General features: G+C 40.1%; 47 protein-coding genes and 4 pseudogenes. 48 read left to right on the top strand and 3 right to left on the bottom strand.

The features are described from left to right. The first annotated feature begins 42 nt into the window (after positions 1–42). On the top strand, positions 43–393 hold the full coding sequence (locus DXA18_RS12750; RefSeq protein ID WP_118384211.1) for an ATP-binding cassette domain-containing protein: 351 nt from the start codon (positions 43–45) through the stop codon (positions 391–393). 121 nt (positions 394–514) lie between these two features. Beyond that, positions 515–1,219: a hypothetical protein gene (locus DXA18_RS12745; protein WP_118384210.1), complete on the top strand. Its 705-nt coding sequence runs from the start codon at positions 515–517 to the stop codon at positions 1,217–1,219. A gap of 49 nt (positions 1,220–1,268) precedes the next feature. Here the strand turns inward: DXA18_RS12745 and DXA18_RS12740 are convergent, their stop codons facing one another. Next, positions 1,269–1,601 carry a helix-turn-helix domain-containing protein gene (locus DXA18_RS12740; RefSeq protein ID WP_118384209.1) on the bottom strand — a complete coding sequence of 111 codons (333 nt, stop codon included), beginning with the start codon at positions 1,599–1,601 and terminating at the stop codon, positions 1,269–1,271. Between the two features lie 463 nt (positions 1,602–2,064). On the opposite strand from DXA18_RS12740, the gene DXA18_RS12735 reads away from it, so the two are divergent. The 21 genes and pseudogenes from DXA18_RS12735 to DXA18_RS12635 all read left to right on the top strand — a co-directional run bounded on the left by DXA18_RS12735 (position 2,065) and on the right by DXA18_RS12635 (position 23,303). Further along, positions 2,065–2,505, top strand: coding sequence for an RNA polymerase sigma factor (locus tag DXA18_RS12735; protein WP_118384208.1), 441 nt, complete (start codon positions 2,065–2,067; stop codon positions 2,503–2,505). Next, a complete protein-coding gene (locus tag DXA18_RS12730; protein WP_118384207.1) occupies positions 2,489–2,746 on the top strand; it encodes a helix-turn-helix domain-containing protein in 258 nt (85 codons plus the stop codon). The genes DXA18_RS12735 and DXA18_RS12730 overlap by 17 nt, the downstream gene beginning before the upstream one ends. 317 nt (positions 2,747–3,063) lie before the next feature. Next, complete coding sequence (locus DXA18_RS12725) at positions 3,064–3,258, top strand: excisionase (protein ID WP_118384206.1); 195 nt, start codon at positions 3,064–3,066, stop codon at positions 3,256–3,258. 79 nt (positions 3,259–3,337) lie between these two features. Continuing rightward, the gene (locus DXA18_RS16220; RefSeq protein WP_242953103.1) at positions 3,338–3,562 is read left to right on the top strand and encodes a type II toxin-antitoxin system Phd/YefM family antitoxin; all 225 of its coding nucleotides are present in this window, start codon (positions 3,338–3,340) and stop codon (positions 3,560–3,562) included. Positions 3,563–3,703: 141 nt separating this feature from the next. Beyond that, on the top strand, positions 3,704–4,894 hold the full coding sequence (locus tag DXA18_RS12715; protein WP_118384205.1) for a tyrosine-type recombinase/integrase: 1,191 nt from the start codon (positions 3,704–3,706) through the stop codon (positions 4,892–4,894). Between the two features lie 577 nt (positions 4,895–5,471). After that, entirely contained in the window at positions 5,472–6,113 is a 642-nt protein-coding gene (locus tag DXA18_RS12710) for a hypothetical protein (RefSeq protein WP_118384204.1), read from the top strand. A gap of 20 nt (positions 6,114–6,133) precedes the next feature. After that, positions 6,134–6,766 carry a hypothetical protein gene (locus DXA18_RS12705; protein WP_118384203.1) on the top strand — a complete coding sequence of 211 codons (633 nt, stop codon included), beginning with the start codon at positions 6,134–6,136 and terminating at the stop codon, positions 6,764–6,766. Positions 6,767–6,894: 128 nt separating this feature from the next. Further along, on the top strand, positions 6,895–7,722 hold the full coding sequence (locus tag DXA18_RS12700; protein ID WP_118384202.1) for a ParA family protein: 828 nt from the start codon (positions 6,895–6,897) through the stop codon (positions 7,720–7,722). After that, positions 7,700–8,602, top strand: a complete 903-nt coding sequence (locus DXA18_RS12695) for a ParB/RepB/Spo0J family partition protein (protein WP_330424582.1) — start codon at positions 7,700–7,702, stop codon at positions 8,600–8,602. Before DXA18_RS12700 ends, DXA18_RS12695 begins: the two co-directional genes overlap by 23 nt. Positions 8,603–8,868: 266 nt before the next feature. Beyond that, positions 8,869–11,937: a VaFE repeat-containing surface-anchored protein gene (locus DXA18_RS12690; RefSeq protein ID WP_118384200.1), complete on the top strand. Its 3,069-nt coding sequence runs from the start codon at positions 8,869–8,871 to the stop codon at positions 11,935–11,937. Beyond that, on the top strand, positions 11,909–12,223 hold the full coding sequence (locus DXA18_RS12685) for a hypothetical protein (protein ID WP_118384199.1): 315 nt from the start codon (positions 11,909–11,911) through the stop codon (positions 12,221–12,223). Before DXA18_RS12690 ends, DXA18_RS12685 begins: the two co-directional genes overlap by 29 nt. Before the next feature lie 98 nt (positions 12,224–12,321). Further along, complete coding sequence (locus DXA18_RS12680; RefSeq protein ID WP_118384198.1) at positions 12,322–12,795, top strand: JAB domain-containing protein; 474 nt, start codon at positions 12,322–12,324, stop codon at positions 12,793–12,795. A gap of 231 nt (positions 12,796–13,026) precedes the next feature. Further along, positions 13,027–14,382: an AAA family ATPase gene (locus tag DXA18_RS12675; RefSeq protein ID WP_118384197.1), complete on the top strand. Its 1,356-nt coding sequence runs from the start codon at positions 13,027–13,029 to the stop codon at positions 14,380–14,382. A 2-nt stretch (positions 14,383–14,384) separates the two neighbouring features. Next, positions 14,385–15,086: an RloB family protein gene (locus DXA18_RS12670; protein WP_118384196.1), complete on the top strand. Its 702-nt coding sequence runs from the start codon at positions 14,385–14,387 to the stop codon at positions 15,084–15,086. Between the two features lie 36 nt (positions 15,087–15,122). Continuing rightward, positions 15,123–16,763, top strand: coding sequence for a P-loop NTPase fold protein (locus DXA18_RS12665; protein ID WP_118384195.1), 1,641 nt, complete (start codon positions 15,123–15,125; stop codon positions 16,761–16,763). Between the two features lie 265 nt (positions 16,764–17,028). Continuing rightward, positions 17,029–17,481, top strand: a complete 453-nt coding sequence (locus tag DXA18_RS12660; protein WP_330421756.1) for a toprim domain-containing protein — start codon at positions 17,029–17,031, stop codon at positions 17,479–17,481. A 15-nt stretch (positions 17,482–17,496) separates the two neighbouring features. After that, entirely contained in the window at positions 17,497–17,766 is a 270-nt protein-coding gene (locus DXA18_RS12655; RefSeq protein ID WP_118384194.1) for a hypothetical protein, read from the top strand. After that, positions 17,754–18,632: pseudogene (locus tag DXA18_RS12650) on the top strand (lysozyme family protein); the annotation flags it as partial. The gene DXA18_RS12655 and the pseudogene DXA18_RS12650, both read left to right, overlap by 13 nt. 129 nt (positions 18,633–18,761) lie before the next feature. Further along, entirely contained in the window at positions 18,762–20,873 is a 2,112-nt protein-coding gene (locus DXA18_RS12645; RefSeq protein ID WP_055170546.1) for a penicillin-binding transpeptidase domain-containing protein, read from the top strand. Further along, positions 20,854–22,062 (top strand): DUF6070 family protein, encoded by a 1,209-nt coding sequence (locus tag DXA18_RS12640; RefSeq protein WP_227188599.1) that lies wholly within the window; start codon positions 20,854–20,856, stop codon positions 22,060–22,062. Before DXA18_RS12645 ends, DXA18_RS12640 begins: the two co-directional genes overlap by 20 nt. Positions 22,063–22,070: 8 nt before the next feature. Continuing rightward, on the top strand, positions 22,071–23,303 hold the full coding sequence (locus DXA18_RS12635) for a DUF6070 family protein (protein WP_005610830.1): 1,233 nt from the start codon (positions 22,071–22,073) through the stop codon (positions 23,301–23,303). A gap of 64 nt (positions 23,304–23,367) precedes the next feature. Here DXA18_RS12635 and DXA18_RS12630 read toward each other — a convergent pair whose 3' ends face one another. After that, positions 23,368–25,167, bottom strand: coding sequence for a BlaR1 family beta-lactam sensor/signal transducer (locus DXA18_RS12630; protein ID WP_118384193.1), 1,800 nt, complete (start codon positions 25,165–25,167; stop codon positions 23,368–23,370). 18 nt (positions 25,168–25,185) lie between these two features. Continuing rightward, positions 25,186–25,554 (bottom strand): BlaI/MecI/CopY family transcriptional regulator, encoded by a 369-nt coding sequence (locus DXA18_RS12625; protein ID WP_118384192.1) that lies wholly within the window; start codon positions 25,552–25,554, stop codon positions 25,186–25,188. 147 nt (positions 25,555–25,701) lie between these two features. Here DXA18_RS12625 and DXA18_RS12620 point away from each other — a divergent pair, with 147 nt between their 5' ends. From DXA18_RS12620 to DXA18_RS17485, 25 genes and pseudogenes are all read left to right on the top strand, one after another. Further along, positions 25,702–27,534 (top strand): hybrid sensor histidine kinase/response regulator, encoded by a 1,833-nt coding sequence (locus tag DXA18_RS12620; RefSeq protein WP_243007127.1) that lies wholly within the window; start codon positions 25,702–25,704, stop codon positions 27,532–27,534. 55 nt (positions 27,535–27,589) lie between these two features. Continuing rightward, the gene (locus DXA18_RS12615) at positions 27,590–29,788 is read left to right on the top strand and encodes an ATP-binding protein (protein ID WP_158567138.1); all 2,199 of its coding nucleotides are present in this window, start codon (positions 27,590–27,592) and stop codon (positions 29,786–29,788) included. Between the two features lie 209 nt (positions 29,789–29,997). Further along, a complete protein-coding gene (locus DXA18_RS12610; RefSeq protein WP_118384190.1) occupies positions 29,998–30,912 on the top strand; it encodes an ABC transporter ATP-binding protein in 915 nt (304 codons plus the stop codon). Beyond that, positions 30,909–31,805: an ABC transporter permease gene (locus DXA18_RS12605; RefSeq protein WP_118384189.1), complete on the top strand. Its 897-nt coding sequence runs from the start codon at positions 30,909–30,911 to the stop codon at positions 31,803–31,805. The genes DXA18_RS12610 and DXA18_RS12605 overlap by 4 nt, the downstream gene beginning before the upstream one ends. 75 nt (positions 31,806–31,880) lie before the next feature. Then, positions 31,881–33,392, top strand: a complete 1,512-nt coding sequence (locus tag DXA18_RS12600) for a CoA-transferase (RefSeq protein WP_118384188.1) — start codon at positions 31,881–31,883, stop codon at positions 33,390–33,392. A 115-nt stretch (positions 33,393–33,507) separates the two neighbouring features. Then, the gene (locus DXA18_RS12595) at positions 33,508–33,705 is read left to right on the top strand and encodes a hypothetical protein (RefSeq protein WP_118384187.1); all 198 of its coding nucleotides are present in this window, start codon (positions 33,508–33,510) and stop codon (positions 33,703–33,705) included. A gap of 51 nt (positions 33,706–33,756) precedes the next feature. Beyond that, entirely contained in the window at positions 33,757–34,131 is a 375-nt protein-coding gene (locus DXA18_RS12590) for a TnpV protein (protein WP_001129922.1), read from the top strand. Between the two features lie 366 nt (positions 34,132–34,497). Continuing rightward, positions 34,498–36,417, top strand: coding sequence for a tetracycline resistance ribosomal protection protein Tet(O) (tet(O), locus tag DXA18_RS12585; protein WP_109215033.1), 1,920 nt, complete (start codon positions 34,498–34,500; stop codon positions 36,415–36,417). Positions 36,418–36,467: 50 nt separating this feature from the next. Next, positions 36,468–37,687, top strand: a pseudogene (gene tet(40), locus DXA18_RS12580) (tetracycline efflux MFS transporter Tet(40)). Between the two features lie 599 nt (positions 37,688–38,286). Beyond that, entirely contained in the window at positions 38,287–38,796 is a 510-nt protein-coding gene (locus tag DXA18_RS12570) for a sigma-70 family RNA polymerase sigma factor (RefSeq protein WP_002596252.1), read from the top strand. A gap of 94 nt (positions 38,797–38,890) precedes the next feature. Then, positions 38,891–39,322 (top strand): sigma-70 family RNA polymerase sigma factor, encoded by a 432-nt coding sequence (locus tag DXA18_RS12565; RefSeq protein WP_002596253.1) that lies wholly within the window; start codon positions 38,891–38,893, stop codon positions 39,320–39,322. Positions 39,323–39,398: 76 nt separating this feature from the next. Next, positions 39,399–39,873: pseudogene (locus tag DXA18_RS12560) on the top strand (RNA polymerase sigma factor). 154 nt (positions 39,874–40,027) lie between these two features. Beyond that, positions 40,028–41,060: pseudogene (locus tag DXA18_RS12555) on the top strand (AAA family ATPase). A 517-nt stretch (positions 41,061–41,577) separates the two neighbouring features. Continuing rightward, the gene (gene mobV / locus DXA18_RS12550) at positions 41,578–42,543 is read left to right on the top strand and encodes a MobV family relaxase (protein ID WP_001820668.1); all 966 of its coding nucleotides are present in this window, start codon (positions 41,578–41,580) and stop codon (positions 42,541–42,543) included. Positions 42,544–42,551: 8 nt separating this feature from the next. Beyond that, positions 42,552–43,406, top strand: coding sequence for a ParB/RepB/Spo0J family partition protein (locus tag DXA18_RS12545; RefSeq protein WP_118384186.1), 855 nt, complete (start codon positions 42,552–42,554; stop codon positions 43,404–43,406). Positions 43,407–43,451: 45 nt separating this feature from the next. Next, positions 43,452–43,682, top strand: a complete 231-nt coding sequence (locus DXA18_RS12540; RefSeq protein ID WP_001206986.1) for a YdbC family protein — start codon at positions 43,452–43,454, stop codon at positions 43,680–43,682. A 71-nt stretch (positions 43,683–43,753) separates the two neighbouring features. Continuing rightward, a complete protein-coding gene (locus tag DXA18_RS12535) occupies positions 43,754–43,975 on the top strand; it encodes a stage II sporulation protein R (RefSeq protein WP_442873209.1) in 222 nt (73 codons plus the stop codon). A 23-nt stretch (positions 43,976–43,998) separates the two neighbouring features. Continuing rightward, on the top strand, positions 43,999–45,855 hold the full coding sequence (locus DXA18_RS12530; RefSeq protein ID WP_001820670.1) for a recombinase family protein: 1,857 nt from the start codon (positions 43,999–44,001) through the stop codon (positions 45,853–45,855). Next, positions 45,822–46,601, top strand: a complete 780-nt coding sequence (locus tag DXA18_RS12525) for a tRNA-dihydrouridine synthase family protein (protein ID WP_118384185.1) — start codon at positions 45,822–45,824, stop codon at positions 46,599–46,601. The genes DXA18_RS12530 and DXA18_RS12525 overlap by 34 nt, the downstream gene beginning before the upstream one ends. A gap of 72 nt (positions 46,602–46,673) precedes the next feature. Continuing rightward, complete coding sequence (locus tag DXA18_RS12520) at positions 46,674–47,159, top strand: cytidylate kinase-like family protein (RefSeq protein WP_118384184.1); 486 nt, start codon at positions 46,674–46,676, stop codon at positions 47,157–47,159. A gap of 88 nt (positions 47,160–47,247) precedes the next feature. Then, positions 47,248–47,943 carry a UMP kinase gene (gene pyrH / locus DXA18_RS12515; protein ID WP_118384183.1) on the top strand — a complete coding sequence of 232 codons (696 nt, stop codon included), beginning with the start codon at positions 47,248–47,250 and terminating at the stop codon, positions 47,941–47,943. Between the two features lie 19 nt (positions 47,944–47,962). Further along, a complete protein-coding gene (gene frr, locus DXA18_RS12510) occupies positions 47,963–48,514 on the top strand; it encodes a ribosome recycling factor (protein WP_118384182.1) in 552 nt (183 codons plus the stop codon). 73 nt (positions 48,515–48,587) lie between these two features. Beyond that, positions 48,588–49,304, top strand: a complete 717-nt coding sequence (locus DXA18_RS12505) for an isoprenyl transferase (RefSeq protein ID WP_118384181.1) — start codon at positions 48,588–48,590, stop codon at positions 49,302–49,304. Further along, positions 49,297–50,097 carry a phosphatidate cytidylyltransferase gene (locus DXA18_RS12500; RefSeq protein WP_118384180.1) on the top strand — a complete coding sequence of 267 codons (801 nt, stop codon included), beginning with the start codon at positions 49,297–49,299 and terminating at the stop codon, positions 50,095–50,097. Before DXA18_RS12505 ends, DXA18_RS12500 begins: the two co-directional genes overlap by 8 nt. A 108-nt stretch (positions 50,098–50,205) precedes the next feature. After that, positions 50,206–50,310 (top strand): site-2 protease family protein (locus DXA18_RS17485; RefSeq protein WP_442873210.1); only part of this gene is annotated, 105 nt, incomplete at its 3' end.

Raw genomic sequence — 50,310 nt, 5'->3', positions numbered from 1 at the left:
TCTTCAAAGTTTTGATTTGGATTATTTTTAAAAAATAGTGATATAGAATTAGGGCAGTTAAATGAGGGTGGGATTGAGTTGTCAGGAGGTCAATGGCAAAAACTAGCAATATGTAGGGGATTGGTAAGAGAAGCAAAAGTGCTGATTATGGATGAACCAACAGCTAGCCTTGATGCAAAAAGTGAAAATAAACTATATGAAAATTTGATAAAGCTTTGTCATAATGATAAAACTTTAATTTTGATTTCTCATAGAATGAGTGCATGTAGACTATGTGATAGAATTTTAACTTTTTCAGAAGGAAAAGTAATAGAAGATGGAACATTTGATGAGCTTATAGAACGAAAAGGAAAATTTTATGAATTATACATGGCTCAAAAGGAATATTACTAAATTAGAATAAGATATATGAAAATATAGTTGCAATATTTTATTCTATGTGATATTCTGTAAATGGAAAGACTATCGCAGTAGTCTGTATGCGTGATGAATTTAGTGAAAGGAGATTTTAACTATGAAGAAAAAAAATATTATTATTGGATCAATATGTCTAGTTGCAGTAATAATGGGAGCTTGTGGCACACAGGACAAAAAGAATATGCAAGATAATATACAGGCTATGGAAAACAGTAGTCATAAAAGTGCAGATACAACAGATGCGTTTGATTCTAAGAAATATGAAAAATATGAAAAATATGGTTTAAAGTATAATAATGAGGAAAAGAGATTTTATTATGAAGGAAAGTTAGTGAGAAAATTTTCAGATAAAAAAGATGCATCTGGAAATACGGAAGGTTTTTCTTTTTCTGACGGAGAAATTGATATTGAAGCACAGCGAAGTAAAACTTATAAATTAGAGGGATTAAAAGTGCTAACCAAAGAAGAATTTGACAAAAATACAGAGAAATTAAAGGAAACTATTATTCTCAATGGAGTTCAGTCTTTTGAAGCAGGTGATGATAAAGTAAAAGATGATACACTAGAAGATTATTCTTTGTATGGAGTCATATATGATTCGGAAAGAGAACTTTGGCGATATGAGGATAAAGATATTTACATTTTTTATGATCAGGATGGATATAAACTGATCCAAGGAGATGTAAATATTAAAAATAGTGTTTCCTTGAAAGTTGAAAGGAATCAGGATGGAAAAATTGAAAAACTCGTAAAATTAAATGAAAATGAGGTGGCTTCTTATACAAAAGAAATTATCCAGTAACACTAAAAGGCACTAAAATAAATTATTTATATGCCTTTTATAAATGATACTATTTAATTGTTTGACTTTCCAAAGCGGCTTGAAGTGTAGCTTGTACTATTTGTAATGAACGCTTATCACAAGTATACAGTTGGCGTATTATTGAGTCGAATTCCGTTATAGAAGAATTTTTTTCAGGATAAAAAATATTATCAGGATTTATTCCAAGTTCTCTGATAAGCTTATATAGGATAGAGTAACTCGGTTTTTTGTGTTCATTTTCTATACGATATAAATAACGCTCGCTAATACCTAACTTTTCAGCCAAGCATTCAATAGTAATAGATTTATTTTCACGAGCAGCCTTTACAACATCGCCTAAAGTATCAGATATTTCATGCACTGATAGTTCACCGCCTCTTTTATAAATATAAACTATTTCTTTAAATAATATAATGGCATAAAGATACAGATATATACGAACTGTCAGTTCTTTTGCGAGGAGCAGTGGAAATATAGATACCCCCCTTTTGACGATGTTTGGTCAAGAGGGGGTATTATGTATACAGCGATTTTGGGGATGTATATAACAATTGAAAGAGAAAAGTACATTTGTTGTACAATTGTTCTAGGTTTATTTTGGAGAAAAACTGAACTATCAGTACATGAGTATTATGAATAAAAGTATATTTAAAAAAGCAAGATTATTTGTTTTTTTGAATATGCTTTTTATTTTTTATTGCATTGTTTTTATTTAAAAAATTTTTATATAGAACAGCCGAACATTCTATATGACTCATTCGGGATAAGAACGAAAAGAGAAAAGAACTTTGCTCTTATCTTTAAATAGGAAGGAGGTGAACTCTATGGGGCAATCTTCTTCCTATGACGAACAAACAATTCGGCATCAATTTGATCGTAAATGTAAATTGGCATTGAAGGGGGAGAAAATAGATTATGACAGACATCTTTCTTATCGACGGGAACACGAAGTCTTATTTTGTGAATTGCCGGAAGCCGATTTTGGGAAAATATCTATGACAGATGAGTATGATGTAGAAAACTATTCTCTGATAGACATACAGTTTGATGTAAAGATAAAAGATGAACTGTTGGCAAAAGCAATAGAAACATTGACAGATAGAAAAAAAGAGGTTATTTTCTTAGCTTATTTTCAGGGAATGTCAGATGCTGCAATTGCAAGAAAGCTAAATCTTGTAAGAAGTACAGTATGTGAGCATAGAATACGATCTTTAGAATTATTGAAAAATACGATGGAGGAATACAGATATGGAAATAACAGATAAAAACACAGAAAAAATAAAATTAGTACCATTCGCTGTGATTCAAAAAGCAGTAGAAGGAGATATTGTATCAATTAACAAGGTGTTAAAACATTATGAAGGATATATATCTTGTCTGGCTGTTCGGAGAATGTATGATAAATATGGAAATGAGTATTATTGTATAGATGAAAATCTTCGTAGTAGTCTAGAAGCAAAGTTGATCAAAACAATTTTGGGATTTAAATTGGTACGTAAAAAGTAATTTAAAACAACCATTATAGCACCTTGATAATAGAACAGAATTCTTGTAGGACATAGAAAGTGGTGGAGCCGGCAATCAGTACGCCATGACTATTAAAATATTCAACTTTGCGACATCATGCTATAAAGTTGAATAGTACGAGCGAGTAATATTGAGGTGCGAACAAAAATGGGATTTTGTGCGAAGATGCTACTTTTGATAATGATACTTCTGGAGAAGGCTGCTCCGGTCTGAAAAGATGGTGAAAATCCAATGAACTGTTTCCCGACAGTACCTACAGGATGTATATATAAAATAAGAAGAAAGGAAGTTTTAAAATGAAATATGAAAAGACTTTATTAACAGTAGATGAATTTTGTCATTATGTGGGAATTGGAAAGACCAAAGCGAGAGAATTGATTTCCAATCCATGCTGCAAATACGTTGTTAGGATAGGACGAAGGGTATTTATACATAAAGAGTTGTTTGATAATGAATTAAAAAGAAATGCTAAATTTCAACTAACAATGTGAAGCTACAGAAAAATATTTAAAATACATCTTGAACATGTGTCATAATTATGCTACAATAAAAGCGAAAGGAGATGAAAAGATGCCAAGAATAATTCCGATTAGGGAATTAAGAGATACAAATGCTATTTCAGAAATATGCCATAGTTCAGAAGAACCTGTGTTTATAACTAAGAATGGGTATGGAGATATGGTTATTATGAGCTTAGAAACCTTTGAAAAAAACTCTGGAATGAGTGATTTTTATGGAAATATAAAGTTTAATAAAGGTAAATATTCTGATTTAAAGAAAAAAGAGGGCATCTGATTTCTGGGTGTATTTTAAGTATTGCCGGTAATTCACGTTTTAAAATTGTGGGTGCAATTATGAAAGGACAGTAATTATGGGTAAAGACTTAAAAGGCAAGGAGTTAGGACGGGGATTGTCACAAAGACAGATGGGCGCTATATGGGTAGAGCGCAGGTGGAAGGAAAGCCAATTGTGTTATATGGCTGGAAAGTAAAAGAGCTAAAAAGGGAATTGGCAAGAGCTGTTGATGATCTAAAAAGAAGTAATTTGTTACCAGAAGAAGATGGAACAGGAATTACACTGAGTGAATGGTTTGAAGAATGGTATAGCAAATATAAAGCGCCAACATTGAAAGATGGAGGTTCTCCAGCGTATAAAAGAAAGTTTTTAAACTATTATGGAGTGCGCATAGGTTCAAAATATTTAGCAGATATACGACAGCTTCATGTACAAACGGCAATAGCTGACATGGTAGAATCTGGAAGAAGTTCAAAATCTATTAGAGAAGCAACAGGGATTTTACAGAACTGCATCGAGGCTGCAATAGCAAATGGGCTTATGAGGATAAATCCGGTAGTTGGAACTATTGTACCTAAATGTGAAAAAGTAGAAAGAAGAGTATTGACGGTTGAAGAACAAAGAATTTTTCTAGACTATCTTGCTCAAAATAAAAGTTGGTATGAGGAACTGTACAAATTTATGTTACTTACAGGACTTCGGATTGGTGAAGTTGGTGGCTTGCAATGGGAAGATATTGATTTTTCAAACAGATTTATTTATGTGAAAAGAACATTGTCTTATCAATATGAAGATGGTAAAAAAACAATGAGATTAACATCTCCTAAAACTGAAAATTCAGTAAGAAAAGTTCCTTTTTTTGGAGAAACACAAAAGATACTTGAGCAACAATTTGAAAAAGTGAAAAGAAGAAAAAAGGATTTGGGAGATCGTTGGAGAAAACCAGAGGAAATGGGAAACTTGGTATTTCTGACGTCAATGGGCTCTCCAATAGGAAGATATAACATTGAAAGTGATATGCGTTATATCACTCAACAGATCAATGATATATTTCGTACAGAAGCATTATACTCTGGTGGAATTCCAAAAAATTTTGAAAAGATTCACCCTCATGCACTTAGACATACATTTGCAACAAGATGTTTTGAAAAGGGTATGACACCTAGGACAGTGCAGGAGATTATGGGACATGCTAATTATAATACAACAGTATCGTACACACATGTCTTAGATGATATTAAATTAAAAGAAGCGGAGCGTCTTGGGGATTTCTTAGAAAATGGGGACAATAATCAGGCGCTTGAGTACAACGATGTGATTGGAATATTATAGTGATAACCGTCTACTCAAAAAGTTAGGGCGGAATATCTTTGGAAATAGTTTGAAGACAGATTGAAAAAATGAAGAAAGCTCGAGTTTTAGCAGGAAAGAGAGATTTAGAAAATAACTGTTAAAGTAAAACTTCGCAAAGCAGATGAACGCATAATCTTACAGTTCGCATAAGAATTTGAACCGTATTATTATCATGTAAATCAACGAAAAACCTTGAATTTCCTATGAAAATGGGATGATTCAAGGTTTTTTTGCGTGTTGGGGAATAAATTTTGACTTATCGTAAATTATCGCTATTTATGCATGGAATTGGGTAAAAGTTGGGGAGTGAGTTGGGGAATTTCAATTCCCCAACTGTCGTATGAAACTTCGCCTCATTCTTCTGAAATAAGTAGCGAAGATTGCCTGTTTTATTTTGTTGGGGAGTAGTGTAACTCCCCAACTTTTGGTGTGTGGTAGTGTGAGGTTTTTCAACTTTTCATAAGTTGTTATGGAAATATCTTCCGATTGATGAATTAATAAATGTGAGATATAATTAAGAAAATTATATATAAAATCAGATAGGAATTGGGACTGTATGAAGGTTTTTAAAGAAACAGGATATATGGAGCAATCTGCACATTTTGGTTGGCAGAACAAAGATTCAGCATTGTATGGACTGAGAGAAGGATATAAAAATAGTGCAGATACTTTGGTAGAATATGTATTAGAACATGGAGAAAATCCTAAGATATTGGATACATATGTATTTCCAATTTTGTTTTCATATAGACATTGTATTGAAATATCATTAAAACACATTTATCGAAGAGCTCTAGGAAAAATGCCACCTGGAGGCCATAATTTGTTGATTTTGTGGGAAAATGTTAAGAATGAAATTATAGACCAAATGATATGCTCGGAAGAGTTTTTAGAGCATGTCAAAGGATACAAAGAAAATTATATTCATTATTCTCTTGAAGGCATAAAATTAACAGAAATAAAAGCAATGTTAAAGGAGATGCAAGAGGCTAATCAACGAATTGAAGAAGTAAATCCAAGTAATAAACAAATTGATCAAAATGCAGAAGTATGGCGATATTTAATCAGTACAGATGAAAACTTATTCTTTTCATGTGGACATTCTATTGACTATCTTGTATTGAAAGAAAGTATGAATCATATTTATGAGATTTTAGATTATTTGTATTATATTGTAGATGAATATTTATCATCATAAAAAGGAGGCATATAAGACGGATGAAAGAAATATTTAGTTATAATGTAGATGTGAATAAGACTGCATATATGAATTGGCGAACGAAGTATCATGAGCAAATACATAATATGATTGTTATTGCAGATGGTTTTATGAAGTCTGCAATATTACTTGCAGAAACAGCACTTGACGATAATCAGGATAAGAAAGCAGATATTATCGTCTATCCGATGTTATTTAATGCAAATCATGCTATAGAATTATATTTGAAAGCAATTACTTGGACATTGAATATTGTATTGGACAAAACAGAAAGAATTGAAGGTAGCCATAATATTCAACAGATACTTCAAGTTGTAAAAAGTAGGGTGACAGAATTTGAAACATCTCGTGAAAAGCGAGAGCAGTTTCGAAAAATGATTAGTAATCTAGAGGAATACATAAATGAACTTTTTTCAAAGATATCTTCAGAAGATACAAAGTGTAAAAAGGATAATATGGATTTTTCAAGATATCCGTTTGATCAAAAGTATGTACCTCATTTTTATATTTCAGAATTTGATAATGTTGTTGTAGATTTAGAAAATTTTGTTGAGCGTTTTAAGGATATTGGTAAAAATTTAAATTTACTTTCGACATATTATTTATATGAAATTTTAGAAGCAGGAGAATAAATTATAAATATACATAGCCGATTGATTCAAATTAAGAGTCAGTCGGCTTTTTTCATGTCCATTTTTATACATAGCCAGTTCCGTAAAATGGATTGGCTATTAAATTTTTCGAGGAAGGAGGAAACTATATGACCAAGTGTAAAGTAATCGCCCTTGCAAATCAGAAGGGAGGAACAGCCAAGACCACAACTACATTAAATTTAGGAATTGGTCTTGCACATCAGGGGCGAAAAGTATTATTGGTCGATGCTGATCCGCAGGGGGATTTAACAACTGCATTGGGTTGGACAAATGCAGACAGTCTTCCTATTACATTGGAAACACAAATGAAGAAGATATTACAAGACGAACCGTTTGTGTATAATGAAGGCATTTTACACCATGAAGAAGGAGTAGATATTATTCCAACCAACATCGAGCTATCGGGCATGGAAATCTCACTGGTAAATGCCATGAGCAGAGAGCAAACTTTAAAGTTGTATCTGGCAGATTTGAAAAAGGATTATGATTATATCTTGATTGATTGTATGCCTAGCTTGGGAATGTTGACTATCAATGCGTTGGCTGCCGCAGACAGTGTAATTGTTCCAGTGCAGGCTCATTATCTTCCACTAAAAGGTATGACACAGTTAATGAAAACAATCGGTAAGGTGCAAAGACAGCTAAATCCTAATCTGAAGATTGATGGAGTATTGCTGACACTTGCAGATATGAGGACAAAACTTGCAAGGACAACAGAGGATAGCCTTAGAGAAAATTACGGGAAACATATCCGAATTTTTAAAACGATTATTCCAGTGGCTATTACAGCGGCAGAAAGCAGTGCAGCAGGACAGAGCATTTATGAGTATGACAAGAATGGAACTGTTGCAAAGGCGTATGCAGAATTTACGAGGGAGGTGATTCAGTGTGGCGAAAAGCAGAGAAATAAACATGAATCTTCCCTCAGCAGATGATCTTTTTACCACGCAGGAAGAAAGAGATCATAAGAATCAGGAATATGTAAAAAATATTTCTCTTTTGGATATTACTGATTTTCCCAATCACCCATTTAAGGTAAGAATGGACGCTAAGATGGTGGAAACTATCGAAAGTGTTCGTGAGCATGGAGTATTACTTCCTGCACTTGTCAGAGAGAATCCAACAGGCGGATATGAAATGATTTCCGGACACCGCAGAAAAATGGCGAGTGAACTGGCAGGGTTTGAGAATATGCCTTGTATAGTAAGGAATCTCAGTGATGATGAAGCAGTTATTGTCATGGTTGACAGCAATCTTCAAAGAGAGGAGATATTACCGTCAGAGAAAGCATTTGCTTACAAAATGAAATTAGAGGCAATGAATAGACAAGGCAAGAGAACAGATTTAACTTCGACACCACTGGTGTCAAAGTTCCGGACAAATGAAATTTTGGCACAAGAAGCAGGGGAAAGTCGAGAAACAATCCGCCGCTATATCCGCCTTACGGAGCTTATCCCGGAAATCCTTGAAATGGTCGATGACAAAAAGATTTCTATGCGTCCGGCGGTAGAATTGTCTTATTTGACGAAGGAGGAACAGGAGATATTGTACGATACCATGGAGTCGGAGGCTTGTACCCCAAGTCATGCACAGGCAATTAAAATCCGTAAATTTTCAGCAGAAGGCAGGTTAAATGAAGATGTTTTGCTGTCGATTATGGCAGAGCAAAAGCCAAATCAGGTAGAGCAATGGAAAATCCCCAAGAACCGACTGAAAAAATATTTTCCATCGGGAACTTCACAGCAGAAAATGGAAGAAACCATTATCAAAGCACTGGAATTATATCGGAAACGGGAAAAAAGCAGGGAACGATAGGCATTTGGACACCAAGGGAGAAGTCTATCTGTTGGTGGTCAATAAGAAATCAGCCTTTTTCTGTTTTCCCCTCCCCACACCCTACCCCTTTGGTTTACCAGCAGATTACCAGCCGAAAAGACAATAAGGAGCCGGGAACATCTTCTCTTTCGGCAGGTCAGAGATTCTCATACCCTGCATGACAGCAGGGAGCAAACAACATAAAGCAACAGCAGGCGTTCCAAACGGACGTCTTTTTTTGATTGAAAAGAAAGGAATTGTAGAAAATGAAGAAGATATGGAAACGAGTGTGTACAGGGATTCTTGCCCTGACCACGATTTTAACTGCAGTACCGATCACATCGGTTCAAGCAGCGGAAACACAGTATTGGACAGAATCCGCAGAGAGAGTTGGACATGTAGAACATTTGATGAATGACGGAACAATTAAAAGCACTTTCAACGAAGGACACATGAAAGTAGAAGGTGAAACCGCCTATTGTGTAGATATTAACACTGGATTCAAGAATGGGTATAAAACCAGACATGATGCAAGTGCCAGCATGAGTGCAGATCAGATTGAAGATGTGGCATTGTCGCTTGAGTATATGAAACAGTATTCAGGCAGTCACAGTAACCTGAGTACAAATCAGGCATATCTCTTAGAACAGTGTCTTGTGTGGCAGCGTTTAAGTGAGCATTTGGGTTGGCAGTGTGATAATGTCCGAGCTGCATATTCTGAGATTTCACAGGATATTCAGAATGAAGTGTATGCAGGAGCGAGAGCATTTGTACAGGCGAACAAAGGTCGCTATAAATGTGGTGGATATATCTATACTGGCGAAGGACAGGATCTTGGACAGTTTTGGGCAGAACTGAATGTCGGAAATGCAAAAGTAAAAAAGACAACCGCAAATGAGATTGTCACAAATGGGAATGCGATGTATTCCATTGCAGGGGCAACCTTTGGCATATCCTCAGACCAGAATTGCAGTAATCAGATTGGAACACTTACGACAAATGAGAATGGAGATACAAATGAGGTTGAAGTGACTGCAGGGACTGTTTATATCAAAGAGCTTTCTGCACCGAAGGGATATAAGCTGGATACGACAGTACGCAGTCTGAAAGTTGAAGCCGGAAAAACAGTTACATTAAATGTTTCAGATGTTCCGAAAGTAACAGAGACGCTGGTAGACCTGTTCAAGATTGATATGGAGACAGGAAAAGCAACTGCACAGGGGAATGCAGCACTGGCAGGAGCAGAGTTTACCTGGCATTATTATGACGGACTTTATACAAAAGATAACTTACCAGAGAAAGCAACACGTACCTGGGTTACAAAAACGGTGGCAGAAAAGAGCAGTGACGGAAGTATTCATTATGTGACAAAACTGTCAGATGCTTACAAAGTATCCGGAGATGCATTTTACACTCAGAATGAAAAAAGTGTATTACCACTTGGAACACTGACTGTTGAAGAAACCAAAGCACCAGACGGATATTTACTTGATGGAGCTTATATGCAGGCAGGAGACAGTACAGAACAGATAAAAGGAATGTATCTGACACAGATCACAGAGGACGGAGAACTTGCAGTTCTTTCCGGAAGCAACCAGTATTCCGTATCTGACCAGGTAATCCGAGGTGGTGTGAAGATTCAAAAACGTGATTTAGAGACAAAAGATACCAAAGCACAGGGAAGTGCCACATTAAAAGATGCAGCATTTGCAATTATTTCTCTGAACGAGAATCCGGTTCTGGTAGAAGGAAAACTGTACAAGAAGAACGAGACAGTTAAGACGATTCAGACAGGAATTGACGGTATTGCAACAACATCAGCAGATTTACTTCTATATGGTAAATACAAACTGGAGGAAACAAAAGCACCGGAAGGTTATCTGACAGACGGTGCAAAAGCGATTGAATTTTCCATTACAGAAAATGGAAAAATCGTAGATTTAACAGACGAAAGCCATTCCATTTACAACCAGATTAAACGTGGAGATTTAGAAGGAGTAAAGATTGGAGCAGGTACACACAAGAGACTTGCGAATGTTCCTTTTAAGATTACGAGTAAAACAACCGGAGAGAGTCATATTGTAGTGACAGATAAAAATGGTCAGTTTTCAACTGATTCCGATTGGGCGTCTCATAAGAAAAATATGAATGCAGGGAAATCCAGTGAGGATGGTATCTGGTTCGGAAGTTCAGAGCCGGACGATAGCAAAGGTGCATTACTTTATGACACTTATGAGATTGAGGAGTTATCTTGTGAATCCAACAAAGGTATGAAGCTGATCCCTGCATTTGAAGTTGTTGTCAGCAGAAATAAAGTAACAATCCATCTTGGAACGCTGACAGATGAGTATGAGAAAGAGATTACCATTCATACAACCGCAACAGACAAGAAAACGGGCGAAAAGGTAATTGTTGCAGGAAAGAAAGTAACGATTGTGGATACGGTTACTTTGGACGGTCTGGAAAGTGGAAGAAAGTACCAGTTAAAAGGCTGGCAGATGCTGAAAGAGGAAAATGCAGAACTGCTCATTGATGGAAAGCGTGTGGAGAGTGATTACACTTTTGTTGCTGACAAGGAAAAAATGAAAGTAGAAATTTTTTATACGTTTGATGCATCAGAACTTAGTGGACAGAATCTGGTTACATTTGAAGAATTATATGACCTGAAGAATCCAGAAGAACCTGTAAAAGTTGCAGAGCATAAGGACATTGACGATGAAGGTCAGACAGTCCTGATTACAGAGCGAAAGATTTTGATTTATACCACAGCAACTGATAAGAACGGTAAGAAAGAAATCGAAGCCGGAAAAGATCTGACGATCGTGGATACGGTTACTTTAGAAGAACTGGAAATTGGTACGAACTATAAGCTGTCTGGTTGGCAGATGGTTAAGGCAGAAAATGCAAAGCTGATTATTGATGGCAAAGAAGTTACCAATGATTATGAATTTACAGCGGACAAGGAAAACATGAAAGTGCAGATCGAGTTTACTTTCGACGGCAGCACTCTTGGAGGAAAGCAACTTGTAACCTTTGAAGAACTGTATGATATGACAAATCCGGAAGAACCGAAAAAGGTAACAGAGCATAAGGATATCAACGATGAAGGTCAGATTGTAACCATCAAAGAAGTACCAGAAACATCAACCCCAGAGACACCGGGTACTACTACAAAGACCAGCAATCCTCCAAAAACGGGTGATACTGCGAATGCAGCTTTATGGATAGCCATTCTGATATTATCAGCAGCCGGAATTACAGGAATTCGTATCTGGAATAAAAAGAAACAGATTAAGAGATTAGGAATTGAAGAAAAGAAAGAAGAGAAGGAGTAAAACAGAGGGCGGCGATAAGCTGCCCTTTGATGCTGAAATGGGAAAGAATCAGAAAGCAATAAAAGTATTACAGCGTTTATTTGATGCCGGATACGGAACGGAAAAAGAGATTGTCAATATGACGATGGATGAGATGCTTGCTTTGCCGGGAGTGAATGTAGCAAATCTGTGCATTATCAGTGAGTTGCAGAAAAGCATTAAGGCAAACAAAGTGATAAGCTATTTGTCAGGAAATACAGAAGCAAAGGAAGAAATGAAAGGAGCAGATTATGGTGGAACAACCTAAATATTTGGAAATGACATTATCACAATTGAAATCATATGTGGAATCTTCAGAGAGTAATGTTCTTCTGGTTGTAGAATTTCCAAAAGGAGATCAGAACAATGGGGAATGAATTGGAAGTTGTAAATATCCGTCTGGTAAAAGAACCATCTCTTTATAGTGAGCAGACATTGGACAGTCCACAGGCTGTTGTAGAATTGATGGCGAAGGAGTTATCCCAATATGACAGAGAAGTATTTTGCATCCTGAATATGAAAAATAATGGACAGATAATCAATATGAATCTGGTCAGTGTTGGAACAATCAATGCCTCGCTGGTAATTCCAAGGGAAGTTTTTAAGAGCAGTATTCTGGCAAATGCTTCTGCAATCATTGGACTTCATAATCATCCCAGTGGTAATGTGAAACCATCAAAAGAGGATATGATTGTTACGAGAAAGCTGCAGAAGTGTGGACAACTATTGGGAATAGAATTGCTGGATCATATCATTGTCGGTGGAACTAATGGAAAGATGCTCAGTTTCCGAGAAGAAAAGATGTTGAATATGACAGGAAGGATGGATTGGGAGAGATAGAAGAAAAAAGAATTAGAAGTTTTTATTTATTGTAATATTTCATGTAGCGGCATTAGTAAAATAATGTCGCTACAAAAACTGACTTATACATTGATATTATATGCATAACTCAAAATAAAATTGTTAAAAATAGAAAAAGAAACAATATATAACGAAAAAATCTCTAAATAAGAAAAATCACATTGACTGAGAGAAGAGTAAAACATATAATAAAGGTGGAGGTGTATAAGAATGTTAGTAAAAGTAAGTGTTGAAAATTTTAAATCTTTTGATAAAGCAGCAGAGCTGACAATGATTTCCTCAAATAAAATACGAACAAATGCAAATCACAGGTTAAAGATAAAAAGTACCCAGTTATTAAAATATGCAGTAGTTTATGGAGCAAATGCATCTGGAAAGACCAATTTGGCATTGTTCTTTAAATTTTTTAAAGATAGTGTCTGCAATGGTATTCCGATAGAAGCTACACAGATGTTTTGTAAGAATCGGCAGGAGAATAAGGAACGAGAAAGTAGTTTTGAAATTCAGATTACTGTAGGTGACAAATTTTATGCCTATGGTTTTTCTGCAGTTTTAAGCAGACGAAAAGTAACCGGAGAATGGTTATATGAATTATATCAGAACGGTTCAGCAAAATGTCTCTTTGAACGAGAAGGAAGTAAACGTCCGGCGTTAAATGATGGTATTACGCTGACAAACACAGAAAAAAATAAATTTGAAACCTATGCAGATGATTTTGAAGGAAATGAAACATCTTTGTTCCTGACAGAAATGAATCGTGGAAAAAAATATAGCACACGATCTAAATTATTGTTCTTCCGGGATGTATATGACTGGATTCAGAATCATATTTCAATCATTACACCGGATACGCCATTAATTGATCTGGAATATTATTATGATGATAATTCGCTGAAGCTGATTAACAAATTAATCAAAACATTTGATACGGGTATCAGCCAGGTGAAAATAGAAGAAATTACATTGGATGAGTTATCAAATGCATTGCCAAAATCAGTATTTGATAAGATGATGCAGCATGTAAAAAAAAGAATGGAAGAGCAGGAGGAACCATCATTCAGAATGACGATGAGGTCGAAGGAAACTTTCTTTAATATCGAAGTTGAAGGACATTCTGAACCGAAGGTCACAACAATCCGGTTGCATCATAATAAGTCATTTTATGAGTTCGGTTTTGATGAAGAGTCTGATGGAACAAGAAGATTATTCGATTTGATGGATATGCTGTTGAATAAACGAGAAGATGTTCTTTATGTTGTGGATGAATTGGAGAGAAGCTTACATCCGAAGCTGACAGAACGATTTTTGCAATTGTTTATGCAGCTACATGATGAGCAGCGTATGCAGCTATTGTTCACTACACATGAATCATCCATTATGGATCAGGCTATTTTTAGAAGGGATGAAATCTGGTTTGTAGAACGTAACGCAGAAAATGCAAGCTCTATTTATTCCTTAGATCGTTTCAAGGAGAGGTATGATAAAGTGTTGAGCAAGGCATATCTGGAAGGAAGATATGGTGCGATACCAGTATTTTCAACATTCGACTTTAGAGAGGAGGAGTAGCCTTGGCTCCAGTAAGAAGTTATACGAATTGGAATAGCAGAACTACAGATGAAGAAGAACAGATCGAGCCTTATCGTAAGTACTTTTTCATATGTGAGGGTGCAAATACTGAAACATGGTATTTCAAAAAGTTAATTGATATCCGAAAAGAGTTAAATATTCATCCATTGATCGATATCCGGTTACTTGAAAAAACAGAGGGAGACAGGGACATTTCATTTCCAAGACGTTTGATTGAATTTGCAGAAAATCAGAAAGAAAATTCAGAAATAGCATTTGATAAAGAACGGGATAAGATGATTGTTGTATTTGATGGAGATATTTTTGAAGAGAAAGTACTTGATTATGACGAATTGGTAGCAGAAGGTGAAAAGAATAATATATTAGCGGTTAGTAATCCGGCATTTGAATTATTTCTGTTGTTACATTATGAAAATTCATACGAAGATGATATTGAGCCAAATGCTGAACAGATTATCCAGAATGAAAAAGATGGACATCAGACATTTATCTATAAGTTGTTACTTGCCAGAACAGGAATCAATCCGAAGAAAAATGCTGCGATTGGAGAACTGGCGAAAAATATAGAGATTGCTATTGAACAGGAAAAGAAAATCAATGAGGATATTCATCAGTGTAAGGGACAGATTACGTGTAATATAGGTCGGATTATTGATGAGATTCGGAAGGATGATGGAAGATAAGTTGTTAGATGAAAAATAGGGGTGGAAAGATACAGTATGAAAGCAGATAATATAAAAAATATAATCAGTGACATAGATCATCTACCGTATAGAGCAATTTTATTTGATGGAACATGGGGAATTGGAAAATCTTATGCGGTAAATGAGGCATTAGAAGCAAATCCCAATGTTTGTAAAATATCAATGTTTGGTTTGAAAGACACTAGGCAAATATATCATGAAGCTTTATTTCAATTGGCTTTAAAGAATAATATTGGTGGGAAAATAGGTGAAATAGCTAATAATATTTTAGATGGCGCATCAAAAATCTGGGATAAAGTTGGTCAGGCAAAGGAAGCAGTACAAAGTATAGTCAATGAAAGAGAAATGTTTCTATTATTGTCAAAAGAGTTTACTTCTGTTCATATTATTGTAATAGATGACTTGGAAAGAATGAGTGATGACATAAATTTGGAAGATATATTTGGAATTATAGAAGAACTCAAGCAATGTAATTATGTAAAAGTTATTGTGATTGCGAATACAGATGAAATACAATCGGACAAAAAAGTTGTATTTGAAAAGTATAATGAAAAGGTCATTGAAAGAATATATCATATTACAGAACGTGCAGAGAAAGTGACATGGAGTAAAATGAATATCCATGCAGACTTTGTTGAAAAATTCTTGGAAATCCATAAAGTCAAAAATTTACGGACGCTCGAAAAGGCGCAACGTTTTTTTGAAGATGTAAAATTGTTTTGTAATAGTGACATGAGTGAGCAATTTAAAGAAGAATTAAAGTTAATATGCTTTGCTGTTGTTGTGGAGAGTGTAGAAAACTTGTACTATAAAGAAATTGATTCTGATAATACTGATTCTGTAGAAAAAATGACAAATACGATTGGAAATGTGCTTCAGCATAGAATTGGCAGATATCTTTATGGAATAAAGTGTAGTACAAATTTGGTAGAAATGATACTGAAATATTATGAGGAAGGGGTACTAAATGTAGAACAATTGGAGGCTGAATACAAGTTATTTCTTAATTCAGGAGATAAGCCTAACTATTATAAGTCAGATGAGGAAATAAGGAGTGTATTACCTATTTTAAGAGAGAAAATGCTTGAAGCAAAGAGTTTGGCAGAATTAAATGAATTTGCAGATGCGTATGTTGTTTGGAGTGATGTTTTAGAGGAAAATAATGAAAGTGTTTTATCAGAATATAGAAATATTTTAGAAGAAATGCTGGAAAAAACTGTCTTAGATGGGAAAGAGGAAATGCTATCGTATTCATATGATTTGTTTCACATGTCATCGGAAAAGACAAAAAGAATATATCAAGAAGAAAATAAAGAAATGATGAAATTTTTAATAGAGACATATGTGGGATATTTGAAAAAAACAACTCATGGGAAAAAGGCTTATGAGTATTCATATAAACTTAGAAATAATTTTGATAGTAGTTATTATCATGATATTATCATATCAGAGATAGACAATTTGTATAATAAAATTTCTTTTCCAGTAGACAATGTGGATGAGGATAAATATCATACGTGTTATAATATTATGTATGTTTTGTATCATTCAGATGCTGAAAAATTCTTGCAGTATTGTGAAAAAATAAAAGAAGATTGTGATAATATGTCAAGACATAGGATAGAAGTTTTGGTCGAAGAAATAGTAAAAAAATAGAAATAAAATCTACATAGCCAGATGGTTCCAACTCAAGGAATCGCCTGGCTATTTTCATGCCCGGATATTATCCCCAATAATATCAATCTAAGGCAGGAAAGGAGATAAAAATTATGCCATATATACCACCATCAGTTGTGCAGGAGGTCAAGCGGATGGACTTGCTCACATACCTGAAAAATTATGAGCCATACGAATTAGTTCACTTTTCCGGTAACACCTACACTACCAGAACACACGATAGTTTGAAAATATCAAATGGGAAATGGATAAGAATTATTCTTTTTCCATTTTTGCAGAGAAATCCAATGATACGGTGCATCTGTTTGAGTCAGCCATTGATTTGTTATCTTATGCGACGTTGCAGAAATTAGACGGGAAAGAGTGGAGGAGAGAACATTTATTGTCACTGGCAGGTGTCTATCAGCCAGCAAAAGAAATTGAAAAAAGTAAAGTCCCTGCAGCGTTGGCCAGGACATTAAAAATGCATCCAGAGGTGAAGACAATCGTTCTGCATTTGGACAATGACCGTATTGGAAGACTTGCCACAAAAGCAATTTCTACAGTACTTCCGAAGCAATATCAGATAAAAGATGTACCACCAAAACAAGGAAAAGATTACAACGATCTGCTCTGCATCAAGTTAAATCTGGCAATTACAAAGAGAGAAAAAAGCAAGAAAAAGATTATGTCTGGTCATGAAAAATATGAGAGATAGAAGGTGAAAAAAGATATGAAAATTGCAAGATATGAGCTGAAGGTTGTGTATAAGAAAGAACTGATTTTGATGATGGAAGACGATGTAGACAGCGAAGATCTGTTGAAGATTTTTCTGGAAACACAGTTGAAAGAGGAAAAAGAACAGAGTGAATTACTTGGAATTATTGCTGAAAAAGTGTCAGAAGAAAGCTGTACGGAGCAGTGTGAAAGTTGTCAAAAGTATTGTCCGGCAAGTGAAGAATGTATGGCAACTGATGAAAATGTACGATGCACGAACTACTAATCCGACAGTATGCAAATCAATATGGCATTGGAGAGTATGTGGAACTGATCAAAGCCATTATGATGCAGGAATCAGGCGGGAGAGGACTTGACCCGATGCAGTGTTCAGAAGGGAGCTTTAATACAAAATATCCCAGACAGCCAAATGGAATCACAGATCCAGAGTATTCGATTTCTTGTGGTGTGCAGGAAATAAAAAGCTGTCTGGAATGTGCAGGGGTAAAAAATCCTCTGGATATGGAAAATATTAAACTGGCATTGCAAAGTTACAACTATGGAAATGGATATCTGGAATGGGCGAAAGCCAGAGGTGGATATACCCTTGCAAATGCAGCAGAATTTTCCGATATGATGGCACAGAGAATGGGGTGGAGCAGTTATGGGGACAAGCAGTATGTACCACATGTGCTTCAGTATTATGCATTTGGAAGAATCCCGACAGGTATCGGCAATCAGACAATCGTTCAGGTGGCAGCATCGCAGGAAGGAAAAGGCGGAACAACCTACTGGAGCTGGTATGGCTTTGGAAGTCGGGTAGAGTGGTGTGCCTGCTTTGTGTCATGGTGTGCAGACCAGAGTGGTTATATCCAGAGTGGAGCTATTCCAAAATTCTTTCTTTGTTCGGACGGTGTGAAATGGTTTGAAAGTAAAGGCAGGTTCCGGGACGCCAGTTATACCCCGGCGGTAGGAGATATTATTTTCTTTGACTGGGGGAATAATGGAACGATTGACCATGTTGGAATTGTAGAGAGTGTCAATGGTGGAACCGTCAATACCATAGAAGGTAACAGTGGAGATAAAGTGGCAAGACGGAGTTACAGTATCGGAAGCAGTAACATCTATGGATACGGGGTTCCGGCATATTAAAAGGCAGGAGAAAAAGTGTGATAGTCTAATGGTGAATCTGGAGTATACAATTCCTGAAAATAGACTTGACTTTCAAATATTACAAGTGTAAGATTTAAGAAACAAAAAAATTAGAAGAAAGGAATATCTATGAAAAGAAAACGGAAAAAGCAAAACACCCAAAAATCTTACATTTGTAAGATCTTTGGGCTGATAGTAGCTATAACAGTAATTGCTGTTTCAGGAGGTGTTTTATTAAAAAGGACGATAACGGAATCACCAGAAGACACACTTGTGGAATATATGAACCATATTGAAAAAAAGGAATATGAAGTAATGTATACTATGATAGATTCAGATGAAAAAGTTTATCTGACAAAAGAAGAATACATACAACGAAATTCTAAGATATACGAAGGAATAGAGGTCAGTGACATTAAAATCAGTCATATAGCTGTGAAAGAGAAAAAAGCAGATACAGTTACGCTTTCGTATGAAACATCATGTAATACAATTGCCGGAACAATACAATTTGACAATATGGCGGAACTGAAGAAGACGAAACAGGGATATAAATTAGTATGGCAGGATAGCCTGATTTTTCCAGATTTAGAGAGTGATGATAAAATAAGTGTTACTACATCAAAAGCGGAGAGAGGAGAAATATTAGACCGAGATGGTAAAATGCTTGCAGGAAAAGGAGTAGCAACATCAGTTGGCATTATACCGGGAAAGCTGGAAGACAGGAATGTATCTATTGAAAAAATAGCGGAGTTATTAGAGATAGATGTAGAAACAATAAATAACAAACTCACAGCAAAGTGGGTAAAAGAAGATTCTTTTGTACCAATTGAAACTATTCCGAAAGTAGAAGAAATAGATTTAATGAAAATACAGCCAGAAGAAAAGACACTTGAGGAGCAGGATTGTCAGAATAAACTTTTGGAAATTCCAGGGGTTATGCTATCAGATGTGGAAGTTAGAACCTATGAGTTAGGGGAAGCAGCAGCTCATTTAATTGGTTATGTACAGTCTGTAACAGCAGAAGATTTGGAAAATCATCCAGGGGAAGGATATTCAGCTGAAAGTGTAATCGGAAGATCTGGGGTGGAAAAGTTATACGAAAAGCAATTAAAAGGAAAAGATGGTTGTGATATAAAGATTTTGGATAGTGATGGGGAAGTAAAAGAGGTTCTTGCAAGTATTTTTAAAGAAGATGGTATGGATATAAGATTAACGATAGATTCCGATTTGCAAAAATCATTATACGAGCAGTTTAAAGAAGATCCGGGGTGTTCTGTCGCAATGAATCCTTATACGGGAGAAGTATTGGCTTTGGTAAGTACCCCATCTTATGATAATAATGAATTTATACGGGGCTTATCATCAGAGAAATGGACATCATTAAACGAAGACGAAAAGAAGCCATTATATAATCGTTTTCGTCAAGTATGGTGTCCTGGCTCAACATTTAAACCAGTTGTGGCAGGAATTGGGTTGAAAACGGAAAGCATAGATCCAAAAGAAGATTTTGGAAATGAAGGTTTGGCATGGCAGAAAGATTCGTCTTGGGGATCTTATCAAGTGACAACACTTCATGAATATGAACCGGTTATTATGAAAAATGCAATTATCTATTCTGATAATATTTATTTTGCAAAGGCAGCTCTTAAAATTGGTAGTGAGAATTTTATGAATACTTTAAATGAAATAGGATTTAATCAGGATATGCCGTTTGAGATTGCGATGCAGGAATCAACATATTCCAATACAGATAAAATAGAAACAGAAATACAATTGGCAGATAGTGGTTATGGGCAAGGGCAGATTCTTGTAAATCCATTACATCTGGCAAGTATTTATACTTCATTTTTAAATGAAGGGAATATGATAAAACCGTATTTGAAATACAAAGAAGAAGCATCCGGTGAAACATGGATAGAAAATGCGTTTAGCAAAGAAAATGTAGAAGAAATTATGCAAGGGGTGGAAGGTGTTGTAAATGATCCGGAAGGAACCGGATATGCTGCACATCGTGACGATATTTTGCTGGCTGGAAAAACAGGGACAGCCGAGTTGAAGGCAACGAAAGAAGATACTTCTGGCAAAGAAATCGGGTGGTTTTCGGTGTTTACGGCAGATAAAAGCGTGGACAAACCAATTCTTCTTATCAGTATGGTTGAGAATGTGAAAGGAATCGGTGGAAGTGGTTATGTTGTTAAAAAAGATGCAACAGTATTGGATGAGTATTTTGAAGAATAAAAAAATTTTTATGGGAAATTATTACATATGTAAGATATTTGCGATGATATTGATAGTTCTTATTGTTTTTACAGGGTGCGGACAAAATCGAATTACGGAAAAAGAAGAAAAGAAAGAAACCGTAGAATCTGAAATGAATGCAGAAGTAAAAAAAACAGCACAAACTTTTCGGTTTGTTTATATGAAGGAGAAGTCGGAGTTAAATACATTAAAGGTGAAAAGAAAAATTATCAATTGTCTGGAAGAAAAAGGATATGCGGCAGTAGATTGTGATAATCAGATTGATATGGTCAATCGTGAAAAAGTAGAAGATTTTTGCAAAGCAGCAGAGAAAGAAGAACAGGCAGCAGTAGATATTGTTGTTGTATTTGATGAAGGGGAAATTATACAATATCATTTAGAGTCAATGAATGGAAAGATAAATGTTCGATTATGTCAGGTTAAATGGAAGGATAATAGCCCACAGGCTAATTATTATGATGAATATGAAGCATATGAGTGGAAATATACAGAAAAAGGATACTTGTTTCTGGAGGAATATCACCCACCGGGATTTGATGGAGCACCGGGTGAAACTGGATTCAGAGTGCAGCCATTAGATAAAACATGCCGAGAATTGAATCGAAAATATGTTATGCCGTTGGGGTATGCACTTAATAATCTGTTGATTACAAATTGGGATAACCAGAATTATACGGAACTTGATTTTTATGATCTTTATGAAAAAATGTATTATATGAAATATGGAAAGCAAGTTCCATATGAAGCAAATTATGGTGGAGCAGAATATGAAGTTCCAAAAGATGAGTTTGAAGAGGTTATAAAGACCTATTTACCATTTAGTAATAGCGAGATTGAAAAAGGAACTTTTTATAACTCTGATAATAGAACTTTTAGATACAGACCGCGAGGGTTATATGATTGTGAATTCCCATATGAGCCATATCCGGAAGTTATCTCATATGAAAAATTACAAGATGGAACATTAAAACTTACGATAGAAGCAGTATGGGAAATCAGAATGTTAGATCAGGCAATCACCAGTGAATTGATGATAAAACCTATGGAAGACGGAAGTTTCCAGTATTTATCAAATAAGGTAATCAAGTCAGATCAAAATGCAAATGCAGGGTGGTATATGCCAAGGTTAACAGAAGAAGAGTGGGAAGAGAATTACAGTAATAATTAGGGGGCAATATGAAAAGAAAAAGTATTTTGTTAGTACTTTGTATAGGAATGATTCTGACTTCCTGTGAAAGTAAGATATCGTTAAACAGCACAGATGTAAAAAATGAGAAGAATCAGAAAAACACTACCATGGAAAATCCGGATAAGGGATATAATCTACCAATCGATGAAGACAAGAAAAAGGAAGCTGTGAACGATTGTGAAGAAATTATGGGCATTATCCGAGATATTTATTCTGAATATAATGGAATACAAGAAGCAGATCAGAACACTGCTGAGCAAATGATGAATCGGATGAAAGAAATTATCAAACAAAATGGGAATCCGGTCATTGGTTCCGATCATTATTCTGTTATGGATAATTATCAGAAGATGGAACAATTTTTAAAATCTGCAGAACAAGAAGAAAAAGGAAGTGTAATTTTATATGAAGCAGATACAGATGGTGGAATTACCAGAAAAGAATATAGTTATGATGGAAAAGAAATGAGTGTGATGTCCGCAAAAATGATCTGGAGTGAGGATACAGAGCCTGTACTTACATACATATCGCTATCAAAAATAAAAGAATGGGCATATACTGAAAATGGGAATTTCTGTTATGAATTATGCGTACCTGAACCACCGGAAGTGACAGAGATTGTAGATGGAAGTTGTATTATCCGGGTAAAGCCTTTGAGTGAGGAGTGTCGGGAATATTCAAAAAAATATGTGAGTACGTTCGGCTATCAGGGAAACAATCTGTTATGTTCAAACTGGAATGCGGAGGATATGCAGGGGTTGGATTATAATGGACTTTATGAATATTTTTATCAAATGAAATATGGAGAAAAATTTACGGCAGAAAAAGAGGTTGTGGGAATTCCAGCAGAAGAGTTCGAAAATGTAATTATGACATATCTTCCTGTTACAAAAGAAGAATTGAAAGAATGGGCGGTCTACGATGAACAAAGTAATATGTTTATCTGGGAACGATTGGGATGTGGTAATTATTCACCAACACATTTTGGCTTGTCTTTACCGGAAGTAACAGAAGTCAGGCATAATGAAGATGGAACCATTGTTTTGACAATTCATGCAGTATGTGATTCTGTTGTATGTAATGATGCTGTTATTACACACGAACTTACGATGAAAATTCAGGATGATGGAACGATTCAGTATGTTGGAAACAGGATTTTAGATAATGGTATTGATAATATACCGAGGTATCAGTACCGGTTAGGTAATTTGCAGAATTGATCAGTAGAGAAGAATGAAATAAAGAGAACTGATAACAGGAAATTATGCTATCAGTTCTCTTTATTTATTTCCAAATACCAAGATTAGAAAGTACAGATTCTGTTATTTCGGTAGCCTGACTTCCAGTTGCACCAGAAGAGGATTGAATATTTGTTGCGAAGTAGTAAGTATTATTCGCTGTTTCAATGTATCCGATAAACCAGCCATTGACATCTTTACCATTGACACGCCCGGTTCCTGTTTTCCCGTAAAGAGAACCGGAAGAAGTAGTGGAAAGCAGCAGGGCTTTTTTTACTGCCTGGATATTTTTACTGTCAAAATGAAAATTATTTTGATAGAAATCCTGTAACAATTCCACCTGTTCTATGGGTGATATCTTCAGAGAGAAATCTGTCCAATAGAGATTTAGATTTGTTCCAGTATTTTGATTCCCATAGTTTATTGTCTGTAAAAATGTTCTTACGGCTTCAAAACCTGCCTGTGAATCAATTGCCTGAAAATACCAGTTTACGGAATTATGTATAGCCGAGGTTAAATCTTGATCGGCTTCCCATGAATGAAAAGGATATGGTTCTCCATTCCATGTGAAAGTGGAATGTTCTGGTGTAATAATTCCAGATTCCAAGCCAAGTAATGCATCATATATTTTATAAGTCGAATTCGGTGATACACGTGTGGAAGCATGATCCATATTATAAATATTCCATTTATCAGCAGACTGATTATATAAAACAAAACTTCCGGTGTAGTCCCCAAAATTGGAAGAAAGATTTAGCTGAGTAATATTCTTTTCGGTTGTGTCAAAATGATAGCCAGTCTGATCAGAAGCATAAACAGAAAGTATGGGAATGCATCCAATGATGATAGTAGAGACGAATATGCATATAAGATATCCACGAATTTTTTGTTTAAAAGTAGGTTGGTGGAATGATGCAATATTTAAAATGCGTCCTTTTAACTGTTTTATATTTCCACTGATTCCCATAGTAAGAGGGAATGGAGACAGAGCTATTGTTTCGGCAAAGTTAATCAGTGTATTTCCATATGCCTTGTATTCTGTTTCTTTCAATAATTGTAATACAGCACTGTCGCAGGCAAGTTCCCGTTCATGCCGTATTCTTTTTAGAAAATACCAGATTAGGGGATTGAACCAGTAGAAAACATTTACTGTATTTATCAAATATCCAATTAGAATATCTTTATGCTTGTAGTGCTGCAGTTCATGAAGAAGCATATATCGAATATCAGTTGAGCTTATAGTTCCAGCGTTAAAATCTGAAATCAAGTGAATTGGAAGATAAATGCGAGGATGCAGGAAACTAGCCAAAACAGGAGATTTCAAAAATGCTGTACTATAAATCGGAATGGTATGCTTGCTGTTCACTTCGTTTAAACATTCTATATAAAGAGCGTTTAGTTCTTCATTTTGAAGAGGTAAAGCAGAACTATGTAAGGCTTTTACTTGTTTTACTGAGCGGTAGAGAAGAAAAAACATTATGAATATACCGATACTCCAGAAAAATACAAGTAATGTGTGAATAAAAGTTGGTATTTGGGTGCTGACAGAGACAGCAAAATCATTTATTTTATCCAAATTATAACCATTACCAGAAAGAAAAGTGGTTTGAATGTCACCATTGGTACTTGAACTGGCTGTCAGCAAATGTCTCCACGATATAGAAGATGGGGCAGAGTTTATCGGTAAAAAGGGAACAATTAGAACGGCAAGAAATATAATCGAAAGATTATATTGCATACGTGCGGATAATTGCCTTTGCAATAAATTTTTTAATCCCAGTAAACTACCTAGAAAAATACAAATGATGGCATTACAGAGTAAAAATCGAAAACTAAAATATATCAAAATATGCTCCTCCCATGGTTAATGATTGGAAAGAAGATTCCGTAAGCTGGCAATGTCTTCTTCAGACAATTTATCATCCTCAATGTAAGAGGCAAGCATAGAAGTGATATTACCATTATAACATCGCTTTAAAAAAGAATTACTTTCCTGCCGAATATATTCGTCTTCCTTGACCAATGGAGTATAGACAAAAACCCGGCTTTGTTTTTCATAGGTTAGTGCTTTTTTAGAAACGAGACGTTTAATCAATGTCTGAATTGTTTTAGGACTCCAACTGGAAATTTGTGTTAATTTTTCAGTAATTTCATTGGTGCTGATTGGTGCGTATTTCCAAACGATTTTCATAACTTCAAATTCAGCTTCTGAAATTTGAGGCAGATTGCTCATGTGATATTCCTCCAAATCTTACAAATGTAATAAAAATATTATATATCTTAAAAGGTTATTCTGTCAACGGAAAATGACAGATATGAATTCTACAATCTGAATGGACAGATGATATATAAACCTCTGGGATTTTATCATGATTTTCAGATGCAGGTTCTTGAAAAATATAAGACACTGGAACCATTGGAAGCTATAGATATCCTGATAACCCCGGATAATATTCGGAAAAAACTGAAAAGTGAAAATGATATTTATAAGTTTGAGTATTGCAGCCTGGATGAAAAGACTTATAAAATCGCTTCTTATATTCCCTTGGAATGGAAGAATGGAAAGCTGGAAAAAGTATTGCTGGCATCCATGGATGTGGCACAGGAGAAGAAAGCAGAGATTGAATCCCGTCAGGCACTGAAAGAGGCTTACCGGTCCGCAGAAAATGCAAATCGTGCGAAAACAGAATTCCTTTCCAATATGTCCAATGATATCCGGACACCAATGAATGCGATTGTGGGTCTGACGGCAATCGCAGGAGCAAATGTTGAGAGCCAGGACAGAGTCATTGAATGCCTCGGCAAGATCACAGAATCAAGCCGCCATCTGCTGGGTCTGATCAATGAAGTATTGGATATGGCACGTATTGAAAGTGGAAAAATGACACTGGCACAGGAAGATTTCAATCTGTCAGAGCTGGTAGATAATCTTATTACACTTACGAAACCGGTGCTTGATGAACATAAACATAATTTTGATATACACATCAATCATATTGAACATGAGGCTGTCTGTGGTGACAGCTTGAGGATTCAGCAGGTATTTGTGAATCTGATGAGTAATGCGATCAAGTATACACCGGATGGTGGAAATATTACTTTTTCGATAGAGGAAAAACCCAATGGATTTTCAGAACTTGGATGCTATGAATTTACGATTGAGGATAATGGAATCGGTATGTCACCGGAATTCCAGAAAATCATGTTTGATCCATTCAGCCGTGCAGATGACCACCGGACAACCAGAGTTCAGGGAACCGGTCTTGGAATGGCAATCAGCAGAAATATTGTGAACCTGATGAATGGTAATATTAAAGTGGACAGTACCTTACACAAGGGAACCAGAATTACGATAACAATTTATCTGGAACTGCAGGAAAAAGAAAAAGAACAGGATGAAAATCTGATGAATCTGCCGGTTCTGGTAGTGGATGATGATAAGACATGCTGTGAAAGTACAGTTGCCACACTGAAGGAAATCGGTATTATGGGTGAATGGGTTCTCTCTGGCAGGGAAGCGGTTGAGCGCTGTTATGCACGGCATGAGTTGAAAGATGATTACTTTGCTGTTATTTTAGACTGGAAGATGCCAGATATGGATGGCATAGAGACTGCCAGACAGATCCGGAAACGGATAGGAAAAGAGATCACCATCATTGTATTGACATCCTATGAATTCAGCGAAATTGAAGAAGAAGCAAAGGCTGCAGGTGTAGATGCTTTTATTGCAAAACCGCTGTTCCGTTCCCGGCTGACGGCAACACTGCGGCAGTTTACTTCAGGCAGAAAAGAAAAAACAGCAAGAAATTATCTGGAGAAGTTGTCAGAATCAGACTACACAGGAAAAAGGATTCTGCTGGCTGAGGATAATGAGTTGAACAGAGAAATTGGTGTTGAAATTTTGCAGATGACAGGGGCAGAAGTGGAAACAGCAGAAAATGGAAAAATCGCAGTTGAAAAAGTGGAAGCTTCTCCGGAAGGATTGTATGATCTTGTTTTTATGGATATCCAAATGCCTGTCATGAATGGTTATGAGGCAACTGCAGCAATTAGGAGCCTTCCGGGCGAAAAGGGAAAACTGCCTATTGTTGCCATGACTGCCAATGCTTTTGCAGAAGATGTACAGCTGGCCAAAAATACAGGCATGAATGGACATATCGCGAAACCGCTGGATATGAATAAGCTGAATGATGTTCTGGAAAACTGGCTGTAATTGTCTTCCTGGATGCATGGGAAAAGCAGCTAGGAAACATAGAGAGGGTTTTGTTATGACAGAAACTAAATATATATTTCCGAAGCAACTGCAGTCTGTGACTGTTTTGGTTTTTATAACCGTGCTGATCGTTCTGCTTCTTATCCTGACTGTAATGGTACATATGAGGAACAGAAAACTGAAACGTACGCTGGAAGAACAGATGGCGGAAAGACGGCTTTTGGACAAGATATGTGCAGATTTTACGGCTGTCTATTATGTTGAATTAAATACCGGTTCCTTTGAAATTCTCCATATAAACGATGGAACCAACGCAAAAAAAATGAATCTGAAACAGGGTGATAATTTCAATTCTTCTGCTGACCAATATGCGGTTCAATATCTGTATGAGAAAGAAAGACAGGAATTTAAGGACTGGATTTCGACAGGGCATCTAAAGGAACAGCTTTCCCGGAAGGAGCGCATTACATATCATTACAGAAGCAAACCGAATCCGAACCAGCATGAATTTTTTGAGGCACAGGCAGTCAAAATATACGAGGATGAGAAACATTTTTTCGCACTGGTGGGTTTTCGGCATATTGATGATATCATGGAAAAAGAAACCACCATCCAGAATCAGTTAAAGCAGGCACTGGATGAAGCACGGCTGAGTAATGAAATAATCTCAGCAATTGCTAAGAGTTACTGTTCTATCTACAGGATTGATGTGCAGAAAGATTTTTTTGAAGAGATATCAAATGACAGTGAAATACACAAACTGACAGGAAACAGAGGCTGTGCATCGGAGAAACTGTATCAGCTTTGTGATACAATGGTTGCATCGGAATACCGCTCGCTGATCTGTCCATTTCTGGATGTCTCTACACTTTCAGCAAGATTGAAGACGGAAGAATGCATTTCTACAGAATACCGTATGTGTGATGGCAGCTGGCACAGGATGCTTTTTACTGTAAAAAAAAGGGATGAGTCTGGAAATGTAACCCATGTTTTATGTACGGTTCGTAGTATCAGCGATTCCAAGAGACGTGAAGAGAATTTTAACTTTGCAGCGGAAGCAGCAAAGCGTGAAGCCGAAATGAAAACAAGGTTTCTGGCAACTATGAGTCATGATATCCGTACACCACTGAATGGTATTATCGGTATGGTAAATATGGGAAATCAGTACGCAGATGATCCACAGATGCAACAGAAGATCAGAGAAAAGGCAATGGAAACCCTGAAATATCTGGTATCTCTGGTAAATGATGTGCTGGATATGAATAAACTACAGAGCGGAGATTTGAAGGACCAGCAGCTAACCTTTGATCTGACAGAGGTACTGCGGGGATTGAACCAGATTTATGATGAGCGGGCTGCCAAGAAAGGCATCCGGTATGAGATTGACTGGAAAAATGGTACATACAGTCACAGCGCTCTGGTTGGAAACCCGATATATCTTGGAAGGATTCTGTCGAATATTATGGACAATGCCATAAAATTCAGTCAGGCGGGTAGTGTGCTCACGGTCGGGGTTAAGGAAGAAACTCTGGATGATGACAGAGCAAATTTCACTTTCTACTGTAAAGACCAGGGTGTGGGTATGAGTGAAGATTTTATTGCACATGCTTTTGATATGTTCTCTCAGGAAAGCGAGACAAGCAGATCCAGGTATGAAGGCACCGGACTGGGGCTTGCAATTACGAAGCAACTCGTGGACAGAATGGATGGAAGTATTGAACTGAAGAGCAAAGCAGGTGTCGGGACAACAGTTATTGTAAAAATTCCGTTCAAAATTGGCACACAGGATAAAAACAGTAATTTATCAGATAAACCAGTAAGCCTTGATGATTATTCGGTAGAAGGCATACGGGCATTGGTTGTGGAAGACAATGAGTTGAACATGGAAATTTTCAGATGTATACTGGAAGACAGCGGTATGGAAGTTACATGTGCAGTAGACGGGCAGGAAGCAGTTGAAATCTTCGAGAAATCTGCACCGGATTATTTTGGAGTAATTTATATGGATATTATGATGCCGAGGATGAATGGTCTGGATGCGGCAAGGACAATCAGAGAAATGAAAAGAAGGGATGCCAGGAGGGTTCCAATCATTGCAATGTCCGCAAATGCCTTTGCAGAAGACATTATCAACAGCCGGCTGGCTGGAATGAATGTTCATCTTGCAAAGCCACTAGATGCGGAAAAAATAATCATTGCCTTAAAACAATGCATGGCAGATAATAGCAATGTAAAATTGCATGAAGATTTGTAGGAATAAAAAGACAGAACATATAAAGTTGTTATATGTTCTGTTTTTTTTTATTCCTTAGAAGAAGCAGGCTGTGAAAATTCAGGAAGTATTGGAATTAAAGAATCCACAAGAATTGCATATGTGACAGCAAAAAAAAGATTTAACATTTCTTTTTAATAATATCTGCTACAATAGAATTGTAACTGGGAATGAGATGATTGGAGAGCATTATGAATAAGAATGTAATTGAAGTAAGAGAGCTGAATAAATCTTTTGGCAATGTACATGCAGTGAAAGACTTAAGCTTCCGGGTGAAGCGCGGGGAATTGTTTGCATTCCTTGGAGTAAATGGAGCAGGCAAGAGTACGACGATATCCATCCTCTGCGGACAACTTGGCAAGGATAGCGGCGAGGTGCAGATCCACGGTGCAGACAGCACGAAAGCAGGACTGGATAAACGGTATCTGCTTGGGCTTGTGTTCCAGGATAGTGTATTGGACAAACCGTTGACTGTGAAGGAAAATCTGAGAAGCAGGGCAGCATTATACGGTATTACCGGGGAAGCATTTGATGATCGATTGAAAGAATTGATTGAGTTACTGAAGTTTGATGATTATCTGAACCGGCCGGTTGGAAAGCTATCCGGCGGACAGAGGAGAAGAATTGATATAGCAAGAGCCTTGCTTCACAGACCGGAAATTCTGATTCTGGATGAACCGACGACAGGACTTGATCCGCAGACCAGGAAAATAATCTGGAGCGTGATCGAAGAACTGCGTAAGAAGGAACAGATGACAGTATTCCTTACAACTCACTATATGGAGGAAGCTGCAACGGCGGATTATGTAGTAATCCTGGACAGTGGAAGTATTGTGGCGGAGGGAACGCCTCACGAACTGAAAGAAAAATATGTGGAAGATTACATTTTACTGTATGGAGTGACGGAAGATGAAGTGAAGCTGCTGGGCAAGAAATATAAAGAGATCCGGGACGGTTATCAGCTTACGGTTGCTTCAACGGCAGAGGCGGCGGAACTGATCGCAGCGAATAAAGATAGATTCCGTGATTTTGAAGTGGTAAAAGGAGGCATGGACGATGTCTTTTTGACGGTCACAGGTAAGTCGTTGGGAGGTGATGAGAAATGAGAACAGTATTTGCATTGATTAAGCGTAACCGTCAATTATTTTTCCGGGATAAAGGAATGCTGATTTCGTCTCTGATCACACCAATCATTCTGATTGTGTTATATGCGACATTTCTGCAGAATGTATATAAGGATTCCTTGCAATCAGCTCTGCCAGGGGTGATGAATGTATCAGAAAAGCTGGTGAACGGTACGGTAGCTGGACAGCTTGCGGCGGCACTGCTTGCAGTCAGCTGTGTGACTGTGACTTTCTGCGTGAATCTGACGATGATACAGGATAAAGCAAGTGGTGCTAGAAAAGATTTTGATGTATCACCGGTGCACAGACCGACACTTTATATCGGATATTTCTTCTCAACGGTGTTGAACTCGCTTATGGTTAATTTTCTGGCAGTAGTGATGTGTCTGATTTATGTGAAGCATATGGGATGGTATCTGAATGGAACAGATATTGCCTGGATCATTCTGGATGTGATTCTGTTAGTATTATTTGGCGCAGTGCTGTCCAGTATCATCTGTTATCCGCTGAAGACGCAGGGACAGCTGTCAGCTGTCGGAACGATCGTGAGTGCAGGATATGGATTTGTCTGCGGTGCCTATATGCCTATGTCTAATTTTAGCAGTGGTCTGCAGAAATTTCTGTCATATCTCCCGGGAACCTATGGTACCTCTTTGCTGAAGAATCATATGCTCCGGGGTGTATTTGAAGAAATGAAAGATCAGAAGTTTCCGGATGATGCAGTGACAGCAATTGCAGGTACACTGGATTGTAATCCGGTCTTTCGCGGGCACGTGGTGAGCACATCTGAAATGATCGCAGTGTTAATTGGAAGTATTGTGCTACTTGGAATGGTCTATCTTGCAGTTACAACACTTGCAGAACGTAAGAAATAACTGGACTTACATACATGAATCAGTTAAAATAAAAAAGATACGACGTAATCAGAATATGGAACAGGAGAAAGATTTATGTATGAAATTATGAGTTCGGATGAGGCAATCCGCCTGATCCGAGATGGGGACTGCATCTGCGTGAATTCATTTGTTGGCATCGAGAACCCGGTTGAATTGCATGAGGCGATTTACCGCAGATACGAGAGAATGCAGTCACCGACCCATTTGACGATAATATCCAGTGCCGGATTTGGCGTCTGGGACGAGGATCATAATGCAGAGAGATATATTCGCGAAGGTGCTGTGGATCGTCTGATCTGTGGGCATTTTGGCGCCATGATGAGTACTAAGAAATTAGTATTAGAAGATCGCTTTGAAGCATATAATCTGCCTCTTGGATGCATTTCTCATGCAATCCGTGCGCAGGCAGGCGGACTTCCTGGAGCATTGTCTAAAGTCGGACTGGATATCTTTGTGGATCCTAGAAAAGGAGGTCCTGGAATCAACCGCATCTCGATCGATGATTCTCTGGTGAAGCATGTAGAGGTGGATGGAGATGAATTCCTTTATTATAAACTGCCGAAGATCACAGTAGCATTGATCAAGGGTACAGCAGCAGACCGCAAGGGAAATATTACATTCGATGATATGTTTATGTCAGGAGACGCACTGTCTATTTGTCAGGCCGTTAAAGCGAACCGTGGTAAGGTTATTGTGCAGGTAGACCGTCTGGTGGATACGCCGTCTCGTCCGCGTAATGCGATCATTCCGGGGTGTCTGGTAGATGCGATCGTAGTAGCAGAACCGGAGGAGCGTAACGAAGCATATACGGCATTGACCGGAAGCTTCGAGATTCCATATGAAGAGTGGAATACCTGGAATGAAAAGATTGATACGGTATCTTCGAAGCATTCTAAGAACAGTGTAGCTGGCAATATTATTGGCAGAAGAGCAGCTAAGGAACTTCGGGTAGACGACATTGTAAATATCGGAATTGGTCTGCCGGAGATGGTATCCAGATATGCGAGAAAAAATGGAATTCTGGATATGATCACACTGACTGTTGAGTCAGGCGGTATCGGAGGATTTCCGGTGTCAGGAGAAGCTTTTGGAGCGATGATTGGTGCAGCATCCGTATATGATATGGCGAACCAGTTTGACCTGTATGATAATGGTGGTCTGGACATCTGCTTTATGGGTGCGCTGGAAGTAGATAAGCAGGGGAATGTTAATGCTCACAGAGGACCGGGAGCATTTGCCGGAATTGGAGGATTTGCTAATATTACGGCTAAGACACCGACGGTTGTGTTCTGCATGACATTCAATGCCAAAGGACTGGAAGTGGCACAGAAGAAAGGCGTTGTAACGATCGAGAAGGAAGGCTCTGTTCCGAAGTTTGTAGATAAAGTGAACAGCGTCAGCTTCTCAGCCAAACGTGCGATCGAGAACGGTCAGAAAGTTCTGTATGTGACAGAGCGTTGTGTGTTCCGTTTGACACCGAAGGGACTGAAACTGATCGAAGTATATCCGGGTGTGGATCAGCAGAAAGATATTTTGGATTTACTTCCGTTTGATGTGGAGATTTAAGAAAGCGAAAATAAGTGTTAAGATAAAATCAAGATAAAACGCAGGAAAATGCTCCTGCGTTTTTTGGCAGTAAGTCGTGTCAGACAAAACTGCAGCTGGGATAACAGGAGAGAAAATGGAATTATATTATGCACCAATGGAAGGAATTACCGGATATCTGCATCGAAATGTGAGTCGGGCAGTATTTCCGGATATTGATAAATATATGACACCGTTTATTGCGGCCAATCAGAAGGGGAAGCTTAGTACCAAAGAAAAGAATGACATTTTGCCGGATCATAATAAAGGAATGTATGTGATCCCACAGATGTAGGACGGATTTTGCGGACATTCAAAATAAAAAAGAATGTGGAGGTAACAGACAATGGCAAAATCATTATTTGAGGAACTGGGCGGCAAATACGAAAGGCAAGGGGATTATTTGATACCGTGCTTAACTGTACCCGCCGAAGAAGAACAGGCAATAGGCATCTGGGGGCAACGGCATTTAGATTATCTAAAACAGTACCGTAAAGTTACATACACCAATCTTCTTACAAGCGGCAGGCTAAACGCCTACCTTGCCGACATCAACAGACAGGCACAGGAACGCTTTGAAAGGCTCATAGAGGGTATGAAACAGGCACAGGGCATAACGGAACAGCTAAAGGCAGAAAACGCCTTAGAATGGACAGGATGCCTCAATAACATAAGGGCTTGTGCGAGGGAGATTGTGGAAAAGGAAATTATTTTTGCATAAACAGATGATTAGTGGCAGGGGGAAATCCTGCCGCTTTTTCTGCTTTAGTTTGTCAGCTTGACAAATAAAGGGTTAAGGAATATAATTAGATTCAGTATTATACAAGGAGTTAATAAATATGCGGCAAGGTATTCTTAAATAAACTGTCAATTTGATAGTGGGAACAAAAAGTAGCAGTCTCGTTTCACTTTTAATATGGGGCTTAGTTTTTTGTACCCAGTTTAAGAATACTTTTATCATGTAATTTTATATGCCCGAAAACATATAAGTGTTTTGGGGCTATTGGAGTTATTTACCCAGTGATAGGAGTATTTATCACTGGGTATTTTTATGCCCTTTTTTGGGTGTTGATAGGAGGAAAATCACATGAAAATAATTAACTTAGGCATTCTGGCTCACGTTGACGCAGGAAAGACAACATTAACGGAAAGTTTATTGTATACCAGTGGTGCAATTGCAGAACTAGGGAGCGTAGATGAAGGCACAACAAGGACAGATACAATGAATTTGGAGCGTCAAAGGGGAATCACTATCCAGACAGCAGTGACATCTTTTCAGTGGGAGGATGTAAAAGTCAACATTATAGATACGCCAGGCCATATGGATTTTTTGGCGGAAGTATACCGTTCTTTATCCGTATTAGACGGAGCAGTATTATTAGTTTCTGCAAAGGATGGCATACAGGCACAGACCCGTATACTGTTTCATGCACTACAGATAATGAAGATTCCGACAATTTTTTTCATCAATAAAATTGACCAAGAGGGGATTGATTTGCCAATGGTATATCGGGAAATGAAAGCAAAGCTTTCTTCGGAAATTATAGTGAAGCAAAAGGTTGGGCAGCATCCCCATATAAATGTAACGGACAATGACGATATGGAACAGTGGGATGCGGTAATTATGGGAAACGATGAACTATTAGAGAAATATATGTCAGGGAAACCGTTTAAAATGTCAGAACTGGAACAGGAAGAAAACAGGAGATTCCAAAACGGAACGTTATTTCCCGTTTATCACGGAAGCGCTAAAAACAATCTGGGGATTCGGCAGCTTATAGAAGTAATTGCCAGTAAATTTTATTCATCAACGCCTGAAGGTCAATCTGAACTATGCGGGCAGGTTTTTAAGATTGAATATTCAGAGAAAAGGCGGCGTTTTGTTTATGTGCGTATATATAGCGGAACATTGCATTTGAGGGATGTTATTAGAATATCTGAAAAAGAGAAAATAAAAATCACAGAGATGTGTGTTCCGACAAACGGTGAAATCGTCCCGGCTGACCATGCCTGTCCGGGAGAAATTGTTATTTTAGCTGATGATACTTTGAAACTGAACGATATCCTGGGAAATGAAAAACTCCTGCCTCACAAAACACGGATTGATAATCCCATGCCATTACTTCGGACAACGGTAGAGCCGCAAAAGCCGGAGCAAAGGGAAGCCCTGTTAAATGCCCTCGCAGAGATTGCTGATACAGACCCTCTTTTGCATTTTGACATTGATACTGTTACCCATGAGATTATGTTATCTTTTTTGGGGAATGTGCAGATGGAAGTCATTTGTGCCATCCTTGAGGAAAAATATCATGTGGAGGCAGAAATAAAAGAGCCTACTGTTATATATATGGAAAGACCGCTTAGAAAAGCAGAATATACCATCCACATAGAAGTCCCGCCAAATCCTTTCTGGGCTTCTGTCGGGTTGTCCATAGAGCCGCTCCCTATTGGAAGCGGAGTGCAGTATGAAAGCAGAGTTTCACTTGGATATTTAAATCAATCGTTCCAAAATGCGGTTATGGAGGGGGTTCTTTATGGCTGCGAGCAGGGGCTGTATGGATGGAAAGTGACAGACTGTAAAATCTGTTTTGAATATGGATTGTATTATAGTCCTGTAAGTACCCCCGCAGACTTTCGGCTGCTTTCCCCTATCGTATTGGAGCAGGCTTTAAAAAAAGCAGGGACAGAACTATTAGAGCCATATCTCCACTTTGAAATTTATGCACCGCAGGAATATCTCTCACGGGCGTATCATGATGCTCCAAGGTATTGTGCAGATATTGTAAGTACTCAGATAAAGAATGACGAGGTCATTCTGAAAGGAGAAATCCCTGCTAGATGTATTCAAGAATACAGGAACGATTTAACTTATTTCACAAATGGGCAGGGAGTCTGCTTGACAGAGTTAAAAGGATACCAGCCAGCTATTGGTAAATTTATTTGCCAACCCCGCCGCCCGAATAGCCGTATAGATAAGGTTCGGCATATGTTCCACAAGTTAGCTTAACAGCTTGCAAAAGTCATATAAAATGAGATTTGAAAGGAGAATGTAACTTCATGTTTGCTAAAAATTCAAAGGCATATTCTGTCTACCTGCTGTTCCGATTTGTCTGTTCCCTGGCGGTTTCTATGTCCACAGTGCTTTCCATCGTGTACCACCTGGAGGTGGTGCAGCTGGATGCTTTCCAGCTTGTCCTGGTAGGGACGGTTCAGGAGACCTCCTGCTTTCTGTTCGAGATGCCCACCGGTGTGGTGGCGGATTTGTATAGCCGTCGGCGCTCGGTGCTGATTGGAATGTTCCTCTACGGCCTGGGCTTTCTGATGGAGGGTGCGCTACCGTGGTTCGCGCCGGTTCTGCTGGCCAGGTTGTCTGGGGTTGCGGTGATACCTTCATCACCGGCGCTCTGGAGGCGTGGATTGCCTCGGAGGAAGAGGACAAACCCATAGACAAGGTGTTCCTGCGGGGCAGTCAAATGGGGCAAATCGGCGGCGTTCTGGGCGTGGTGCTGGGCACACTGCTGGGAAACATAAACCTGCAAATGCCTCTCATCTTGGGGGGCAGTTTGTGCTTGTTGTTGGGGCTGGTGATGGTTCGCATCATGCCAGAAACCAACTTCTCCCCTGCTATTGAGGAACGGCAGGGCTTGCTTAAAGACTTTGTCTGCCTGTTCAAGCTCAACCTGGGCTTTGTGAAAGGCGCACCTGTGTTGCTGGCGCTCTTAGCAATCACACTATGCGGGGGACTTGCCAGTGAAGGCTTTGACCGGCTCTCCACCGCTCATTTTCTGGATGACACGGTAATACCCGTTATCGGGCCGCTGAACAGCGTCACTTGGTTCGGTGTTATCAGTCTTATCGGCAACGGCTTAGGTATTCTGGCTTCTCAGTTGCTCATCGCCCGCATGGAGAAAAAAGGGACTGTCAGCCGAACCAGTGTGGTCATGTCCACCAGCGCCGGGTATATCCTGTTCCTGGTTCTCTTCGCGGTGGGGCGGAGCTTTTGGTTCATGTTGTTGGTGTTCCTGCTGGCGGGGCTTATGCGCACCATCAAGGAGCCTGTGCTGGCCGCCTGGATGAACGACCAAGTGGATGAGAAAATGCGCGCCACAGTCTTTTCCACCAGCGGACAGCTGGACTCTTTCGGGCAGATCATCGGCGGGCCTATTGTGGGGCTGGTAGCCCAGCAGGTGTCCATACCCTGGGGGCTGGTCTGTACCGCTTTCCTGCTGTTGCCCGCGCTGTTCTTAGTGCCGGTGGCGGGAAAGAAGCGGGATTGATATGGCATAGTTAAGTTTACTGACGAGCGGGAGATTACTTCCGCTCGTCTTCATTTAGTAGCGCAAAATTTGAGGACTCTTTATTTCCTTATTCGGTATAGCGGAGGCGGCTGTCAATTCGACATAATTTTCTTGTGATACTTTACCGTACATGAGCATTTGTTTCGTATTTGAAAGAACAAACTCACCAAATAAAAAAAACGATATTCGGGTGGGTTATTTTGTTATACCCTAAATTACCCTCTGAATTTGTTTTTAAATTTGGAGGGATTTTTTTATGTCCTTTTTTCGGGCAGTTATCTATCTGCTCATACGAAGCAAAATTTATCAATACATAGCATATCAGAGAACGGCAGGAAACCAGTTAAAAAAATTTCTGCCTATGCAACGGCACTTCCTGCCTTGAATGTAGAAGTACAATCTCCATACAACAGAATTAATATTTCCCATAACCGTAAAGGTCATAGAGCCTTTGCGGTTTTTCTTTTGTCGATTTTTGTTGGAAAGTGCCATAGGGCTATTAGTGGTGTTAGGTGTCGTTCGCCACCTCTCCATCTGGATTTTGAACATTTCAAAAATTCAGATGGGAGGTACTTACAGTGAAATACGCACCGAGAAAGGTATATATCAAGGAAAGCGGCAGATATGTGGAACTGTCCTATACGGATTTCTGCCGCCGCAGGGAATCCGACCAGACCTATATGGACAAGCTGTTTATCCCCATTCAAGGCTGTCTGCTTGAAGTCGTGAGGGAGCAATACACGGACTTCTACCGAGATAAGGAACGGTGGCGTTATCTGAAAAAATTAGATACGAAGAACAGCCTGCTTTCTCTGGATGGATTTACGGACAGCGAGGGGAAGCCTTTAGACTTTATCGCTGATGAAGCGGCAGACATTGCGGAAACCGTTGTCAATGCGGTTATGGTGGACAGGCTGAAAGCCGCCCTGCCTTTGCTGTCGGATAGTGAACAGGAATTGATACAGGCAATCTTTTTTGACGGACTTTCTGAGCGTGAAGTCGGGGCGAGGTTCGGCATAACCCAGAGCGTTGTGAACAAACGCAAAGCCAGAATCCTAAGAAAACTAAGAAAGATAATAGAAAATTAAAATTTAAGGCGTTCAGCCCCTTGTTTTTTCCTTTGGGAAAATGAGGGGGTTTTTCTCTGCCCTCTCAATCAATTCTGATTGGAGGAAAAGAAGCATGGCATATAACCACGGACGGGAGGACAGGAAATGGCGTATCTGGAAAGAAGCGGAGGAAAAGCTGCTGCGTGAGTGCGGCGTTGATGAAGCGACCATTGAGCAGATACGCATTGCGGACAGGGCAGACTTCAATTCCAACAGGCGGTTTTACCGATGGACGAATGACATTGCGGAATACCTTGAGGACATGGCAGACAGGGAGCGGCAGACGGAAGTGGGTACGGTTGCGGAGTTACTGGACGAGATTGAGAGCGAAAATCTCTATCAAGTATTAGTCGCGGTGGACGGGCGTACCTTGAAAATCGTCCTGCTGAAAATGCAGGGGTATTCCACAAAGGAGATTGCCCCGCTCGTGCATTTGACGACTGGTGCCATCTATGCGAGGTTAGACCATCTGCGGAAGAAGCTACGAAAATTTTATAGCGTCTAAAACAGCCTGCCGTCCTGCGGGCTACTGGGTGAGGGATGGAAATCCCCTCACTTATTTTTTGCAGGAGGCAAGCGGGATGGCATACAGAGTTAAGGCGTACACGCTTCGGGAGGAATCCACGGAAAGCGGCACAAGGTATTTTATCAGCTTTAAGGACGGGCAGGGCAAATCCCACGAGTTGGAAGTGTCGGAACAGTTCTTTATGGAGTTTCGGCAGATGGAGCGCAGGAACAGGAATCTTTTCTAATGGGACGAGCGGCACAGGGAGTTTAACGAGGTATGGGACGAAACCCTTTACAGACGGGCGTTGCGTGTGCCTAAGAGCCTTGATGAACGCATGGTTGAGGAAGAACGGAATGAAACGCTCTATAAGGCGGTTGGGAGCCTTCCAGAGATACAAAGGCGGCGTTTCCTGCTCTACTACGAGTATGAGTTCAATTTTTACCAAATCGCCGCTATGGAGCATTGCACCGCTTCGGCAATACAGAAATCTGTTGCGATTGCAAAGGAGAAAGTAAAGGCGGAAATTGAAGAAATATCTCCAACCGTGACCGACACCGCCCGAAAAAGAAATCTGTTTTTTATTTGTGTGGGATTGGCGGCATTACATACTCTCACTTTTTTCCGTGGGAGTAAATCTATTTTTAAGGAGGTCAACGCCTATGTGCAACGAAAACAAAGACACCGCCCGAAAGGAGGAAAGCCATGCAGAAGTTACAGACAGTCAACGCCGAAACGCTCCTTTATGAACCGCTTGAGAAACCATCCTTTGTGGTGGACAGCCTTATCCCGACAGGCTTATCGCTGTTCTGCGGCTCACAGAAGATAGGCAAAAGCTGGCTCATGCTGAAGCTATGCTTATGCGTGTCGCAGGGAATCCCTTTATGGGATATGCCGACAATGGAGGGCGATGTGCTTTACCTCTGCCTTGAGGACACGTTCTGCCGCATACAGGACAGGTTATTTCGTTTGACGGACGAAGCAAGCGGGCGGCTCCACTTTGCCGTGGCAAGCTGCAAGCTGTCAGACGGTCTTATCGTGCAGCTTGAAGATTATCTGAAAGATTACCCAGACAGCAGGCTCATTGTCATTGATACCTTGCAGAAAGTCCGTACAGCTTCAAAAGACAATGCCTATGCAAGCGACTATGGGGACATCTCCCTCATCAAAGACTTTGCCGACAGGCACTCTCTGGCGGTCATTGTCGTACACCACATCCGAAAGCAGAATGACAGCGACGTGTTCAACAAGGTGTCTGGGACGACAGGATTAACGGGGAGTGCGGACGCTACCTTTGTTCTGGAAAAGGAGAAACGTGCGTCTGACACCGCCAAGCTGTATGTGACGGGCAGGGACACGCCTTATCAGGAATACACGCTGCGTTTCCGTGATTGCCGTTGGGAGCTTGTGGAGCGGAAAACGCAGGAGCAGCTTGCGAAAGAAACGATACCAGATGTCCTTTTTCGGTTGGTGGATTTTATGAGGGATAAGGAAGAATGGATAGGCACGGCAACGGAACTGTTAGCCGCTATGGGGGAAACGGAAACCATACCCACGGTGATTACGAAATGGCTGAATGAATACCGCACCACATTTTTAAGCGAGAACCGTATCTGCTACCAGTACAGCCGCAGGAAAGACGGCAGGCGGATTGCCCTTGCAAGGAGGGCGGGTGACAGCGGTGATGGTGGTGACAGCGATATTAGGATACCCCCCTGTTACTGTCATTGACGCTTAAAGCCATGTAAAGCTGGCGGCTCTGCCCTGCGGGTGACAGCAGTGACGGTGGTGACAGTGATTTTAGGATACCCTGCCGCTGTCATCCCTACGGGAGAACACCCCGTAAACGCAAAATGCAGGCGTGAGATTTACTCGCCCTTTTCGGTCGTGTAAAACCACCCCTGCGGTCAGAAAAATCATTCCGATTTTTCCGACTGCGTTTACAGGGTGTAACACACTACACTTTGCCCTGCAAAGTCGTGTGCCAGACGTTCCCTCTGGACTCCCTTAAGGCAGGGCTGTGCCCTGCTATCCTACGCCTTACGGCTTCGGATAAAAGAATGGCGGCATGACGGTGACGGCTCTTGCGAGGGGGGTATCCCAAAAACACCGTCATCATCGACATGACCGTCATGCAGGGGGTGAGGGTGACAGTTGCGGCAGTCGGCAGGGGGTATCCCAAAACTGCTGTCACCACCGTCACCGCTGTCACCCCAAAGGACGGTCACCCGCCGAAAGAAAGGAGGAATCCGCCTATGCCTTATGCAATCCTGCGTTTCCAGAAACGAAAAGCGGGCGGCGTTGCGGCTTGTGAACGCCACAACGAGCGGAAGAAAGAAGCCTACAAAAGCAACCCAGATATAGATATGGAACGCTCTAAAAACAATTACCATCTCATAGCACCACCAAAGTACACCTACAAGAAAGAGATTAACCGCATGGTAGCCGAAGCGGGGTGCAGGACAAGGAAAGACAGCGTGATGATGGTGGAAACGCTCATCACAGCTTCACCAGAATTTATGAACCAGTTACCGCCCGAAGAACAAAAAGCGTATTTCCAGACGGCTCTTGACTTCATTTCGGAGCGTGTTGGAAAGCAGAATATCCTCTCCGCTGTCGTCCATATGGACGAGAGAACGCCCCATATGCACCTCTGCTTTGTGCCGATTACGCCAGACAATAAGCTGTCAGCGAAAGCTATCTTAGGCAACCAGAAATCATTATCCGAGTGGCAGACCGCCTACCATGAGCGGATGTCCTCACGGTGGAATCAGCTTGAACGGGGGCAGTCCTCAATGGAAACCAAGCGGAAACACGTCCCCACATGGCTCTATAAATTAGGCGGCAGGCTTGATAAACAGTATGAAGAAATCGTGTCTGCCCTATCCGACATCAACGCCTTTAACGCAGGGAAGAAAAGGGATAAAGCGTTAGATTTACTCTCTGCATGGCTGCCAGACGTGGAGAAATTCTCTAAGGAAATCGGGAAACAGCAGGCGTATATCGACAGTTTGAAAGAGAGAATTGGGCAGGAATCAGACTATGCGGGGCGTATGCGTGATGAAAAGTACGAGCAGGAACTAAAGGTGCAGAAAGCGAATCAGAAGATATTTGAATTGCAGAGAACCAACGAGCAGATGGGGCGGCTGCTGTCAAAAATACCGCCCGAAGTGTTGGAAGAATTGCAGAAAAATCATAGAAGCAGAGCGAAAGAAAGGTAGATATGTGAATGAAGAAACAGGATTTTAAGGTGTTAAAGACCAAAGACTTGTACCCGTTCCCCGACAATCCGTTTCATGTGGCAGAAGATGAAACACTGTCAGAGTTTGCGGAAAGCATCAAGGAATTTGGCATTGTCACGCCGATAATCACACGCCCGAAAGAGGACGGGGACGGTTATGAAGTGATTGCAGGACAGCGGCGTGTCCGTGCTTCTGAACTTGCAGGGATAAATACCGTGCCTGCGTTTGTCCTGCCCTTAGACCGTGACCGAGCCATCATCACCCTTGTAGACAGCAATTTGCAGCGTGAGAATATCCTGCCATCGGAGCGGGCGTTTGCTTACAAGATGAAATCCGAAGCCATGAAGCGGCAGGGTTTCCGCACAGACTTAACCTCGTCACAAGTTGTGACGAAGTTGCGGACGGACGACAAGGTGGCACAGGGCTTCGGCGTGGGCAGGATGACCGTGCAGCGTTTTATCCGCCTGACGGAACTGATACCGCCGATTTTGCAGATGGTGGACGAGGGGAAAATCGCCCTCACGCCTGCGGTGGAACTGTCCTTCTTGAAGAAAGACGAGCAGGAAAACCTCTTTGCCACGATGGAGAGCGAAGAAGCAACGCCCTCACTCTCACAGGCACAGCGGATGAAACAGTTAAGCCAGAGCGGGCGGCTTGACATGGATACGATATTTGCGATTATGACGGAGGAAAAGGGCAACCAGAAAGAAACCTTGAAAATCAACACAAGCAAGCTGAAAAAATACTTTCCGAAGAACACAACGCCGAAGCAGATGGAGGAAACCATCATCAAACTTTTGGAGCGTGAGTTGCAGAGGAAACGCAACCGTGACAGCCGCTAATCTTCTTTTTTCGGGAAGTAAATACAGAGAGTTGAGGTATGGAGAATGAGAGAAATCCAGTATGAAATCGTAAAGGAAATCGCAGTATTGTCTACGGGCGACAGTGGCTACACAAAGGAAATCAATCTCATTTCATGGAATGGGAAAGAGCCGAAGTATGACATCCGCAGCTTTTCCCCGAACCGTGAAAAGTGCGGCAAGGGAATCACGCTGAACGCTGATGAAGCGGCGGCACTCCTTAAAGCATTACAGAAAGAATTAAACAGCGAGGATTAATGGTATCTGATTGGCAGGGCGGGGACATTTCCAAACTCTTCCCTGCCCTGTCTGGAAAGGAAGATTTAAGTATGGGCGAGGATAAGAAAGCAGATAAAAAGAGAAAGCGTATCGTGCCAAAAGCACCAGTGCAGATGATAATCAGCCGTGAATATGTCGGCACACAGACCGTTACAGAAGCGTTTGTCCCGATTATCTCCGAGGATATTCGGAAGAAGATTGCCGAGGGCGACACCTCGACAATGAGGGGCTGTCCGCTTAGAATGTACGCAATGGGACATGAAAACAGATAGGACAGATACGGAGGTTTTACAGTATGGCAGGAATCAAAGAAGAAAAGAAAATCTATTTAGTCGGCATTTATTGCCGCTTATCTAAAGACGATGGTACGGATAACGAGAGTGCGAGCATTGCGACACAGAAATCCATCCTCACGGATTATGTGAAAAAGCAGGGATGGCACATAGCAAAAACGTATGTGGACGATGGTTATTCTGGTACAAATTTCCAAAGACCAAGTTTCCAGAATATGATAAAAGACATTGAAAGCGGTCTGATAAACTGCGTGATTACGAAAGATTTATCCCGTCTGGGGAGAAACTATCTTGATTGTGGGTTATATCTGGAAGTTTTCTTCCCAGAGCATAACGTGAGGTATATAGCGGTCAATGACGGCGTAGATACCTTGAATAAATCTGCTATGGACATCACGCCTTTCCGCAACATTTTAAACGAAATGTATGCCGCTGACATATCTGTTAAGATAAAATCGGCATATCGGGCGAGGTTTCAACAGGGGAAATTCATGGGAACTACCGCCCCTTATGGCTATATCAAAGACCCTGCCGACCACAACCATCTGCTGATAGATGATAAAGTGGCACATGTTGTAAAAGAGATATTCGACCTTGCATTAAAAGGGAATGGAGTTGCCAAAATTTGCAGACATCTTAATAAACAGCATATCCTACGCCCTGCCGCTTATGCGGCGGAGCGTGGCGAAACAGGCTTTGAACGTCATTTTGAGGGGAACGAGGACAAACGCTATATTTGGAGTGGGAACAGCGTGAGGAGCATTTTAAGAAGCCCGATATATGCGGGAAATCTTGTAGGCTACAAACGGATTGCCGCCAATATGAAAAGCAAGAAACGCCCCTCTAAGCTGCCCGAAGAATGGGAAGTGATACCCAATACCCATGAGGGAATAGTCACGCAGGAGGAATTTGATATTGTCCAACAGCTTATTACAAGTCGTAGGCTTCCACAGAACAAGGGAGGATTTGTAAATATTTTTGCAGGCGTTATCAAGTGTGTGGACTGCGGATGTGCTCTGCGGGCAATGAACGTACACAGGAGGAAACGCCCAGAGATTATCGACTGTGTACAGTATTCATGTAATAATTATGCAAGAAACGGAAGAAGCGAGTGTAGTGCCCACAATATAGAAGCAAGGGATTTATTCAATGCCGTTCTTGCCGACATCAACTGTTTTGCGGATATGGCAGTGAATGATGAAAAGGCGGTCAGGGCCATAGAAAAGCGGCTCACGGAAACAGACCAGAGCAGGGCGAAAGCATTAGAGAAAGAACGTAAGAAGCTGAACAAACGCCTTGCGGAACTGGACAGGCTGTTTTCCTCTCTCTACGAGGATAAGGTCATGGAGCGTATTACCGAGCGGAATTTTGAGATGATGTCGGGGAAATACCAGAAAGAGCAGCTTGAAATTGAAGCAAGGCTGAAAGAGGTGACGGAAACTCTTAATGAAAGCTACGAGAAATCACGGGGAATCCGTGACTTCCTCGCCCTTATCCGAAATTATCAAGGCTTAAAAGAACTGGATGCAACAGTTATAAACGCACTCATAGACAAGATACTTGTTTCGGAGCGTGAGAAGATGGCAGACGGAACAGTGAAGCAGGAAATCAAGATTTACTATAAATTCATCGGCTTTGTCGATGAATTACATATCATACCTACAAAACGGTGGGCAGCAATGCCCGCTAAAAATTGTACGGTGTGCGGCGTTGAATATGTCCCGGGCTCTGGTGCATCAAGGTATTGTCCTGCTTGTGCCAAGAAGATACGGAGGGAGAAATCAAACGAGAGCAAACGCAGGAGCAGAGAACAGAAAAGGATAGCATGTATGAACTGTCCGCAAAAAATGACCGACTGATTTTGACGAATCAGGCAGACTGCTTTCTGGCGGTAGAACGGACACTGCGGGAATATGGATATACGGAACTGAATCTGAATCTTGGCTGTCCGTCTAAGACTGTTGTGACTAAGTATCGTGGTTCGGGATTTTTAGCAAAACCGGAGGAACTGGATCATTTTCTGGAAGAGGTATTTGCCAGAACAGAATGTGAGATTTCACTGAAGACAAGGATCGGAGTAGAAGATGGGGAAGAATTTGAGAGACTGTTGGAAATCTACAACAAATATCCGTTAAAGGAACTGATTGTGCATCCGCGTACACAGAAAGATTATTATCGGAATCATCCGAATATGGAGTGGTATACATACGCTGTGGAGCATGGAAAAGCACCACTTTGCTATAACGGAGATATTACAGATGTGACGTCTTATAAGACATTTATGAAGGCATATCCGGATACGGATAAAGTCATGATTGGAAGAGGATTGCTTGTGAATCCCGGACTGGCAGGAATGCTGAAAGGGAAAGCTGCGCCGTCCAAAGAGCAGATCCGGGAATATCATGACCGGATGTATGAGGCTTACAGAGAGCATATGCCGGGCGACCGCGTGGTGCTCTTTAAGATGAAAGAATTATGGTATTATCTGGCACAGCATTTTACTGATTCTGCAAAATATGCGAAGAAGATCCGTAAGGCAGAGCGGCTTCCGGTGTACGAATCAGCAGTCAATGCGTTATTTGCGGAGCAGGACTTTGTGTCATAATTTCTATTCCATTTTGAAAAGGATATGTTATAATGGGCTTGTGTTTTGGACATTACAAAGGAGGACAGGCTTATGAAACTTGTAATTACAATAAGCAGAAGATACGGAACCGGTGCAAGCCAGATAGCAGGAGAGTTGTCTGAGCAACTTGGGATTCCTGTGTATGATAAGACACATGTGGAAGAAAAAATGTGCAGTAATTCCTATGATTCAGAGGCAGCAGTTATTAAGGAACTGGCTATGAAGCCGTGCATTATACTGGGAAGATGTGCTTCTGAGATTCTGAAGGATCAGAAGAATGTATTTAATATATATGTGTGTGCAGACCGTAAGGATCGTATCGCGCGGATTATGAAGAAGGAGAATATATCCGAAGAAGAGGCTGCGAAGAAGCTGGATACAACGGATGCAGAGCGTTCTGAGTATTATTATGAACATACAGGCAAAGCATGGGGAGATGTGAATAACTACCATATGATCCTTAATACTTCCGATATTGGAGTAGACCGCTGTGCAGATGCACTGATCCGGTATTTTGAACAGAAAGAAATTATATAGATAAATTGCTAATCTGCACAGATCTGTGCTATACTTACTATTAAGTATGCAGTGCTTTGCAGACAAATGAAGAACAAGGAGCAGACTTATGAAAAGAGTGTTATTAAAATTAAGTGGAGAGGCCCTTGCAGGGGATAAGAAAACAGGATTTGATGAAGCAACCTGTATCGGCGTTGCCAAACAGGTAAAGCAGCTTGTGGACGACGGTATGCAGGTGGCGATCGTTACAGGAGGCGGTAACTTCTGGAGAGGACGTACCAGTGAGACAATCGACCGTACCAAGGCAGATCAGATCGGTATGCTGGCAACAGTAATGAACTGTATCTATGTATCTGATATTTTTCGTCATGTAGGTATGAAGACTGAGGTGTTTACACCTTTTGTATGTGGCGCATTTACTACACTGTTTTCGAAGGACAGTGCTCTGAAAGCATTGGATGAAGGTAAGGTAATCTTTTTCGCAGGTGGTACAGGTCATCCGTATTTCTCAACGGATACAGGAGCTGTTCTTCGTGCCATCGAGATCGAAGCAGATACGATGCTGCTTGCCAAGGCGATTGACGGTATCTATGACAGTGATCCGAAGGTGAACCCGGAGGCGAAGAAGTATGATGAGCTTTCTATTCAGGACATTATTGATCAGAAACTGGCGGCGATAGACCTGACAGCATCGATCCTCTGTCTGGAGAATAAGATGCCGATGCTTGTATTTGGTCTGAATGAAGAGAACAGTATTGTCAATACCGTATCAGGTAAGTTTAACGGTACGAAAGTAACCGTATAGTATTGAGGAGGATTTTAGAATGAGTGAACAGGTAAGCGTATACGAAAGTAAGATGAAAAAGACACTGGCAAGTCTGGAGTCAGAACTGATGACAATCCGTGCAGGACGTGCCAATCCTAATATCTTGAACAAGCTGACAGTAGATTATTATGGAACACCTACACCGATTCAGCAGGTTGGTAACATTTCTGTTCCGGAGGCTCGTATGATCGTGATCCAGCCATGGGAGAAGAGCATGATCAAAGAGATTGAAAAAGCGATCAACATGTCAGATATCGGCATCAACCCTACCAATGATGGACAGGTTGTACGTCTGGTATTCCCGGAACTTACTGAGGATCGAAGAAAAGAACTGGTGAAGGACGTTAAGAAAAAAGGCGAGCAGGCAAAAGTTGCTGTCAGAAATATCCGACGCGATGGTAATGATGCATTCAAGAAACTGAAGGGCAGTGATGTATCAGAGGATGAGATCAAGGATCTGGAGACAGAACTTCAGAAGGTTACAGATAAATACATCAAAGAAGTAGATAAAGCTGTTGATGAGAAGTCCAAAGAGGTAATGACAGTTTAGGAACATCGCAATATCGGGGGCGGGGCGTGTGTCTCGTCTCCCTTTGCATTGCAATGAGTCAGGAGGATAAGATATGAATGTACCACAGCATGTGGCAATAATTCTGGATGGAAATGGCCGGTGGGCAAAGTCCAAAGGCATGCCGCGTAATTATGGGCATGCACAGGGAAGTAAGAATGTGGAGAGAATCTGTGAAGAGGCGTGGAGATTGGGAATTAAGTATCTGACCGTGTATGCATTTTCCACAGAGAACTGGAATCGTCCGCAGGATGAAGTAGATGCACTGATGAATCTGTTGCGTCGTTATATGAAGACATGCCTTACAACGGCTTCGAAAAATGATATGAAAGTCCGTGTGATCGGAGATATTACCAGACTGGATGAAGATATCAGAAGCCGTATTCTGGAGCTGGAAGAGGCAACAAAGAATAATGGTGGACTGAATTTCCAGATCGCAATCAATTATGGAAGCAGGGATGAACTCGTGCGAGGTATCCGCAGACTTGCGCAGGATTGTGTGGATAACAAGCAGGATCCGGCAGAGATTACGGAAGCCGTGATCGAACGCTATCTGGATACCCATGGGATTCCGGATCCGGATCTTCTGATCCGTACCAGCGGGGAACAGAGACTTTCAAATTTCCTGCTGTGGCAACTTGCATATACGGAGTTTTATTTTACCGATGTGCATTGGCCGGCATTTACGAAAGAAGAACTTATTAAAGCGATCGAGCAGTATAATAAGCGGGACAGACGCTTTGGTGGTGTGAAGGAGGAGCAAAATGTTTAAGACAAGACTGTTAAGCGGAATTGTACTGGTTGCAGTACTGATCCTCACGGTCGGCATGGGAGGTCCTGTGCTGTATACTGTGCTTCTGGCAGCCAGCCTGATCGGTCTGATGGAATTATACAGAACTGTTAAGGTGCAGAATCAGGCACTTGGTGTAGTAGGATATTTGGGCGCGATCGGGTATTATATCTTAATGTATCAGAATAAAATGGAATATATAATGCCGCTTATCATCCTGGTATTGATGCTTGCGATGGCAGTGTATGTATTTGCATATCCTAAGTTTGTGGCTGAGCAGGTTATGACGGCGTTTTTTGGTGTGGTCTATGTAGCAGTAATGCTGTCATTTGTATATCAGACCAGATGCCTGCCGGACGGAACGGTCATGGTATGGCTGATATTCTTAAGTTCCTGGGGATGCGATACCTGTGCATACTGTGTTGGTATGCTGATTGGCAAGCATAAGATGGCACCGATCCTCAGTCCGAAGAAATCTGTTGAAGGCGGAGTTGGCGGAGTCGTAGGTGCAGCACTTCTCGGTGCGATTTTTGCGGCATGTATGAATCATTTCGCAAGTGCAGATGTAAGTCCGGTACTCTGCGCAGTGATCTGTGGCGTCGGCGGTGCGATCTCTCAGATTGGCGATTTGTCAGCATCTGCGATTAAGAGAAATCATGAGATTAAAGATTACGGTAAGCTGATTCCTGGTCATGGCGGTATCTTAGACCGTTTTGACAGTGTGATCTTTACCGCACCGATTATCTATTATCTGACATTGTGGCTGATCAAATAACAGATGCAGAACGATAAGGATATGAGGTTATACTTACAATTCAGGGAGGCATAAATTGGGGATTATCATAGCAATATTATTGTTCAGCTTTATCGTGATCTTTCAGAGATGGGACATTTTCTGATTGCAAAAGCAAATGGTATAGAGGTGGAAGAGTTTGCACTAGGCATGGGACCACTTTTGTTCTCAAAAGAATATAAAGGAACGAGATAC

The organism is Dorea sp. AM58-8, assembly GCF_003464045.1.
Taxonomy (GTDB): Bacteria; Bacillota; Clostridia; order Lachnospirales; family Lachnospiraceae; genus Claveliimonas; species Claveliimonas ammoniilytica.
Note: the sequence above shows the minus strand (reverse complement) of the source record. Positions and strands in the feature narration are given on the sequence as shown.

Coding starts and splice junctions, on each gene's coding strand:
- DXA18_RS12705 (WP_118384203.1), top strand. CDS start 6,134: ATGAAAGAAATATTTAGTTATAATGTAGATGTGAATAAGACTGCATAT.
- DXA18_RS12520 (WP_118384184.1), top strand. CDS start 46,674: ATGAAACTTGTAATTACAATAAGCAGAAGATACGGAACCGGTGCAAGC.
- DXA18_RS12625 (WP_118384192.1), bottom strand. CDS start 25,554: ATGAGCAATCTGCCTCAAATTTCAGAAGCTGAATTTGAAGTTATGAAA.
- mobV (WP_001820668.1), top strand. CDS start 41,578: ATGCCTTATGCAATCCTGCGTTTCCAGAAACGAAAAGCGGGCGGCGTT.
- pyrH (WP_118384183.1), top strand. CDS start 47,248: ATGAAAAGAGTGTTATTAAAATTAAGTGGAGAGGCCCTTGCAGGGGAT.
- DXA18_RS12540 (WP_001206986.1), top strand. CDS start 43,452: ATGAGAGAAATCCAGTATGAAATCGTAAAGGAAATCGCAGTATTGTCT.
- DXA18_RS12505 (WP_118384181.1), top strand. CDS start 48,588: ATGAATGTACCACAGCATGTGGCAATAATTCTGGATGGAAATGGCCGG.
- DXA18_RS12745 (WP_118384210.1), top strand. CDS start 515: ATGAAGAAAAAAAATATTATTATTGGATCAATATGTCTAGTTGCAGTA.
- DXA18_RS12715 (WP_118384205.1), top strand. CDS start 3,704: ATGGGTAGAGCGCAGGTGGAAGGAAAGCCAATTGTGTTATATGGCTGG.
- DXA18_RS12665 (WP_118384195.1), top strand. CDS start 15,123: ATGAAAGCAGATAATATAAAAAATATAATCAGTGACATAGATCATCTA.
- DXA18_RS12655 (WP_118384194.1), top strand. CDS start 17,497: ATGAAAATTGCAAGATATGAGCTGAAGGTTGTGTATAAGAAAGAACTG.
- DXA18_RS12530 (WP_001820670.1), top strand. CDS start 43,999: ATGGCAGGAATCAAAGAAGAAAAGAAAATCTATTTAGTCGGCATTTAT.
- DXA18_RS12610 (WP_118384190.1), top strand. CDS start 29,998: ATGAATAAGAATGTAATTGAAGTAAGAGAGCTGAATAAATCTTTTGGC.
- DXA18_RS12595 (WP_118384187.1), top strand. CDS start 33,508: ATGGAATTATATTATGCACCAATGGAAGGAATTACCGGATATCTGCAT.
- DXA18_RS12640 (WP_227188599.1), top strand. CDS start 20,854: ATGAGTATTTTGAAGAATAAAAAAATTTTTATGGGAAATTATTACATA.
- frr (WP_118384182.1), top strand. CDS start 47,963: ATGAGTGAACAGGTAAGCGTATACGAAAGTAAGATGAAAAAGACACTG.
- DXA18_RS12535 (WP_442873209.1), top strand. CDS start 43,754: ATGGGCGAGGATAAGAAAGCAGATAAAAAGAGAAAGCGTATCGTGCCA.
- DXA18_RS12695 (WP_330424582.1), top strand. CDS start 7,700: ATGAATCTTCCCTCAGCAGATGATCTTTTTACCACGCAGGAAGAAAGA.
- DXA18_RS12710 (WP_118384204.1), top strand. CDS start 5,472: ATGAAGGTTTTTAAAGAAACAGGATATATGGAGCAATCTGCACATTTT.
- DXA18_RS12620 (WP_243007127.1), top strand. CDS start 25,702: ATGCAGGTTCTTGAAAAATATAAGACACTGGAACCATTGGAAGCTATA.
- DXA18_RS12730 (WP_118384207.1), top strand. CDS start 2,489: ATGGAAATAACAGATAAAAACACAGAAAAAATAAAATTAGTACCATTC.
- DXA18_RS12725 (WP_118384206.1), top strand. CDS start 3,064: ATGAAATATGAAAAGACTTTATTAACAGTAGATGAATTTTGTCATTAT.
- DXA18_RS12700 (WP_118384202.1), top strand. CDS start 6,895: ATGACCAAGTGTAAAGTAATCGCCCTTGCAAATCAGAAGGGAGGAACA.
- DXA18_RS12605 (WP_118384189.1), top strand. CDS start 30,909: ATGAGAACAGTATTTGCATTGATTAAGCGTAACCGTCAATTATTTTTC.
- DXA18_RS12735 (WP_118384208.1), top strand. CDS start 2,065: ATGGGGCAATCTTCTTCCTATGACGAACAAACAATTCGGCATCAATTT.
- DXA18_RS12565 (WP_002596253.1), top strand. CDS start 38,891: ATGGCATATAACCACGGACGGGAGGACAGGAAATGGCGTATCTGGAAA.
- DXA18_RS12600 (WP_118384188.1), top strand. CDS start 31,881: ATGTATGAAATTATGAGTTCGGATGAGGCAATCCGCCTGATCCGAGAT.
- DXA18_RS12675 (WP_118384197.1), top strand. CDS start 13,027: ATGTTAGTAAAAGTAAGTGTTGAAAATTTTAAATCTTTTGATAAAGCA.
- DXA18_RS12525 (WP_118384185.1), top strand. CDS start 45,822: ATGTATGAACTGTCCGCAAAAAATGACCGACTGATTTTGACGAATCAG.
- DXA18_RS12615 (WP_158567138.1), top strand. CDS start 27,590: ATGACAGAAACTAAATATATATTTCCGAAGCAACTGCAGTCTGTGACT.
- DXA18_RS12680 (WP_118384198.1), top strand. CDS start 12,322: ATGGGGAATGAATTGGAAGTTGTAAATATCCGTCTGGTAAAAGAACCA.
- DXA18_RS12690 (WP_118384200.1), top strand. CDS start 8,869: ATGAAGAAGATATGGAAACGAGTGTGTACAGGGATTCTTGCCCTGACC.
- DXA18_RS12660 (WP_330421756.1), top strand. CDS start 17,029: ATGGATAAGAATTATTCTTTTTCCATTTTTGCAGAGAAATCCAATGAT.
- DXA18_RS12500 (WP_118384180.1), top strand. CDS start 49,297: ATGTTTAAGACAAGACTGTTAAGCGGAATTGTACTGGTTGCAGTACTG.
- DXA18_RS12645 (WP_055170546.1), top strand. CDS start 18,762: ATGAAAAGAAAACGGAAAAAGCAAAACACCCAAAAATCTTACATTTGT.
- DXA18_RS16220 (WP_242953103.1), top strand. CDS start 3,338: ATGCCAAGAATAATTCCGATTAGGGAATTAAGAGATACAAATGCTATT.
- DXA18_RS12590 (WP_001129922.1), top strand. CDS start 33,757: ATGGCAAAATCATTATTTGAGGAACTGGGCGGCAAATACGAAAGGCAA.
- DXA18_RS12635 (WP_005610830.1), top strand. CDS start 22,071: ATGAAAAGAAAAAGTATTTTGTTAGTACTTTGTATAGGAATGATTCTG.
- DXA18_RS12545 (WP_118384186.1), top strand. CDS start 42,552: ATGAAGAAACAGGATTTTAAGGTGTTAAAGACCAAAGACTTGTACCCG.